Here is a 57,671-nt window from a genome sequence, read left to right as displayed (position 1 = left end):
ATGTGGTATCGACATTGCAGATCGGTGAATGTGCTGTCGTTCGAGAACGGACAGGACTGCCAGTGATTGGCAACCTGCGAGCAAGGGATATGGCGGCTGGTGGGGAAGGTGCCCCGCTTACGCCTTATGCGGATGCTCTGATGTTCCGCAACCCGACGGAAGGGCGGCTGGTGCAGAATATCGGCGGCATTGGCAATGTGACGGTGCTACCAGCCGAGTCATCTACCGAAGGTATTTCGGCTTTTGATACGGGACCGGGTAATATGGTGATGGATGCGATTGTGCGGCAGGCAACGGATGGGCGGCAGCATTATGATCCGAGTGGAAGCATTGCCGCACAGGGAAAGGTCGATCAGGGTCTGGTAGACCTGTGTTTGGAGGATGAATATTTCAAAAGACTTCCGCCGAAAAGTACCGGGCGAGAAGTATATGGAGCCACGTATGCAGTGAGACTGATGGAGATGGCCGCAGAGCGTTCCTTATCCCTTGAAGATACGCTGGCTACTGCCACCTGTCTGACCGCGGAGACCATCGTGCGTGCAGTGAAGGATTTTATCCTGCCCAAGGTGCAAATATCGGCCATGCTCGCGTGCGGTGGTGGCACTTCCAATGCCACGCTGATGGAGATGATCCGTCAGAGACTTCCGAAAGATATCCGTTTGGAACGAACAGCAGATTATGGTATACCCGATGATGCTCGGGAAGCCATTGGATTTGCTCTACTTGGCCATGAGGCACTCATGGGAAGAACCAATACACTTCCGGCAGTAACCGGCGCGAAACACGCCGTAATCTCGGGCAATCTCACACTCTAGTGAGGCCTGACTTTAATTGGAGTTCAGTTATGGAAGGGCGAGGAATTCGATTAGACGCGAGTGGAATTATAAGATAAAATGCTTGTACATGAATGCAGTACGGAAAGGAGGAGCAAATGGAAGGCATGAAAGGTGGACTTGTGCGTTTACGCGCATTAATGGATGACTTAACTCCGTCCGAACGGAAGATCGGAGCTTATATTCTCGATCACCCGCAAGAAACTGTTCAATCCTCGGTGGCCCAGTTGTCTGAACGGAGTGGAGGCAGTCCAGCTGCCATTATCCGTCTCTGCAAATCACTGGGTGTAACGGGTTTTCAGGAGCTGAAGCTGAAGATTGCCGGAGATTTGCAGACGAGTGAGCCATATCAATATACGGAGATTCGTCCCCAGGACTCCATGGAGAGCATTATTCAGCATGTGTCCGCAAATAATATTCAGTCGGTGAAGGATACGGTTCATATTCTGGACCCACGTCTGGTGGAAAAAGCCGTGGACGTGCTTCATCAGGCAAACCGGATCTTTTTCTATGGAGTAGGGGCCTCCAACCTGATTGCGCTGGATGCACATTACAAGTTCATGCGAATCAATCGCACAAGCTTTTCGTTCGCCGATCCGCATATGCAGATTTCGTCCGCAACGACGCTTCGTGAGGATGATGCGGTGGTATGTATCTCGTACTCAGGGGAGACTTCGAACGTAATCTCCTGTCTCAAGCATGCTCATGATGGTGGTGCAGCGACAATCAGCATTACCAAGTGGGGCAGCAATACACTCAGTAGTATGGCGGATGTGCCCCTGATGATTACTTCCACCGAAAGTGATATCCGAAGCGGAGCAACTTCGTCACGCATTGCACAGCTGAACGTGATCGACATTTTGTATCTGGCGATTGCCAGCCGCGACTACAACCAGTCGGTGGAGTATTTGGAGAAGAGCCGACAGGCTATTCTGGAGCACAAGTGAAGCAGAACCATATGAATCCCTTTCTGTTTATGCAGGAGGGGATTTTTTGACGGATGATATCCGCTTTTAGAATAAAAAAATAAAAAAAAGAGCCCAGACCAATGTCGGACTCCTCTCTTTCAAACTCTAATAATCCCCCTGTATGTCTCAGGAAGGCCCCGCAATGGCGCTGCGGACAAATCCATCAGCCAGATCAAGCTTGTGCTGGGCTTCTGTTGCGCCCACATCTGCCATCAGCATGACGATCGCCGTTTTGACATGCCCACCAGCCGCGATAAATACCTTCTCAATATCTGCTTCACTTGCGCCTGTTGCCAGCTGGATCATTCGTTTGGCGCGATGGACAAGCTTCTCGTTGGAAGGGTTCAGATCCACCATGAAATTGCGGTAAACCTTGCCCAGACGAATCATGGCGGTTGTGGTGAGCATGTTCAGTATCATCTTCTGAGCACTGCCTGCCTTCATCCGTGTTGACCCCATGACAACCTCCGGGCCGACGACAGCCTCAATGCTCACATCAGCCACCAGGGCCATCGGTGTGCCCGCATTATTACTCAGGCTAATCACCGTAGCGCCGATCTCCTTGGCGTGTCGCATCGCACCCAGCACATAAGGTGTTCGTCCGCTGGCTGCAATGCCAACCACGACATCGTTCTCGTCAAAGCCATGTTCATCAAGATCCGCAGCTCCCAATTCCTCACGATCTTCAGCACCTTCCACCGGGTCCTTCACTGCCCGGAACCCACCTGCAATAATACCCTGTACCATGGAGGGCGGGGTGCCGTAGGTAGGTGGACACTCCGAAGCATCCAGAATCCCCAATCTTCCACTGGTACCTGCACCCACATAGAACAGTCTGCCACCTGACTGAAAGCTGTCTATAATCCGGTCGGCAGCCTGTGCAATGACAGGAATGAGCGGTTGAATTAACTGTGCAATTCGTTGGTCTTCGCTATTAATCAGTTCCATAATTTCTGCCGAGGGAAGTTCATCTATATGATCTGTCAGTGGATTCGGTTGTTCGGTTATCAATGAGTTAAGCATGTGATTCATCCGTATGGCCTCCTTATCTCTTTCAAAATGATCCATTCTGGAAACAGCGCTGCCTTGCCAACTGTGCCGCACCGACCGCCGGAGACGGAGCATCCTCCCGGTATACAAATCTCAGCTCTCCGCCATATTCCGAAAGTCTCTGAATAAATGTATCTCGGAACAACGCAGAGTAACGAAACAGTGATCCGGACAGGACAACCTGTGCAGATGCGAATACATGATGGCGGGCAATCAGTGCCTTAGCCGTGTTGGCCAACTGCCCGGCTTCATCAATAATCAGCATCTGGGCAACCTCATCGCCTGATTCGGCTGCTTCTATCGTGAGACGGGCGATGGATGCCGTCTCGGTTTTGCCCCAATCAGCCTGGTACACCCGTACCTTTAGCTCCAGTAAATTCTGAAGATTCAGCTTCTGGATAAGAAGCGGGGTTAGCCGAGTCGGAGGAAGAATGCCGTCATGACTCTGCATGATGGCTTGAAGCGTCCGTTGCCCGATTCGATAGCCACTTCCTTCATCTCCAAGCAGATGCCCCCAACCTCCTGTGCGGTACTGTTTTCCTTCTGGCGTGAAGCCGTAGACGATGGAGCCTGTTCCAGAGATGCACAATACACCGTGAGTGTGGCCTAGGGAGGCCATCAGCGCAATTTCACCTTCCGATGCAACCCGGACTGAACAGGCTCCTGATCCTTCCGAATGTCGATTCTTCATATAGTCATGTACTGCATCAACAATCATTTGGCGTTCTTGAATCGTGTCTATACCTGACATACCTAGACATATACCTTCACATTTTGTCGAGAAATCATTTCTTAGGTTAAAGAGTTGATCGAGCACCCGATACAGTTCTGAAATCGCCTGTTCGGGAGCTACGCTGTGAGGATTGGTGGGTCCGCCACGGAATCTGGCGAGTACTTCGCCAGAATCAGAAATGATTGCTGCATCAGTATTGGTACCGCCTCCATCTATACCTGCATATACTCGCAAACTGGCTCACCTCGCTTGCTTGGGTTTTCTTTTTACATAGTATAGTAGCATGAAAATAAAAAGTAAAATTAAATTTTATAATAAAAAATAATGTTGAATTTTTATTTTACAACTCATATAATGAACTCAATCTACAATTTTGGAAGGAATTAATACTGTTAATGTCAACTAAGTTGACGTTAATATTGCATTTAAGAGATTTAGGCTGGCGTAACTGGCAGGCCCAATCGACAGGGGAGGTGCTTTTCCTTACTGCCGCATGTATCGGTGGATGGCGCTCGAAGGCTGAATGATCACAAAGGGGTAGCATGGTTAGGCAAATGAAAGAATCGGAAGACGACATGCGAAGGAGATGAAGGGATGAAAAAGAAGGGTCTGGTATGGACAATGTTGTTGATGATGGTCTGGGTTACTGCCTGTGGGAATAGCGGAGGGGCTACTTCGGATGACCCAAATGCTGACGATACGGTAACGGTATGGACCTATCCTGTACATGGCACATATGAAGATGAACTGAAGGATCTAATCTCTGATTTCAATAAAGAACACCCGAACATTACCGTGAAGACGGAAATGCTCTCCTGGGCGGAAGGCCCCAAAAAATTCGATGTCGCTCTGAATGCCGGGAACCCGCCGGATCTGTATTTCCACAGTGTAGATGGTACGTATGTGAATACGGGGCTGGGGCTCGAATTGGACAGTTACCTCTCACCTGAGATCAAGGATGACTACCTGCCAGGTACGCTTGAGTTAGGCCAGATTCAGGGGAAACAGTATGGACTGACTTTATATCAATTCCAATGGGCTTGGGGGGGGAACAAACGCATTCTGGAGGAAGCGGGCATTGACTGGAAATCCATTCAGCAGAATGGCTGGACCTGGTCCGAATTCAACGATGCCGCGGCCAAGTTGACCCAAACGCTTGATGGCGGGGCTAAGCAGTATGCGTTGGTTACGGATGGTACTTCGCTTGACTTCATTGAAATGTTATCCCGGAACAACGGCATAATCGATGTTCTTGATAAAGACGGCACGTTCCAATGGAATGATGGTCGCATTCTGGATACCCTCTCTTTTATCAAAAACCTGATGGATCAAGGGTATATGCCGAAGGAAACGGCGGCTCTCGCTCCAGCGAAACGCACGGATATGTTCTACGCAGGGGAAACGGCGATCATCTCCAAAGCGATTCCTTATTATGATGTGATGATTCAGAACCGCAACAAGGACATCGATGATGGCAAGGTGCAGGGGGAAAAGATTGATTTTGTCCTGTTGCCTGTACCGCATAATGATGATCAACCTGCGGCCACAACAATGGGTGGCGAAGGGTATGTAGCCTTCAAACAGAAGAAGGACAAAGGTGAACAGCATGCCAAAAATACGTTCCTGGTGATGGAGGCGCTTAGTGGTGCCAAAGCAGGGAACTCGGCCAATGAACTGGCGCTCCCATTCGTAAGACAATCCCAAGTGGAACTGTTTAAAGGAAAAGAGCTTGGTCAACCGGATAATCTGGCTGCTGCGAAAGTCATGGCTGAGAATATCGCTATGCCGGTAGTGCTTGAACTGGATATCGACAAAGCATCTCAGCAAAAACAATTTAAGGAACAGGTTGTGAAGCCAAACATCCAGGCGCTGTTCTCGGGTGAGAAAACACCGGAGCAGATCGCAGAAGACTTCAAGAGCAAAGGCCAGCAGATGTTTGGACAATAACTCGGACAATCAAACATAACGTAAACCACACTGATTAGGAGAGGAGGATTCGCCATGCAGACCGCCCTTGCGCCAAAACCGTCAGTGCCCCGGACTTCCCGGGTTGCCCGGTTTTGGCGGGACTACGGGTGGGCGTATTTGTTTATTTTGGCGCCTGTCCTGCTGTTTCTCATTTTCACACTGTATCCCGTACTAACAGCTCTCGTGATGAGCTTCCAGAAATACAACATTATGAATTCGACGTGGGTTGGATTGGACAACTACGAGCGACTGGTGAAGGATGAGACGTTCTGGAAGTCGATTAAAAATACACTCATCTTTACCGTAGGCACAGTCCCGGTCAATATTCTCATTACATTTGTACTGTCCTATTTCATCTATCAAATGAAAAGCAAATGGCAGACATTTTTCAAAGCTACCATGTATCTGCCTGCGGTAGCCTCCGGGGTGACCATCTCCATTGTATGGCTGGCGATCTTTGACCCGACGGATTCAGGACTGCTCAACCGTTTCCTCGGTCTGTTCGGCCTTGACCCGGTAATCTGGCTGGGCCAGTCGGGAACGGCACTCTTTTCCCTCATTCTGATGAACTGGCTTGGATCGCACGGAGCGGGCATTATTCTCTATCTGGCAGCCATGGGCGGTATTCCGAAATCGCTGTACGAAGCGGCGGATATTGATCATGCCAGCGGCTGGACCCAGTTCAGCAAGATTACATGGCCGCTGCTCAAACCAACGACGCTGTATCTGCTCGTTACAGGTGTGATTACATCCTTCCAGGTGTTTATCTCGGTATATTTGATGACACAAGGTGGACCAAACTTTGCGACAACTACAATCGCTTATCTGATCTACGAGACGGCATTCAAGTTCTATGAGTTCGGATTGGCTTCGGCTCAGTCGTTCGTACTGGCGATTATCATCATTGTCATCTCCGTCATACAGTTCAAATATTTCTCCAGCGATATTGAGTATTAGATGTAGTTCAAAAAGTCCGCTTTTGATTACGAAGGATGCCTAGCGGCATCATCAGCATCGAATATGGAATTTAGCCGAAATGTCCGTTGCTCACGTAGTTTTCCCTACGCTCCGCTACTCCATTTCTAGCCTCATCCCATCTTCTCGGTACTGAAAACCGACCTTTTTGAACACGTACGATTAGAGCATGTTGCATTAAGCATCCGGGGGTGAATGAAATCCATGAAATCAACACAGAAAAAGATACTGCTTGTTGTTGCATCCATTCTGCTGGTGGTCTGGGCGCTGGTGACGGTCATTCCGATGTATTGGATGCTCGTTGGTTCGGTGCAGGATAGTGCGATGTCGGCTTCGTTTAAACCACAGATGATTCCGGAGCAGTTGTCGTTATCACCATATGAGCGCTTTTTTGCCAAAACCGATGCCTGGCGCTGGTTATACAATTCGCTGCTCATCTCGATCATTCTGACAGTCACGAATGTATTCTTCGCCTCCCTGGCGGGATATGCGTTCGCCAAACTAAAGTTTCCGGGGAGTCAGGCGGTATTCTGGACTTTGCTTGGGACAATGATGATCCCGGCGCAGGTGACGCTGATTCCTTTGTACATTCTGATGGTCAACGTGTTTGACCTGGGAGATACGTATACGGCCATTATTCTGCCTGCTGCCGTTAGCGTAGGGAACATATTCTTGATGAAACAGTTCATGTCTACGCTGCCCACATCGCTGATTCATGCGGCACGTATCGATGCATGCAGCGAGTTCGGCATCTTCTGGAAAGTCATTCTGCCGATGGCAAAGCCGGGAATCGCGGTGCTGGCGATATTCACGTTTGTCGCTTCGTGGAACGAATTCTTCTGGCCATTCCTCATTACCAATTCCAACGAGATGCGTACCATTCAGGTGGGGCTGGCCTCGTTTGTATTTGCCGAATCAACGGACTTCGGCGCAATGATGGCAGGGGCAACAATAGGTGCGCTGCCCATGATCATTCTGTTTTTCTCACTGCAACGTTATTTCCTGCAGGGCATTACGATTGGTGCGGTAAAAGGTTAAGTTGAACTGTTAGTTCAGGACAAGCGACAACGTAAAGGGGGATCTACCTATGGCACGCGTGGAGTTTCGCCAAGTGCGCAAAGAATTCAAAGACGATCATAAAGGAACGTTCACGGCTGTGGCCGGCTCGGACTTTGTTATAGAAGATAAGGAATTCGTAGTGTTTGTGGGTCCTTCGGGCTGTGGCAAGACAACGTCATTGCGGATGATTGCCGGACTTGAAAAGCAAACGAGCGGTGATATTGTGATCGGTGACCGGCTTGTTAACGATCTGCATCCGAAGGATCGGGATATCGCGATGGTGTTTCAGGATTATGCACTCTATCCGCATATGACCATCCGTGAGAATCTTTCCTTTGGCCTGAAAAATCTGAAAAAGCCAAAGTCCTATATTGATGAACAGGTGCAGAATGCGGCCTCCATTCTGGGACTGGAAGCGATGCTGGAGCGCAAACCACGCGAGCTGTCTGGTGGTCAGCGTCAGCGTGTTGCGGTAGGACGGGCGATCGTCCGTGATCCGCAGGTGTTTTTATTCGACGAACCACTGTCCAATCTGGATGCCAAGTTGCGGGTACAGATGCGGGTGGAGTTGGGTGAGCTGCATAAACGTCTCGGTGCCACGATTGTGTACGTGACGCATGATCAGGTAGAAGCCATGACACTTGGGGAACGCATCGTGGTTATGAATCATGGAGACATTCAGCAGGTGGCTTCACCAAAGGAACTGTATGCGAGTCCGCGGAATATGTTTGTTGCCGGATTTATTGGTTCCCCGGCGATGAACTTCATTGATGCGCGGATTGAAGGTACACAGGTTGTCATCGAGGGAGCCTCATTCACCTTGCCAGCCGATGTACTTGCTCGTTTGCAGAGCCATCAAGGCAAGCCGGTGATTATGGGTCTGCGCCCAGAGCATATTTTTGGTGACGATGTCGCTCCGAATATCCCGACAGACCATATGCTGCAGGCGCGAGTTCAGGTTGTAGAACATCTGGGCTCCGAGAATCTGGTGTATTTCCATTCCGGTGCCCGTACCGTTACGGCTAAAGTTCACCCCGAAACACATGCTTATGTAGGTATGGACAAAAATTTTGTACTGGACTTGCGTAAGGCTCACTTTTTCGATCCAGAGACGGAGCTTGCGATTGGACGGGAATAAAAGACGAGGCCTGGCGAAAGAAGGAACGGTTAGAAAGGGGAGGGTGAAGATGCGTAAGCTGAGTGAAGTGTTGATCAAGTCAGGTGCAGAAATCTATCGGGATATTATTCCGGTAGCCTTGTACAGTGTCGTTAGCTCCATCGTATTGGTTCCCATTCTGATGTTTGCTCCGCTACCGATTGCGGTGCTGCTTCTGGCCTTGATATATATGCCCATCCTGTTCGGTGTTTGTTATGCCGTGCATCACAGATTGGAACGTAAGGAACGGCGCAATGGACTTAAGGATATCTGGGTCGGAACATTGAAGGGAATAATCCCGGGAGGTTCGGTGGGTGTGCTTTTCGCGGTGCTTGGCTTCATTCTATGGTCAACCTGGTGGTATTACGGTGGACAGGGTGGAATTACAGGTACAGCAGTGGGTGTATTCCAGACGTTCTTTGTTCTCATGGCGCTGATGTCACAGTTCTATACCTGGCAGCTTGTTTTACAAAAAAACATGGGCATCGTTCAGGCGATGGGGGAAAGTGTAAAGCTGTTCTTCCGTCACCCGGGGCACACGATGGGCGCTTGTTTTCAGGCCATGTGCCTGACGGCTCTGCTGATGCTGACTGTCGTTGGTTTCGGAGCTCTGTTTGGAGGTATGTTTGCCATCTATCAGCATAAGGTTGCTCTTAATGTGCTGGAGCCTGAAGAAGAGCCTGTCGTAACAGGCGGTAATGATCACCAGCATACAGGCTGGATCAGCCAGGGGAATGTGTGATGGGTCAGTTGAATGGGACCGAGCAGATCCCGGCTGTAAAAACGGGAGTTGACCTTCTGTCCAGAGGGTTATCGCATCCATGGATAACGGGTAATCGAATCGGTCTAATTACAAACCCGACTGGTATTACAGCGGATTTTGTGTCGACAATAGATGTGTGCGCCGGACTGGCTAATGCCAAGCTTACAGCGCTCTATGCCTGTGAGCACGGACTGTGTGGAGAGCTTCAGGCGGGTGTCAGATTCGGAGACATGCTTCATCCACGTCTGGACATACCGGTGTTCAGCCTGTATGGAGATTACAAGAAACCTACGCCTGCAATGCTGGCTGGAGTGGATACGGTGCTGTTCGACATTCAGGATGTGGGTATCCGCTATTACACGTATGCCTCAACCCTGTTCCATATGATGGATGTCTGTGCTGGAGCAGGCAAACGTATGCTGATTCTGGACCGTCCCAATCCGCTGGGTGGAAACGTTGTGGAAGGCGGTGTGCTGAACGCGGGATATGAATCACTCGTTGGCGCTTGGCGTGTACCTGTACGTACCGGATTGACGGTAGGTGAACTCGCCCTGATGGTCAACAGCGAGATGGATGTACCTTGCGAATTGGACGTGGTTGCCATGGAAGGATGGCAGCGTTCCATGAGGTTCACGGATTGTCAGCTTCCCTGGATGTTGCCCTCCCCCAATATGCCTACGCTGGATAGCGTGCAGGTATATGCGGGCACATGCCTGTTCGAAGGCACTAATGTATCGGAGGGCAGGGGCACGACCCGCCCATTCGAGTGGATTGGGGCACCCTGGGTTGAGGGTGAGCGTTTGGCGGAACGATTTCGGGAATACAAGCTGGAAGGTGTGCATGTGCATCCGGTGTACATGTCGCCAACATTCTCCAAACATGCAGGTGAGCTGTGTGGCGGCGTAAGGATCTTTGTAACGGACAGCAGGAAATTCCGGGCGGTAGAGACGGGGCTAGTGCTATTGCATGAACTGGTTTCACTCTATCCGGAGCAATTCTGCTGGCTGGAGCCACCAGAGCCGGGTTCGAGGTACTTTATCGACCTGCTGGCAGGGGGGAAGGCAGTTAGGGAAACCATTCATGACCGTACGGAATTCATTCGTTTAATGGATGCGTGGAATGTACAGGCAGCGGAATGGAAGGAGCAGCGAAAGCCGTTTTTGTTATATGAATGAACGGATGTTTGTTAGCGGAGGGAGGCATGAAATGAGTGGGCAAAAAAGAGTTATACCAGTCGAGGCTGAAACAGATGACTTTGCGTGAGAAAGTTGGGCAAATGCTGCTTTGTGGCTTTCATGGCACCGAAGCTGTTGGCGATGTGGAATCCTTTCTCCGAAAGTATCCAATCGGTGGCGTAATCTACTTTGCTCGCAACGTTGAGTCGCCAGAGCAGATAGAGCGGTTATCGTCAGGGTTACAGCAGATTGCCAAAAGCAGTGGTAATGTGCCGCTCTGGATCTCCATTGATCAGGAGGGCGGCATGGTTGCTCGAATCACCGAAGGGATCGCCTTGATGCCTGGACCAATGGCCATTGCCGCTGCCGGTTCCATTGACGATGCATATCAGGCGGCATATATCAGTGGGTTGGAGCTGAAGTCCATGGGCATTAACATGAACTTTGCTCCGGTATTGGATGTGAACAATAACGCCGCCAATCCGGTCATCGGTGTACGATCATTTGGCGAATCTCCACAATCGGTTGCAGAATATGGGGCCAGGACCATTGCGGGAATACAGGACGCTGGGATTGCAGCGACAGCCAAGCATTTCCCGGGGCATGGGGATACGGATACCGATTCCCATCTGGACCTCCCGATCATCACTCATGACCGTGAACGGGTAGAGCGCCTGGAGTTGATTCCATTCCGAGCCGCTATCGCCGAAGGTGTCGATGCCATGATGTCGGCGCATATCTATTTCCCTGCACTGGAACCAGAGCGTCTGCCCGTAACGCTATCGCATACTGTATTAAGCGGTCTGCTTCGCCAGGAACTGGGTTATGAGGGCATGATCGTGACAGATTGCATGGAGATGGATGCCATTGCTGTGAACTATGGCACTGTCGATGCAGCTGTGATGGCTGTAGAGGCCGGAGCGGATCTGGTGTTAATTAGCCATACGGCCAAGCTTCAGGCAGAAGCATTTGAAGCATTGTTAGCAGCTGTGAGGAGCGGGCGGATTAGCGAGAGACGTATTGATGAGTCGGTGAATCGCTTGCTGATGTACAAGGCGAAGCGTGGTTTACTGGAGAGTGGAATGGGCGGCGCAAGTGATGATGAAGTGAATATTGTAGTATCGAATGCATCATTGCCAAAGGCATCAAACACTCCTGCTCTGTCCAGTTGGTCGGAGCGCAACAGTTCTTTACACCAAGAGGTTGCCCGCCGTATTAGCGAGAATAGTATCACACTGGTGCGCGATCAGCTGAATATGCTGCCTTTGAAGCCGGAACGCACGCTGGTCATAACGGTTGCCACGTCCGTGACGACAATTGCCGACGAACAGCTGGCTCAGACGTTCACCTTGGGCTCAGCCTTATCCATTTATGGTCTGGATGTTGTCGATCTGACGGTCACGCCCGAGGAAGTCACCATTCGTTCCGCACGTCTGCTTCAGGCAGCGGAAGCAGATGACATTCGGCAGATTGTGGTGGGAACCTACAATGCGGGAAGTCCCTCCGGCGATCCACAGTGCAGGCTGATTGGTTGGATACAGCAATTGGGTAAACCACTGGCTGTTGTGGCATTGCGAAGCCCCTATGATCTGCTGGCGCTTCCGGATGCCCAGGTCTATGTAGCAGCTTACGAGAGCCGGCCACTTGCCATGGATAGCGTCGCTCAGGCGCTGATGGGGCGCATTCCTTTTGCGGGGAAACTTCCTGTAACATTAAAGCAGACAGATGATGAAAGAGCGGATGTCTCCTAGGCAGTGATAAGAATATGAGTACATCTGCCTTTTGCAGGATGGAGAAGAGATGGATTGTGGGTTGAGCGAAACGGAAATGTGAGTCGTTAAAATGAAAACATATATAGAGCAAAGAGACGATCCTTTAAAGGACCGTCTCTTTGTGCTGTATATAAGCGATTAATTATAGATTATTGCAATTGCAGTGCTGCTGCTGTTTTGGTTTCAACTTCATCCAAAAGTGAAGTCATGTCCATACCTGCGTGGTTGCCGAGCAGGATAATGGTGATATCATCGGACAGATTACGTGAAAAGGCTGTAGCAAACCCGCCACCACTACCGTTGTGGAAGACGGTACGGTTGGTGCCATTCTCTTTGAGAATCCAGGCGTAGCCATAGTTTTTATCGGAGTAAGGCTCATACATCTGTTCAATCGTATCCTGGCTTAGAATCTTGTCCGTATACAGCGCACGATCCCATTTCAGCATATCGTCCACCGTGGAATAGATGGTTCCTGACCCGGATTGAGATACATAGTAAGGCGCAGTTACCCATGCGTTATTTTGTTGAACAAAACCACTAATCGTGTGCACTTTACGGGAAGCCTCTCCCGAATTTTTCATGCCAAGTGGCTTCAGTATCGTCTGTTGTACGTAGTCGGCATAACTCATGCCGGATACCTGTTCAACGACGTATGCAAGCAAAACATACCCGCTGTTGCTGTATAGATAGGCACTCCCCGGTTCAAACTTCAACGTTTTGTGGCGAATCTCTTCTACAGTCTCTTCCATAGAAGTTCCTTCACCCCGACCAAATGCGGATGGCAGACCTGAAGTCTGGGATAACAGCATATGCAGCGTGATCTGATCTCCCTTCGGTATACCAGAAATATACTTGGAGATTGGATCTTGCACATTAATCTTACCATCCTCCACGAGACTCAGAATGGACGCGGCCGTAAAGGATTTGCTCAGCGATGCGATTCGGGTCTTCTGATCCGGGCGATTCAGCGTTTGTTCATCGGCAAGTCCGTAGCCTTGCTTTAGAAGCACTTCACCATCGCGGGCAATCAGAGCCATACCTGGATAGTTGATCTCGCGCAGATATGTATCCACGCTGGCAACCTTGCTATTCAGCAGGCTGACCTGATCAGTGACCATTTTTACACTCATCTGCCCCGTGGCTGTGCGTTGGACCTTGATGTCTGCCTTGATTGCATTAGCCATGGCCCGGATAGGTACCATCAACGTACCGTTAACGGTACGTGAATTCACACCTGTAGCCAGATCGACCTTGTTTACTTTAATGGAATTACTACCAGCCTGATGGATCAGCTTGTCTCTGCCAACGGTAATGATAGCCGTCTTGGTGCGATTATCCCATTTCAACGTGCCTTTAACCGATGTGACCACATCCCGTAGTGGAACAAACGTGGAGCCTTTGATTATAAGTGGTGCGTTCTTCCAGGATTGTTGCTCACCATTCACTTCAATGTGAACTGCTTGCGTCGCCTGCGCTGCGGATGCCGTAATACCAGCTTGTCCCAGAATCGGGCCTGCGCACAGGATGAGCGCTAACAGAATGCGGAACATGGATGAATATAATGTGGAAATACGTTGTCTTTCATTTGACTTGCGTAAGATTTGAATCCTCTCCTTCCAATCGTTTCATGAATAGCCAGCTTATGAGCATTGTAAACGATCTCGCGTAGAGGGTCAAAACGATTAAGCGGATATAATCCATATCATCTGATCAGATCATTTAAATTAAATTTGTACTAATTTAGTATCTATACATAATATTTTTACAGCGATTGTCCGATAAAAGGATGGGTGAAGATTATGATGGGGGATAGTTAAATGAAGAAAAGGATTCGAAACTGGTTTACTTTAACCGTAAAAAAACGCCTGATCGCTGCATTGCTCTTGTTCCTGATTGTACCGAGCATTACCGTGGGATGGTTGTCTTATCAAAAAGCTGCTGACCAGGTTAAGCAGGAAATTATTCGTTCCGCACAGGCCAAAACAGAAATGCTTAGTCTGCAGATAAATCAAATGCTGGATATGGAGAAGGATAATGCAGCGCAGATGGCTGCGGGTATTACTTCAAAGGATATTATTAATAAATCCCCTGCACTGCAAAGGCAGATGGATCGGATGTCTCAGAATCATAAGGAATTGGGTGTACTCACCGCAGGTGCGGACGATGGCAGTTGGATGAAATCCCCAGAGTCCGAGGAACAGAATTATGATCCTCGAGAACGTTCATGGTATAAGATGGGCATGTCTCAGGATGAACCTGTAATCTCAGACACGTTCCAGTCGGCTTCGACGGGTGAATGGGTTGTGACCGCGGCGGCCAAGCTGGCCGACGGCAAAGGGGTATTCGGGGCTAATGTCAGTCTCAATCATCTGAAAGAATCCGTAGATCAGATACGCATCGGTAAAGAAGGCAAACTGTACATGCTGGATAACGGTGGGAAGTTCCTGTTCCATTACAATATTGAATCCGGTACACAGTCGGATGAACCTTACATTAATGAGATGTATACGAAAGAAAGCGGAACCGTGAAGTATACATATGATGGTCGCGAAGTGGAAGCTGTGTATTTCACCAATCCGGTGACAGGCTGGAAAATTGTTGGCGAGATGGTTCCTTCGGAAGCAACTGAAGCCGTAATGCCTATTTTGATTCGTTCCATTACAATTGTGGCATCTGCATTGGTTATTGGGCTGATTCTGCTTGTTTTCATTATTCGCAGCATTCATCGGCCATTACTGCAATTAACACAGGCAGCATCGAAAGTAAGTGCCGGGGATCTCACCGTTCGGGTAGGTTTGCAGCGCCGGGATGAGTTCGGACTGCTTGGAGAAAGTTTCGACACGATGACGACTTCACTGCGTAATGTGCTTGGAGAGGTACATGATACGTCCAGCCAGCTGGCGGCATCTTCGGAAGAGCTGATGGCAAGTTCGGAGCAGACATCGAAAGCCACAGAACAGGTGGCTGAACTGATGCAGGATGCAGCTGCGGGAACGACTTTGCAGAACAATAGTCTTGCTGCTACAGGCCAACTCGTAGGCGAAATGTCCATTGGAGTCAAAGAAATCTCATCAAGTGCTGAAGACACCGCTCGTATCGCTCTGGATGCTTCCACCAAGTCGGAAGCGGGCATGGTGACAGTGGAAGAAGCAGTTACCCATATTCAGCAGGTGAATGACGAGAGCAAAGCCATGTCTGTGGTCATTGAGGATCTGCGCGCGAAAAATGAAGAGATTCTGGTGATTGTGGCCGAGATTACGGCCATTGCCAAGCAGACGAACATTCTCGCATTGAATGCATCCATTGAAGCTTCAAGAGCTGGCGAGCAAGGGCGCGGATTCGCGGTCGTAGCCAACGAAGTGAAGACACTGGCTCACAGTTCAGGTGCTTCAGCCGAGCGGATTAATGAGCTTATGCATGAGATGCAGGAGAAAACCAATGCGGTGCAATCCACTTTTGCCCGTACGGGAGAAGGTATGGTGAAGAGTTCGCAGATGGTTACAGAAGCGGGCGAAGCATTCCATAACATTCGCACTGCGGTACAGTTGGTGGCTGCACAAGCTGGAGAAGTATCCGCGGCTTCCCGTCAAATTGATGGTGGCATGAGTCATGTCAACAAGGCAGTAAGTGATACCATGGTTCTGTCGGACAGAATTGCCTCTGGAACGGAAGATGGATCAGCGGCGGCTCAAGAGCAGTTGGCTACAATGGAAGAGGTTGCAGCTTCTTCGGCAGCATTGTCACGTATGGCTGAAGATCTGCAAAGCATGATTGAACGTTTTAAGTTGTAACAGGGATTGAAATGAGACTGCAGGGTTGCGATCCTGCGGTCTTTTTTCTGTTGAGCAAAAGGGTATCCGTTATGTCTTTAAACACAGCATTCTTTTCCATTATATTGACATAAAATAAACAAAATTATATTATGTCTATAAATGAACAAACATAATTATAAAATATTTGATTATTATACGGTTGAAATGACCATAACAATGATAAAAAGGAGCTTTGTCATGAAATCATCGGAATCCTGGTTGCAAACCGCTTCATTGGAAGAGATCAAGCGTGGTTATATGGAGGAGGGTGCTGCCTATACATGCGTCTGCTGCGGATACAGGACGGAAGCGGGGATTATCTACCCTGAAGAAGGGGTGCTCTATGAGGCAGCCCGTTATATGCGTGTGCATATTGAAAAGGTACATGGGTCAGTATTTGAGTACTTGCTGGAGCTGGATAAAAGTGTAACCGGATTGTCTGATGTCCAGCGTGGCTTGCTGGCCCAGTTTCATGAAGGGAAGAAGGATGCTGAAGTACAGAAAGCTCTTGGTATTGGGAGTGCCTCCACAATCCGGAATCATCGGTTTGTATTGAAGGAGAAGGAACGGCAGGCCAAGATATTCCTGGCATTAATGGAACTTCTCAAAAGCAAGGATACCCAGGCTCCAGCCGAATGGGTGTCGCCGGTCACAATACATGGACATACGATCCATCGTAATTCATTTGATATTACAAAACATGATCGGGAAAAGGTGCTGAAAAAGTATTTTCCAGAGGGTACCGGCGGTCCGCTGACGACGTTTCATATGCAGCAAAAGCATAAATATATCGTGCTCACCGAAATTGCCAAACGATTCGAGACAGAGCGCCAATATTCCGAAAAACAGGTTAATGAGCTGCTGAAGGAAGTTAATGATGATTACGTGGAAATACGGAGGTATCTCATCGATTATGGTTTGCTGGAACGTGAGTCAGACGGCAGTCAGTATTGGGTGGGAAGCCGCGCAGATCAACAGAGCGCCGGAGATGGAAAACAGGAACGTAAAGAAAAGGGGGAGCAGGAGAAGATGAATCGTCGCAAAGAATTGCAGGAACAGGCCAAAGAAGTCAAAACGGAAGCAGGCGTCTACCAGATTCGAAATGAACGTAACGGCAAAGTTTATATCGACAGCACACTTAACCTGAAAACCATTAACGGACAACGGTTTATGTTACAGATGGGTAGCCATCTGAATCGAAGGTTGCAGGCTGAATGGAATGAATATGGAGAGAATGCGTTTGTGATCGAAGTGCTGGAGACATTGAAGCAAGATGACAATCCGTATTACGATCCCAAAGATGCACTCGCCAAATGTCTGAATCGCTGGTTTGAACAGTTAGAGCCCTACGGAGATCAAGGGTACCACGGAGATAAAAAGCAATCTGCTGAATAGGAGAGTCATTTCCTATCCAAAGTTCCTGACCTTTCATTACCCAAAAGCCCCTTTGCCAATATGATGGCAAAGGGGCTTTTGGTGTTACAGACTACTTATTAAATAAGTTGAACCAGTCTTTTGCACGATAACGATTACAGCTTGAATTGTTCCACCAGCTTCTGCAGCTTGTGAGCCAGATGGGCAAGGGAATCAGCAGAGGATGATATCTCCTGCATGGAAGCCACTTGCTCCTCCGTAGCTGCAGAGATGTTCTCCGTTCCATCTGCATTGGTTTCCGATATGGCGTGGATCTGATCAATGGACTGCACCACTTCGGCTGTACTTGCAGACATCTGCTGTGAGGCAGCTGCAATGTTCTCAAGCTGATGATTGACGACCCCAACAGCCTCACTAATCTGGGCAAAAGCTTCATCTGCAAACTGAACGGCACGAATGCCGTTGCTTACATCCTGTTGCCCGATCTGTACATTGTGATTGGCCAATGAAATCTCCTGTTGAATCGCTCCGACCATCTCTACAATCTTCTGGCCTGAAAGGCTGGATTGTTCCGCCAGCTTGCGGACTTCGCTGGCAACAACGGAGAAGCCACGTCCATGCTCACCTGCACGTGCTGCTTCAATAGAAGCATTGAGAGCAAGCAAATTGGTTTGTGCAGCGATATCTGTAATGACAGATACCATCTCACCAATGGATGTGGAATGCTGTCCAAGTCGTCCAGCAGTATCTGCCATACCTTGCACAAAGCGACTCACGGAACTCATCTCGGATACGGCCGTCTGCATGGTTGCATTCCCTTTATCCGCGAGCTCACTTGCTTGCATGGCAGCTTCGGATACTTGCTGTGTGCTATTCGTTACCTGTCCTACACCTCCAGCAAGCTCATTCATCTGTAGTGCCGTATGTTTCAGGCTGCTTGTTTGTTTCTCAAGTCCAGCTGCGGATTCTTCCGTGATCAAGGCGACTTGCTCTGTTGCTTTGGTTGTCTCCGATGAGTTGACTGCCAATTGTGTGGATGAGGCGGTTAACTCGTCAGCCGTGTGTCGTACGTCCTGAATAACGGTTCGCAAGGATTCACTCATTTTATTGAAGCTGGTGCTCAGCTTGCCGAATTCATCCTGTCCCAATACAGCAACCTCGATGGTCAGATTACCATTACTAATTTCGTCAGATGCCTTCACCAAGCGGTTCAGTGGTTTGGTGATGGATTGCACAATCCAGAAAATAATGATGGAGCTAACAGCAATTGCAATCGCTACAACAATAAGTGTGGTGTATAGGATTGGACGGACAGAAGCCGTCACTTCCCCACTGTCAATGACACCAACCACGGTCCAGCCCGTCGTTTCATTGGTGGAGAAAAAGGCGTGTTCCTGGTTTCCGTTTAGTGTATAGGTCAGACTTCCGTTTTTCTGTGCAAAAATATCTTTATAGGGTGCCATGGTTCCTTCGGTCCCCGGTTTTTCGGTAGGATGTACAATGATTTTATTGGCATTATCAATGATATAGACATAACCCTTCTCGCCAATCTTGGTGGAATTAACCGTCTTCGAGAGGGCTTCAAGCGACAGGCTGACAGAGACAACACCATGGCCATCCGCTGAGGTCTGAGCTACCGAAGCAACAACATTGCCGGTATTGCTTGATAAGTAGGGGGTGATTACGGTAGGGACATCTTTGTTTTGCGTAGCAGCCTGATACCACGGGCGTTCGCGCGGGTCATATCCTTCTTTGTTCACCGCAGTTACAGGGGAGTTAATATACACGCCCTGATCGGTACCGATGGAGGCAAGTTCCACGTCATCATGGGTTTCCTTATACGCGTCGAGCAAGGTACGGATGGTATCTGTCTCGTCACCCTGATTGGGTCCGACATTGCCTGCATCCAGCTGACTTGCCAGGAAATCAACATTTTTGCGTGTTGCACCAATGATCTGGTCAATGGTCTGGTTGAGCACAGTAACATTGCTAATTGCGTTTTCATACATTTTCTCTTCGACCTTGGCATCGGCTGTTTGAAACGAGATAATGCCCAGACTGATTGTGGGAATGAGTAGTACGATGGCAAATGACAAAATCAGTTTCTCTCTCATCTGCAGCGTTCTTTTGGCCCCTTGTTTACGAATCTTCTTCATACACATTCCCCCTCTGTGTCATCCAACCATTTCCTGGTGGATATATCCAATCTGGTAAAGTTTCCAACATTTCCAGAAGTTTCTGGTGCTATCGTATGACAAAATTCGAGTTTATTCAACATTATTTATGCGTTTTATGAAAATATTTTTCGGTTTTGTAGGTATTTAGAATTACATCTGTTCTATAAAAAGTAAACTGTCTCTCCCTTAGTGCACATCTTGTGGTATATTTCTGAATTAATGTGAAATGAATTTTGCAAATTGTGAAATCCACAAGGCACGTACCTGATCATGTTGAATACACAAATGAGTTGTTTTCATGAAGAATGGACCTGGATGGAGCTACATCCATATATATCGGTTTATGGAGACAGAAATTGGAGAGGGGTTGTACCGCAGTTGGACCAAAGTACACTACAGATATCTGGACAGGAGAACATGGAAGAGATCCAGGATCAGGCTACATTCATGCAGGGGGTCAAAGATTGTATCCCAACCCTGCTTGGTTATTTGAGTATAGGTTTTGCAGCGGGTGTCATTGAAATGACCGCAGGTCTGAGTCTGGCGGAAACGGCGCTGCTCAGCCTGATTTTATATGCAGGATCGGCCCAGTTCATTGCAGCGGGCATGCTCGCATCGAATGGGTCAGCAGTAGCTATCATGTTCACCATATTTTTTGTGAATCTTCGTCATTTGCTGCTCAGCGCAGCTGTTTCACCGTATTTTCGGCATCTGACCCCGCTTAAAAATATGTGGATCGGTTCATTGCTTACGGATGAGTCTTTCGGTGTGGCGATGACACGTGCGATTGGCAGGGAAAGGCTCAGTGAACGCTGGATGCACGGTCTGAATATTACCGCATATCTGAACTGGTTCGTGGCTAATATGGCGGGAGCGTACTTTGGACGCTGGATCACCAATCCGGAACGACTGGGCCTGGATTATGCCCTGCCAGCGATGTTTATTGGACTGGTTGTACTCCAGTTGGTGCATCGCAAAAACAAAAAAATACACATTAATGTGGCGATCATCGCTGTGGTCTGTGTAATCTTCGCCAGCATGGCTTCACTGGGCAGCATGAGTGTCATTGTGGCTGCGGTCATTGCGGCAACGATGGGAGTGTTCATGGAACGATGGAAGTAAGATGGGATGTATTCTGGATTATTATGGGGTCAGCGCTGTTAACATTTATCCCGCGTGTACTGCCACTGATGTTGTTCAGCAAGATACAGATTCCGGTGTGGTTGTTACGCTGGCTTGAGTATGTACCTGTAGCGGTCATGGCAGCACTGATTGGTCAGGAACTGTTCATGTCGGACAACCAGTTAGTGCCGATTACGCAAAATGCAGCTCTGTGGGCATCTCTGCCTACGATTGCAGTAGCGATCTGGACACGCAGTCTGCTGGGAACCGTATTGGTTGGTATTGTGGCTATGATGATTCTGCGATATTGGATCGGATAGTTGAACTAAAGAATATTTACACTAACCACTTCGATGACAGAACAACCTTCCGATCACTGTTATCCCCAGATTTTTTAATTCACTTTTATGAAGGTGAAAATCTTGGGATAGCGTATGCTTTCGATGCAGCTTTCTTTCAGAAAGCTTTCAGGCGAACGCTTCGCTTCTTCAGGGTCTTTCTGTCCTCTACGTTCTCATGTAAATGGCTGGTTCAACTTATATAAGTTGTATTATAACATCCGGTAATTCCTTCGCCTGATCGGTTAATACTGTTCTATAGAGGACAGATAGCCTATCTGAGCGAAGGGAGCTGGATTCATGAGTAAACTGAAGCGCAAGCTGTTAATTACGGGAGCTGCAGGAGTCATTGGTCGCAGTCTGCTGGAGGGGCTGAGAGCCAAGGGTGCGTATGACATCGTTGCGGCTGATCTGCGTGAAGACGAGGAAGCTGGCATTGTAGCCATGGATGTGACAGATGGGGAACGCCTGAAGGAACTGATGCAGGGGGTTCACACCGTTCTGCACATTGCATGGGCCAAGGATGAGGAAGATTTTCTGGGCAAAGTTCTGCCGATCAACGTAACCGGAGCCTACCATGTGTATGAAGCCGCACGGTTGAACGGTGTTCGGCGGGTGATCTTCGCAAGTTCCAACCATGCAACAGGCTTCTATCCTACTGGTGAAGATATTGAAGTGGATGACCCGTACCGACCGGACAGCTTCTATGGACTTAGCAAATGTTATATTGAACTGCTGGGACGTTATTACGTTGACAAATATGACCTGTCCTCATTCAACATTCGGATTGGAAACTTCTCAGGTGATACATACCCACACTCGGAGCGCTCGGCTCATATCTGGATATCACCAAGGGACATGGTCCAGCTCGCTGAGTGCTGTATTGAAGCCGATCCAGATATGAAGTATCTGAATCTGTACGGGACTTCTGCGAATACAGATAATTACTATGATATTGGCTATCTGGCGCAGAAGATTGGATACCGCCCACAGGATGATGCAGCCGAGTTGTGGGAAGAGGCAAAGCTTAGAGGCGTACCCGACAAACAGGATGAGACAGCCTATCAGGGCGGAGGCCATGTGGAGAAAGAACCGAAAGATTCATAAGATGGCGACACTCAGTGATGAAAACGCTATTTTCTATTGTGACCGAAAGGGATAAAATGGAGACTGAGGTGTTCAGTGTTTCCATTTTGCACAAGAGGAAGGAACGATTTCAATCATGAGTACAAGTCCATCCGTTATATTGTTTCAGGGAGACTCGATTACAGATGGGGGAAGATCACGCAATGATGATCCGAATCATTTTCTCGGACACGGATATGCGTATCTAATCTCCAGCAAACTGGGTATGGAACTGGCGGGCAAACATAAGACCTTCTATAACAGAGGTATCAGCGGGGATCGGGCATCCGATCTGTACGCACGCTGGAATGAGGATACCATTAGTCTAAAACCGGACCTGATTAGCATCCTGATTGGGGTTAATGATGCCTGGCGCACGATGAATGGTGAACCTAGTGGGGTAACGGATCGTTTCGGACGGGCGTATCGCCATTTGCTCGAAGAAACTCGGGAAGTGATGCCGGACACGGGGCTGATTTTGATGGAGCCGTTTATTCTGAGAACCGGAGCAACCGCGGAGAAATGGGAAGCCTGGGAAGAGTATATCGGTCAATATCAGAAACTGGCCCAAGGTCTTGCTGAGGAATTTGGAGCTGTGTGGGTGCCATTGCAGCAGACGTTTAATGACGCTCTGAAACAGGCGGATGCAGCGTACTGGTTATGGGATGGCGTACACCCAACCGCAGCAGGTCATGAGCTGATTGCACGCCAATGGTTGTCTGTTGTACAGAATTCATCGCTTGCGATTGTGTAATAACAACAGCGGACAGTTGCGATATGGGCAGCAGCACTTTAGGTATACAGGATTAGTTGAGGATATAAGATAGTTAAGAATATGAGATAGCTATAAAAAGCCTGTGGACAGGCAGAATGCAACGGAGAACCTGACGAAGGTTCTTCGTTTTTTTTGTGTTGGGAAGGAGAAGGACGTAACGTCGTGGAAAGGGTTGTAATGGATAATTTTTCAAAAGTGCTATCATATCCGGTAAAATGAAATCGATTACATTATAATATGGGTATGACAATCCATTAACGAAGAGTGGTGAATCCAGTGGAAGATTCCATTCACGAAGTCGAAAATGAAAATATAAACCAACGTGGAAACGAGAGCAGAAAATTGAGTTTCTTAAGTGCCGACAGACTCTTGGAGAAGTTATCCCGGCCTGAATTGGCTACGTTATACACAGACTTGAAGAATTACGCTGAACGTGCCTTGAAAGAACCCATGCCTTCCTTGTCGTTCCGTCTATATCGACAGTTCAGCGAGACGGGTGAGCGGAAAGCTTATGAGCAGGCTTATTTCGATCGAAGGGGCAGGTTGGCTGCTGTGGCGATGCTCGCATTGGATTCAGCTAGGCCGGATGCACTGCAAGCGCTGGAGGAAATGTTGTGGAACGTGTGTGGTGAGTATACGTGGTGCTTGCCCGCACATCTGGGTACGGGAGAGGTCGATCAGGTGAATGGAAACATTGATCTGTTCGCCGCAGAGACAGTACATATGCTGGCCGAGATGGTGACCATTCACGCCGATCGGCTGGATCGTCTTGTCATAGAGCGAATCAGGTCTGAGGCAGAACGGCGGATCTTCATCCCGCTTTACCGGGAGCAACGGAAGTTCCACTGGCAGACAGCGGATCACAACTGGTCGGCGGTCTGTGGTGGCTGCTGTGGCATGGCCGCATTGTTACTGCTCGAGGATGAGTCCACACTACAGGAATCGATCTCCCATACGGTCAGCTGTATGAACGCATTCTTGAGCGGTTATGGCGAGGATGGCGGCTGCGCCGAAGGTATTGGATATTGGGTATATGGCTTTGGTTATTTCACCTATTATGCCGAGATGCTTCGTGAGTACAGTAAGGGCGAACTGGATCTGCTGACAGGTTCCAAAATAGCAGCCATCGCAGCCTTCCCGCTGCGAGTTCATCTGTCAGGCGGAACATTCGTGAATTATTCGGACAGTGCCGAGCAGGAAGACATTCCTTCCGGACTACTCTCCCTGCTCGCGTCCCGGGTTGGGTTGCAGGTGGACCTGCCGCTTCATATTCCACTCCTTACAGATGATCCCTGTCATCGCTGGGCTCATCTGTTGCGGAACGTGATGTGGAGCGATCCGGCAGTATATGGTGGTGAAGGTGCCTCTGGGCAGTTTGAACGGGGATTTATTTTTCAAAATCTGGGCTGGATGATTGCAAAAGGCTCGCTCGATTCCCGGGATACAAAACATGCGAACGGCGCACCCACCCTTCATGTGGCTATTTCCGTTAAAGGTGGACATAACGATGAACCTCACAACCATAATGATCTGGGGCAGTTCATTATCCATTGCGGTGGTGAGAATATTCTGTGTGATCCAGGAGCAGGGTTGTACAGCCAAGTGTATTTTGCACCAGGCAGGGAGCAACTGTTCCACATCTCGTCATCCGGTCATAACGTTCCGCTCATTGAAGGCCAGGAGCAATGCTCCGGTCGGCAAGCACAGGCCCGTGTGTTAGAGGCAAAGCTGGCAGAGGGTAGCGGTGAGCTGAATACAACATTGGATCTGACATCCGCTTACTCTGGGGCAGCTTCACTGGCTCGTTATACGCGCCAATTTCATTGGAAGATGGCTTCTGAAGGTAGCGGGAATGGGGCGGAATTGCGTCTCATTGACCGTTTTCAATGGAAGAGCAGGATGGTGCTTTCGGCAGAACGATTCTCTTCGGTGGATGATTCAGATGCAGGATGTTCGAGCGTAGTGGAGCGCTGGATGAGCAGAGTACAACCTGAGGTGGTGAAGAGCGGTAACCTTCGCTGGCAAGGTGTGCATGGAACGGTCCATATGACGTATGATGCGAACCAGTGGCAGGTTTTTACGGAGGTTATGAAAACAGTTGATCATGACAATGTCCCAGTCACATTCTATCGGACGTCACTATCATGGACAGGTGTGATTGATGAGACGGATGTTCGGACAGAACGCCCTAATCCGCTTGAAACGGTATGTGAGGTACGCTTCATCATTGAACCGAAAATGGGAGAAACCGAGGTGAGCATGCGTGAGTAAATATACATCTGCGTCAACATATCCATGGAAAGATGAACTCGAACATTACCGTACATTGGCAGAACAAGCGGGCCCCCCTCCGGCAGACGGCTGGAATAGGGAGCGCAAGTTGGCACTTGTTGAGAGTGTTGTTCGCGCTTACACGCCATATCAGGACAACCATGGTGCAATTATTGATCCATTCTCAGGTGTGGAGAGATATTATTCTACACCAGCGTATGCCATGGCTGCGGCGGTTCTGGTTGATGCCGGGCGTACAGATTTGCTCCAATCCGCAGCAATAGCCCTGTCACAGAGCATTGATGCCGTGGTGAATCGTAGTGCACCAGACAATCACCCTGATTTTTTTCCGGTGCTCATGATGAGAGCTTATATGTTGTTGAAGTCACATCTGCCTGAACAAGCAAACATCTGGGCTGAGGCACTCAAGACGATCCATCCTGAACAAGATTATGTGTTCACGATGAGCAAGATGAATAATCCTAACCGCATGATTAACTGGAACGCCATTATGATCTCTGGCGAATATTTGCGGTGGCATGAACAGCTGGCGAGTGAGGATACAGCGTGGATGGATCGTTATCTGGAAGCCTATCATCTGCCCCGATTTACGGCTCTCGGGTTGTATCAGGATGGACCGCTGGACCGTCCGAATTGTCCATTTTCCTATGATATTGCCACCCGTTATCACCTTGGGGTGATGCTTGAGGCGGGTTACGAGGGAGCCACTGCCGATATGTTACGTGAACAGTTGCGCCATGGTGCCTTCAGCTCGTTACTGACGCTCTCGCCGCTAGGTGAGATTCCACCGCGTGGTCGCAGCTCCCAGCATCAGTGGAATGAAGCGGCGGCGGCTTATGTATGTTCTACACATGCAACGCAGGCTCTGGAGGAGGGAGATCCGGTGATGGCGGGCGCTTTTGCACGTGCAGCCAATCGGTGTTTTGCTGCTGTTGAGCGCTGGAAAATGGATGATGGACGCTTGAAAATTGTGCGCAATGAATATGCGCCAGAAGATCGGCACGGGTATGAAATCTATACCAACCACACCTGTTACAACCTGTGGACGGCAGCAGCACTGGCTCACGCTTGTCTCAGTGATCCGGGAGACGATGTGAGCGAAGTGTATCTTCCTTCCGAGGTGGGCAGCCGAGTGTTGCAGACCGATGGGTGGTTTGAAACTGTCATTGCTTCCATACCTGGTCAGCAACTGGTATTACACACGGCGATGAATGATCCGTATACGATCCCTGGTTTGGTACGGATTCAGCAGACAGGGTTACCTGGTCTGATTGGTCCGTCCGCTGCCAGCCATGTGCAGGCAGGATTCACGGAATTTGCCGAAGGGGTGGTCCGCCCGCTCAGCTATTGTCCTGCATGGAAGACACCAGATGGGATATGGCACAGTCTTGCAGAGGGGATTCCATCCGGTGGTGCATATGATCGTGACGTTGGATTGGACCCTGCACAGGGAGGAGGTTCCATTGTGTACGAGAAGGTGGGCCAGGATACGCCGAATCAAGTAGAGGGACATCTGGCGGAAAGAGCGGCGGAAGAGGGAGTAAACACCTCCGAGAATTCTTTTGCTGTGACATGGGTTGGTCCCTTGCCTGGCGTGGAAACATTGCGCACTCATTATGTGCAGCAGGCAGACTTGCTGACCATAACGTATGAATTCGAAGGTGAGATCACGGCGGCAGGTGCACTCATTCCGTTGATGTTCCATGATGGCCGTGAACAGGCGGTGATTACCCATACGGATCATAGTGTGCGAACGGCGTATCGGGGGGCCTATGTAGAATCTACAGCGCTGGATCAGGGAGCCATTATTCATCTGGAAGAGCAGGCTGTGGCTTCCCGTAATGGGTTGCTGAAGGAAGCGCGAATTGAAGTGAGCGGAGCCCGTAGTCTGACATTTTCGATCCGATTGGGCGAGTTTAACTGAAGTTGTTCAGGTTGAGGATGAGCTGGAGCATCAAGCATAGATGTCTGGTATTGAATCGAGGAGGGATATGTTCATGAACACATCAACGTCGGTAAAATGGCTCGAGGAAGCGTGGCAACAGGGGGCTTCCAAGACAATTCGAAATGCAAAGCGCATTAAGGATACATTTCCACACATTGCCCCACAAGGGATGTATGATCGGAATGATCCGGAATGGTGGACAGCAGGTTTCTGGCCTGGATTGTTATGGCTGGTCTATCGGGATGCGCCGGAAAGTGAAGCGGCGGCTTCGCTACATCGCATTGCCGAAAGCTGTGAGCGGCAACTGGAGGGTTGTCTACGTGATCCCGAATCGGTGGATCACGATCTGGGGTTCATCTGGCTGCTTAGTGGCGTAGCCAACTACCGCCAGACGGGCAGCATGGATGGACGGCGGCGTGGCATGCTTGCCGCCAACCTGCTCGCTGCCCGGTTCCACGTGCGCGGTGAGTTCATCCGCGCCTGGAACTTCAGCTCGTCAGCAATGGATACGCGCGGCGTAGCCATCATTGACAGCATGATGAACCTTCCGCTGCTCTACTGGGCATCCGAGCAGAGCGGCGACCCTCGCTTCCGCTGGCTGGCGGAAGCTCATGCGGACACCGTGGCGCGCGAATTCATCCGCGCTGACGGGTCCATCTGCCACGTGGTGGAGTTTGATCCACACACGGGGCAGAAGCTGCGAGAGCATGGCGGACAGGGCCATGCTCCAGGTTCCGCCTGGGCGCGGGGGACCGCCTGGGCGTTGCACGGGTTTGCGCTGTCTTTCCGGTATACGGGCGAAGCCCGATATCTGGAGACAGCGGAGCGTGCGGCCGATTTCTTCCTCGCCATGCTTGGCGAAGAGATCGTGCCGGTGTGGGATTTCCGCGCACCTGCGGAGCATCAGGTGGCGTGGGACTCGTCCGCTGCGGCGATTGCCGCGAGCGGGTTGCTTGAGCTGGCGAAGCTGTCGCCACGCGGGGAAACCTATGCCGCCGCGGGAGAACGTATCGTCCGCGGGTTGCATGAGCACTATAGCTCCGGCGACTCGGCAGCGGAAGAAGGTCTGATCATGCAGGGAACGGTGCATTACCCGGAAGGGCGAGGGTTGAATGTGCCGATTATATACGGCGATTATTTCTATATGGAAGCGCTGGCGAAGCTGCGTGGACATGAGGGGTTATTTTAAGTGTGAATTGCATAGTGGTGCTTGAAACAAATAGACGAATCAATTGTAATACAGCACTAAGTGTTAAGATAAGAAACTTCGTAGATTGGCATACTATAATAATTCAGTATTTAGTAATTAACGGATCCAATACAAATTCACGAGAAGTTTAAATTTGCTCAGAAACTCAAAAACCCAAGAGGTAGGAAAAAACATTAGGAAGTATAAAATATTTAACCAGTAGAATAAGTATTTATATAGTAGTTACAAAATACGAAATTAATAAAAAAATAATCCATCTAGTATAACAGTCAACATTAATTTGATGTCGACTGTACTAGTTGGACTAAGATTTTAATTTCTGTATATCTTTTTCAAACTCTTTAATTGGTTTATATACCCACTTATAATATAGACGGTTAAGGTGATTTAAACTAAGCGATTTATCGTTATGAATATTAAAAACCTCAATAAGGAGTCTCCTTTTTTCAACGTCAGAAAGCATGTCAGGCCTGTGGATGTATTCACTTTCTTTGATATTATATTTGATTTCATAGAAGGCCTTAACAAAGCTTTTTATTTCTGCACGATCAATATGCTTTAAAGAAAAGTCATTTAGAAGTTTGTTGATGAACCAATCAAGATGATACAGGAATTTAATATCATCCATTTGTGAGTAATAGAAGAGCCAGCCATATTTATGTTCCCTTGTCTCATCTCCATCAACTTTACTACTTATTGAACCAGTAATTTTATTATTCAGCCGAAAAATAAATTGTTTTGGGGAAATTTCTTTTGAATATTTATATTCTGTGAAGAGTCTAACAAGGGAGTTTTCGAATTTTTTTCGAGCAGCTTCTTTTACCTTCAATCCTATTTGTCCGTTACCTAATAACTCAATCGAATACCCTAGATAGTCAAATCCAACATCAATGTAGCCTTTCTTTGTTTTATCATTGTTTAATCTAAGATTTAGAATTGCTTCTATTTCATAGATGATTTGTCTTTCTAAGCTCTGTAATCTAGACTGTTGGCAAAATATTAAAATATCATCAACATATCTTAAATACATTATGTCACCTAGAGATTCAAACTTTTTATCTAATTCATTAATATAAATGTGCGACAATATATTTGAAATCGGCAATCCTTGCGGTACTCCTTCAGTTATAACTTCATGTGTGTTTGAAAAATTAGGTGTAGTTATAGCTTTGTGTATAAGTTCAAGTATTTCCTTTTTTCGAATTTTTAATTTTAATTTATCTAAAAGGATTCCATGTTTTAGAGTTCCAAAAAAATTAGATAAATCTATTTTTAGAAACGAGTCGTATTTTTGAAGGTTATCTTTTATATCCTGTAAATATTTTTGAGGCAGATGTTGGTGAACATCGAATGTTTTAGATAATATAAGATGTAAATTTTTTAGAACTATCTTATCTCTAATTGTAGGAATAGAAATAACCCTAGGTAAGGAATATTTAGATTTAATAATAAGTCTTTCTTTATAAGGGGTGAACTTATATGCACCAGCAATAACTTTATGGTTAATTATTTCAAAATGATCGTCTTTTTGTGAGACAAAACGATCATAATTGATCTTATCAATTCCGGCAGCAGTGTTGAACTTAATATAAGTTTCAAAAGTTTTTGATAATCCATTTATGGTGAATAATTTATTGTATTCTTTACTTGCAGACACTCATTCATCTCTCCTTATTTATAACGGAAATATAAAAAGATTAAAGCAAAAGGAACGGAAATTAAAATAACTTTAAAGAGAAAAGTAGTAGTATTATGAATTAAATATTTCCAGTAATTAGCCTTATCAATCTTTGAACTTATTTTCAATTGAACTTTGATATAATCTACTTCACTATGGTTGTCTGTTTTAGCTAGTATTTCATTGTATCGTCTCTCAAGGATCTGAAGGTTATTAATTACTTCGGAGTCTTCTTTATCTTCCCTCAATATATGTTTCAAATCAGTTTCTAGTTCTGTCAAGCTTAAATACGAGTCTTTATATTGCATAGCTTTTTCCTTGTATGCCATAGAAGTAAGAAACAATGTTGTTCCAAACAGTCCAACAGAGGCAATCACTGTCATTAATGCAATTATGTCAGAGTTCTTTTCTAATAAAGAGATTATTGAAAAAGCCAGAACTACAAAAGTGTAATAATTAACTAAAAATTGAGAAAATATATTATTTTTATTCATTCGTGCTTCTGCTTCCATACGGCTTTTTTTTGTCATCCATATCCTGTTATCGATAAAGTTCTTAATTTCATCTTGTAAGTTAGAGTTCATTTTAGCCTCTTATTGAATGTATTTGTAGGAGAGTCCCAAGTAAGTTCAAGTTATTATTCCAGAGGAATCAATGTTATACCAATTGATTAGAATACACTTATTATTTCGTGAAAGAATAAGTGTCGAATAGAAGACTCTCCTACATTAACAAATTCTCATAACATCATATATTTGTCAATCTAATGTGTGGTTAGTAACGTAAAATATCATTATTGAGAAAGTTTTAATTTTTTTGACTTTACTTTCAATTGACTAAAATGAATCTTGATCTGGACATATATATTTCTAATTAATATATTTGTGGCTTAAGTAAATCTATTGATTAAGCCATATCTGGTTTTTTGTATGGTTTGATAATTAATCAATTGACTTAGGCGTACGTCTCAGGATGACAAAGTCGGCAGAAGATTGATCTGGATAGCGCTGCGGAATAATCTCATGAACTTTGAAATCAGGGTAGTCGAAGAGATATTCGAACAGATTACGGTCCTGGATTGTATCAATCCCCGGGTTGCCGTTTTCTTTCAAACGGGTGTAAAGCACCACCCATGCTGTTGAGGAGTGCAGAATATCATAGAGGGTATTACGAAAATCTGTTTCATCCGTGATGTGATATAACACATCCAGACAGACCGTCAGATCGGCTTGCAGGAAACCTCGGTTAATCCATAGTCCTGGTGTATACAGCATGAAACTCTTGGAAGAATCCTTGGCAAATTGGGAAGCACAACGCTTTATTGAAGATGCCGCTACATCCACGCCCAGGTAGTCCTCATAATTCATGTATTGCAACTGGTTGCCATCCCCACATCCAAACTCAATGACACGATGAATCCCTTCACGTTGAATCAGTCCGTTCACGACCTCGGCCTTGAATTCAGCCAAAACCCCGTATGAACCCCTCCCGGAAGTTTCACCCGAACGATATGTTTCCTCCCAATACCCGATGTAATCAAAAGGCTGACGCATTATGTTTCCTCCAATCCTGTTAAAAGAAGTTCAAGACAGTCAATATACATAGGTATGCGCAATATTCGCAGGTATGATCGGTTGAAACAGGAATAGAAGATAAATTAATTTCCATAGAATTCCCTGAAAATTTCCTGAAAGTCTAAACATCTGGAAAGGACTTGCCGACATAAAACATAAGGAAAAAAATGATGATAATCGGGGGGAAATGATGTTAAAGCCAAGATTGACCAAGTACATGGTGATGATGCTGGTGTTGATGCTGAGTATTTCCAACGTAGGCTTGGCCGCTGCGGCAGACAAAGAACTGTCCAAAATTGTGGTTTCCAAGAATGAGATGTCGCTCGAAGTTGGTGATTCTGGGTCTGTTACGGTGACAGGGGTATATTCAGATAATACCTCGGCTAATGTAACGATTAGTACAACCTGGAGTAGCGAAGATACTTCGATAGCAACTGTATATAATGGTGCAATCACGGCCAAAAAGGAAGGTAAAGCGACGATTACCGCAGCTTACCAGGGTCAGAGTCAGACCGTTCAAGTGAAAGTGACAAAGAAGGTCAAAGCCCTTTCGAAAAACGTGCAAAGTCTGGATTTGCGCACGGGAGATACAAAAGAAATTATTTTGACAGCAACCTATAGTGACAATGAAACAAATAATGCAGCAGCAAGTACGGCAGAATGGTCTACCAGTGATGAGAAGGTTGCTACCGTTGTGAATGGTAAAGTAACTGGACAAAGCGCGGGTACGGCAGTTATTACTGCGAAAGTTGGCAGCCAGAGCGTGACAGTGGATGTTAACGTTGAAGTGGTTAAACGTGTAGATGTAGATAAACAACAGGTTAACCTGTTGTTGAACAAAAGTGAAAGTGTGAAAGTGACGGCTACGTATCCAGATGGCACAACCAAAGATGTAACCGATCTGGCGGAGTGGACATCCAGCAACGAGAAAGTTGCAGACGTTCTTAAAGGCGAAATTACAGGATACTCGGCAGGTTCTGCCAAGATCACAGCCAAATACGGTACGAAATCCGTATCCGTTGACGTGGATGTAGATCTGACCAGCAAGCTGAGTGTGGAGAAACAAAGTATTTTCTTCCGTTTGAGCGAGACAACCAAAACGGCTAATGTCGTTGTAACGGCTTCTTATCCAAACAGCAGCGATGTGAATGTAACGGATCAAGCGACTTGGACATCGAGCAACGAGAAGGTTGCTACGGTATTCAAGGGACAAGTTACAGCCATTAGCGCAGGTTCAACAACAATCAAAGCAACCTATAGTGGAAAAACTGTAGAAATTGCTGTAGATGTAGATACGGCAAGATATTTGGATATCAAAGATGTAAATGACAAACTCGCCATGAGTGTTACGGGAGATAACAAGTCCAAGACATTGGTAGCCAATGCCGAATATATTGATGCCAGTACAGAAAATGTAACTTCCAAAGCAACATGGACTTCAAGCAATCCAGATGTCGTATATGTATCAAACGGCGATCTGATTGCATACAAATCCGGTACGGCTACGATCACTGTAGCTTATGGCGGTAAAACAGCTAAGTTTACAGTGAATGTAGACGTAGCAGACAAGTATGAGATGGACAAGAAAAAAGCATCGGTAGCCGTGGGTGGAACGACTTCTGCCAAAGTACTGGCGTTGTATGGTGAAACATCCAAAGATGTATCTGAAGATGCAACTTGGAGCAGCAGCAGCGACAAAATCGCTGAGGTAGATAGCAAAGGGGTTATCACAGGTGTTGCTACAGGTAAAGTAACCATTACCGCGAAGATTGAAGGCAAAACACTGACTCTGCCTGTTGAAGTAGGTATGGCTAGTGGACTGGAAGCAGATGTGAACTTCGTTGTTCTGTCTGCCAAAGAAACTCAGACGATCCTTCTAACAGGTACGGATGAGGACGGCAACACGTTGGATGTTACATCCGAAGCAACCTGGAAATCCAGCAATGCACGTGTAGCGGATGTGAAAAAAGGCGTGATCACAGGTAACAGCAGTGGTAAAGCCAACATCACAGCAGAATATGGCTCCAAAAAAGTGACGATCCAAGTTGAAGTGGATGTCATCACACGTATTGAAGCTTCCGAGCCGGTCCTTTCCCTGAAATCAGGCGATACAGCTGATCTGACGGTAACTGCCTTCTTGAGCGACGGTAGCGAGCGTGATGTTACGGACAAAGCTGAATGGAAAACGAACAGCTACAAAGTAGCTCAAGTGACCAAAGGTAAAGTCAAAGCTACAGGTTCAGGTAAAGCCAAAATCACAGCCAAATACGGTAGCAAGTCTGTAACGATTGCTCTAGATGTGGATACACTGAAATATTTGCAGACGGATAAAGTGACGTTGACCATGAAACCTGGTGATAAGGTAACTGTGGCGGCTACTGCAACGTATGCTGATGGCAGTGAAGCTAATGTATCCAAACCGGCTCTCTGGAAATCTTCCCGTATTGCAACAGCATCGGTGAAAGATGGAATCATTCAGGCGAACGGCAAAGGTAAAGCAACAATTACGGTGACATTTGCAGGTGTGAAAACCAAAGTAACGGTAGTGGTTGAAGCGAAGTAATTGCTTTTCCAAATGTGAGCGTGAAACGCGCAAATAAAAAACGGTGATGCCAGCTAATAGCTGGTATCACCGTTTTTTGGTCTATAAACTAGAGCATGTCTTCAAGCGCTAACGAATCTGAAACGTCATATTCAGGGATCGTTCCCTGTAGGTTCTATAACTACATCGTGTGAGACAGTACCAGCGCACCATAGGCAAAAGCGATCACGATCAGAATGGCTGGGTGCAGCTTGGTCTTGGTCATGACCCAGAGGGAGATGCCTGCAATGATCAACGTCTGCCAGATGCCGATGGAATCGGTGGATAGCTGCCCGAATTCCCATGTGAGCAGAATCATGAGTACAGCGATAACAGGCTGCACGAGTAGGGTCATGCCTTTGACTTTCGGTGACGTGCGATGTTTGTTCAACAGACGAAGTAATATAATTAGTGCGGTTGCGGAAGGGACGATTGTAGCAAAACTTGCAATAAATGCCCCGAACCAGCCTGCCACGTGATACCCGACAAATGCAGCAATTTTGGTTGCAATCGGCCCGGGAAGGGCGTTACCAATCGCCAGTACATCCCCGAATTGCTCTGTGGACATCCATTGGTAATGGTTCACAATCTCTTCCTGCATGAGCGGAATCGAAGCCGGACCGCCCCCATATCCCAAGATGTTTGCTACGAAAAATCCCCAAAATAATTCCCACCAGGTCTGGAGCATCCTTAGGACACCCCCTTATCGGAATTGCCTTTGGACTTGAAGCGCTGAACCAGATCCAGATGGAAGACACCATATCCAAGGAAAACCGCGATCACAATCCCTGGATGGATATTCAGTAGTTGTAACGATACAAAGGCAATCAACCCGAATAGGGCGGCAAAAACTTTACCGAGTCCTCTCCAGGCTTTCATGGCAAATTCATAAGCCATCATGCCCAGCATGACAAAAATGACCGGCCGCACGGCGGCTACCATGCCGGCTACCACTTTCGACTCGCGCAGCGCGTACATGGAACCGAGCAGAGCAATAATGGCAATACTTGTCGGCAAAATATGAGCGAGTACGGACACTATCGCGCCCAGCACACCTTTGGTTTTATAACCAAGATATGCGGCCATCTTGGTCGCGATGGGACCCGGCAGGGCATTGGCGATAGCCAAAATCTCGCCGAACTCCTCATCACTGACCCATTTGTAACGCGTAACGGCTTCGTAACGGATTAACGGAATAACCGAAGGGCCACCGCCATATCCGAGAATTCCGGTCCGTACCATTCCGATGACGAGACCGTTGTAATCTTTCCAACCCATGCTGATTTCCTCCTAGAGTCTCATGCCCATCCGGCTTTTATAACGTTTCAACAATAGCTGTGATTCCACTTTGACGATACCCGGCATCTTATAGAGCTTCTCCAGCAAGAACTGCTCCATCTCTTCCATATCCGCAAAAATACCGTGCATGTGCAGGGTACTCGGGCCTGTCATATGATAAAGGCTGGTGACGGCTGGCTCTTCATCCAGTTTCTCCGCGACTTCATCCAGGAAGGGCGGTTCAACATCGACATTGAAAAAGGCCGAGACCTGAAGCCCAACTTTGCCAGGGTTGATTACAACGGTGAAGCGTTCGATGATTCCTTTTTCGGATAACGCATTAATGCGCGCCTGAACGGCTACACGCGACAACCCGATCTGTGTGCCCAGGTCCGTATAGGATATCCGGCTGTTGTGGTGAAGCGCGGCGATGATTTTGCGATCCATCTCGTCCAGATTGTACATTTGTGGAATTTCCCCCCCTTTGGAGGAGCGTTTCTCTGACATGTTGACCATCCTTTTCTTTCGCTATATGAAATGAACAATGAAATTTTACTGAACATACAATGTGTATGCGGCATTCATAGTTTAATGACGAATCGTAACTGGAGTCAATCTATTTATCATGATTATTGAATTTAACTGATTTTGAGCCTTCATTTTGTCATTTCGACCAATCGGAAATAAAAAGACCACTCGCACAGTCCAATAGCGAGCAGCCGTTAAATAATAGATAAGCTGGAGTGAAGCGCAAAGTGTGATACGAAGCATGTCCGGTTATGCTTGGGCTGTCTTGGGCAATAAAAGGGTAACGGTGGTCCCTTCCCCAGGCTCGGAAGACACTCTTAACGTTCCTCCTGCACCACGGGCACGCTCTTCCATACTGAACAATCCAACGCCATTCCCAGCAGTTGCTTCGCTGAATCCGGCACCCTGGTCTTCAATAATAACCATCGTCATGTCCTCAGCGTCTTCTATAGTAACACGTGCCTCGGCAACATCGGCATACTTCGCGACATTGGTTAAGGCTTCCTGAATAATCCGGTAGATGGCGATCTCCCGGTTCATCTCCAGACGTTTGCGCAAATTACATTCCAGATCAACTTCGATCCCGTAGTGACGGGTGTAATTCTCGATATACGTACGAATCGCCGGAACAACACCCAGGTCATCCAGAACGGATGGTCTCAGCTCCCATGCCATACCGCGTACATCTTCCATAATACCCGTGACCTGCTTACGCAGTGCTTCAACTCCGGCGTGAGGCTGTTCTGCCAGCAGTCGGTCCATTTGAATCACCAGAGAGAAGAGACTCTGTCCAATCCCGTCATGCAGTTCACGCGAGATCCGGCGTCTTTCCTCTTCCTGAATGTTCATGACCTGGGACATCATCTTCTGCAATTCACCTTCGACGGATTTCAGCTTGGTGACCTCGCTACGTACAGCCAGGTATTGATATGGCTCCCCGTCGTTATCGAGGAAAGGCACGATGGTAGTGTTGACCCAATAATGACTGCCATCTCTGGCACGATTGCGAATTTCCCCGTTCCAGACTTTACCTGAGGATATCGTCTCCCACAGGTTTTTCATAAAGCTTTTGCCATGGTATCCGGAATTAATGATTCGATGATCCTTACCGATCAATTCCTCGCGCTCATACTGCGAAATTTCACAGAATTTATCATTCACATACTGGATTTTCCCCTTGCGGTCTGTCAGGGCTACAATGGAGGATTCATCCAGGGCAAATTTCAGATCACTCAGTTGATGTAGGGAACCCTTCAACCTGCTGCGAAATTCATTATCCGTAATGTGATTATCGATTTCGTTCAGCAGGAGGCGTACGGGCTGGTCTGCGAGTCCACTTAGTCTGTTCTTGCGTGCACTACTCAAAGTTCAGCAACCCCTTTTTCATGGCGAATTTCACCAGTTCCGGTCGTGTACGCAGGCCAAGTTTCTCCATCAGATTGCTTTTGTGGGATTCGACCGTTTTGACACTGATGATCAGATGTTCGGCGATTTCCTTGTTGGCGTATCCTTTGGCAATCCAGGACAAAATCTCTTTCTCCCGCTCGGATAACGTGTCATACGGTCCGGCGTTTTCCTGTTTGGCTTTGTCCAGGTATTCACTCATCAGCCGCTTGGTCGCACTTGGGTACAGATAGGCGCTACCCTCTGCTACGGAACGAATTGCGGCAAGCAATTCTTCATGCGGCGCACTTTTGAGAATATATCCGGATGCTCCCGCGTGGATGGCGCGGAACAGATATTCTTCATCGTCATGCATGGTCAGTATCAAAATGGAGACATCCGGCATCAATTTCTTCAATTCAGCGGTAGCGGTCAGACCGTCTTTGCCTGGTGGCATGCTGAAATCCATCAAGACTACGTCTGGTTTCAACTCTTGAGCCTTGGCAATGGCTTCATCGCCATCTGCGGCATCTCCAACGATATGTATATCATTCTTTCCTTCAAGTAAGGCGATCAGCCCGGAACGCACGACAACATGGTCGTCTACAACTAATAGTTGAATCACATGATTTCCCCCTGTCCGCTTCCTTAGTTCTATCTATATCATAACAAAAAAAGAAGCCATTCAGAGCTTTAATCTCCGAATAGCTTCTCTCACACTCTAGTTCAAACTTTAACCAAACACCTTCGGATGAAGATGTAGAGCAACTTGCTCCGTCTGCCGGATCATGTCCGGTGAGAAGGTGCAAGGCAATCTGCTGCCAACGAGCAGCACGGCGCCAGGCACGCTTCCTTCCTGGAACACAGGTACCGCTATGGCACTTACCAGCCGCTCAGCAAGCATTAACGGGCAACGACCGGGTGTATGCTCCCCGGTGGATTGGGCATCAGATCGAGCTGTGCGTCCAGTCCGAAGGGCTGTGCCCACCAGATCTTGTCCGGGGCGCATTTCCATGCGTTTCACCCGTTCATTACTAGCCCCAGAGGTGTACTTCCAGCGTAGCATCGTCCCATTCAGACAGGCTAGTCCACAGAAGTCGCTGGATGTGTTCAGGCGCAGGCCGTCGATCATCTCCTGAATGCCAGATGGCAGTTCATCATGCATGAGAGGACACTTCCTTTTTCGAAATTATAACGTACGTGACGTAATTATTATCATTAACCTTTTAGGATCATCTTAAAGTAAGGGTATTACAATGTTAGTTCTATTGTAGACCCTTTCTCGTACGTTGTAATTCAGGGAAAACCCCTATTTCCGTTCTATAATTTACTGAACATGGGCAGTGGAGGGCTCCTGATTCAGGTGCACCAAGGGATTGAAGAAATGCGAAGGATGAGGCATATCGGTGAAATGTGACTTTTCTCACAGCAAATTCAGGGAGTTTCTCGATAAGGATCAGGTAATCCCCCGATAACCCTCGCGCTACTTTCGCGGTATGATGGATACATAAGGAATCACCGAGGGGGACGAAGGTTATGGGTACAGTATTTGTAGAAAGAACAACCCAAAGAACAGAGCAGAAACAAACGGAGGCGGGCAAAATGACACGGGAAACAGGCGGAATCCTTTCGTTCGTTACACCTGAGCAATGGGACCTGATTGAAGCAAAAATGCAGCCCAAACGGGTGAAGTCGGGGTATAGTCTCTTTCTCGAAGGCGATGAAGCCGGATATCTGTACTACATTCGTTCGGGACGAGTGAAAATGACCAAGTCGACGGAGGATGGCAAGGAAATTATTTTATCCATTCAGCAAAGCGGCGATCTCATCGGTGAATTCGGCGGCATCGGCGGATTGAATCATAGCTACAGTGCAGAGATGGCGGAAAAAGGGGAACTGGCCATTATCTCGCTTAGCGATCTGGAAAGTATACTCAGCAAACATGGTGATCTGGCCTTGAAATTCTTGCAATGGATGGCGCTGTCGCAGCGGATCACCCAGTCGAGATTCCGTGATCTGCTGCTCTATGGCAAGGCGGGTGCGCTCGCTTCGACACTGATCCGTGCCAGCAATTCGTATGGCAGGGTTACACCGGATGGCATCGTGCTGGACATGAAGCTGAACCATACCGATCTTGCTGAGATGATTGGAGCTACCCGGGAGAGCGTAACGCGGATGCTGGGGGCATGGAAGGAACAAGGTACGCTGGATATGATGGACGGCAAACTGATGATTCGGGATCTGGCGGCCCTGCGCTGTATGTGTGGATGTCCGACATTCCCGAGCTGTCCGGTAGAGCTGTGCCGACTGTAACATAGCTTGTTCCGGGTGTTACGAGTTGAGGGAAGAACAACGGTTGCATTCCCGAGGAACAAATTCGATTTGGATTTCAAATGAGCTTCAAGGCTTCACCTCCATTGGCGATTGGGGTCGTTACGGAGTAAAAGAAAAGCTGGCGTCCCATATATGGGAGTCAGCTTTTTGTGTTTCTTTGAAATTGTTCATGTGCATATTCACTGGAGAGAATCGAATAGATCACAGAGTCATGAAAGGAACCTTTGTAGAACCAGTGCTCGCGTAATAGCCCTTCTCGCTGCATGCCGATCTTCTTCATGACGTTCTCGGAAGCCTTGTTGTTCGGGCGGCATTTCGCGTAGATGCGGTGTACACCAAGTGTATTGAAGCCAAAGCCTAGTAGAGCACAGGTTGCTTCGGCGGCATAACCTTTTCCTTGATAGGCGGGATTAAGGACGTAACCGATCTCTGCATTGGTTTTCTCCATCACGTGAATACCTACTCCGCCAAGGAGAGTTCCATCACTTTTCAAACATATCGCCAGTTCATAGCCTTCTCGTGGTTTTGTCTGCTGCATGTCCAACACAAATTCCACGTACTCTCGCGTATCTTCTTCCGTATTCGGCCCCCACGCTGTATGCTGTGTAACTTCCGGCATGGATGTGTAAGCATGAATCCTCTCCCAATCGGCCTCCCGAATCTCCCGGATGATCAATCTGTCAGTCTCCAGTTGCATCGTTGTTCACTCCTATATCAATTGAACTAAAGAATATTACACTTGCCACTCCGATGACAGAACAACCTTCCGATCGCTGTTACCCCCAGATTTTTTTGATTCCCTTTTTCAAAGGGGAAAATCCGGGGATAAAGGCGAACGCTTCGCTTCTTCAGGTTATTTCTGTCCTCTCCGTTTCTCGTGTAAATGTTTAGATCAATTATATTGTAAAATAAAAATAGCCCAATAACCGATTCATGTAAAGAATGGGTTATTGAGCTATGTAAGTATGTGGAATGCTATTGTGGTTGTTTACATTGAACTGCGGGATAAGTATACGCCAGCTTACGAATGATTTCCTTTTGCCATCTCGTATCACCCAGATTGGTTGCCAGGTTCAGAAGATCCAAATAATCGTCAAGCTGCAGGTCAGCCTTTTGCAGAGTTGTATTCATTCGATGTTCGTTCCCCTTTATCTATAAAATCGTAAAATCATATGCAGTAGAAAGTTACAAAGAGACAAGTTCAATAATGATAATCATTATCACGTTTATATATTCATTATGCAATGAACGCTGGCAAAATGCAATCCCAAGTCTGCATCGAATTTAACTTTTTTCTGAAAATAGGCTCATCCACAGCACATAGGGAATGTATACACCGAGATATGCGGACGGATACAAGAACCAGCCATTCAACAGGAAATGGTGAATCTCGGTAGTGAATGTGGTCATATGAGCATTCGTCGCATACACATCACCAGCGATAACAGTTGCCGCACTGTAGAAACAGAGTAGCGCAAGAATATGGAATACTCGGGTGACCATCCGGGAACGAAGAGCAACATAAACCATAATTAGCGGAACAATTAACAAGAGCAACAAAAATACCAACTTCATCATCGTTGTACTCCTTCGGTAAATGGAATTCTAATGATCATCAGTATGGGCCAATAGACTCAACTTCTAAACTTTTTCATAAACTTTACAAAAAGAAAGAGGAATTCAGCATATGAACAATTAAATTAAAGGAGGATAACCCAATATCAGGTAATTTGGAGGAGGAGAAAGGGAATATGAAAAAGGCGTTATGGCAGCACTGGATCGGAGCATTCCTGGTCTTTATCATGATGGCAACCGCACTGCTGGGGCCGGGTTCGCAAAGTCCGGTACAAGCTGCAGCACCACTTACGGTATCTCAGGCCATCGCTGCCCAGAGCGGTGGAGGAACAGCAACGGTTGAAGGAATCATTGTTGGACATGCCACCGGGTCACTTACCGCGAAGTTTACATCTCCGTATGCCAATGATTTTAATGTTCTGATTGCAGATTCAGCGTCAGAGCGAACCAACGCCAGATTATTGGATGTACAGATTCCCTCATCTTTCCGTTCGCAATATGGATTGGCGTCCAACCCCAGTCTTGTAGGCAAAAAGATCATCGTAACCGGAACCCTTGGTGCCTACAACAGCTATGCAGGAGTCAAAAACCCAACGTCCATCACACTTTCCTCCGGAACAACCAATCCTGATCCAGAACCGAACCCAGGCACAACATTACCGGATGGTACCGGCAAAAAAGTATTGTTTGATAATACCCACGCCCAGACAGCAGGCGCTGCCGACTGGATTATTGACGGGGCATTTTCGGATTTTGCCAACGGTTTGCGAAACGCAGGCTTTGCCGTGGATCAGCTGGAACGCAGCATCCCGTATACATTCGGTGAGCAAGCCATCACCTATAATAAATTGAAAGATTACGACGTCTTTGTCATTGGCGAAGCCAACGTGCCGTTCAAAGCGACTGAACAGGCTGCGCTGGTGCAGTACGTGCAGAACGGAGGGAGCATTTTCTTCATCTCCGACCACTATAATGCAGACCGCAACAAAAACCGCTGGGATTCTTCCGAAGTATTCAACGGTTATCGTCGCGGTGCCTTCCTGAACCCGGCCAAAGGCATGTCTTCGGCTGAAGCCGAATCACCAGCGATGCAGAGTGTGACGAGTTCAGACTGGCTCGCGACGAACTTTGGTGTCCGTTTCCGTTACAATGCTCTTGGAGATGTAAATGCATCGGATATCGTTGCACCTGCACAATCCTTCGGCATTACGGCTGGTGTTAATTCTGTAGCCATGCATGCGGGATCGACGGTTGCAATTATAGACCCTAACAAGGCCAAAGGTTTGGTGTATGTACCAAGTGGTGTGTCCAAGTGGGGCAACGCTGTTGATCAGGGCGTATATAATGGTGGTGGACGAGCCGAAGGGGCCTATGCCGCCATTGCCAAGATTGGTGCGGGCAAAGCCGCATTTATCGGCGACTCTTCACCTGTGGAAGACGCTACTCCGAAATATTTGCGTGAAGAGACCGGTGCGACCAAGAAGACCTATGATGGATTCAAAGAAGTGGATGATGCAACGTTCCTTGTCAATACTGTGAAATGGCTCGCGGTCAAAGAGAGTTATACCAGTCTGGCACAAGTGCCAGGACTGACATTGGATACGGCAACAAGCCTGCTTCCTATCGAAGCTCCGGCTGCATCAACCGAGCCGCAACTTGAGCCATGGGCTGCACCTGCGGCAGGGTACAAATGGTATGACCCGACTACATTTAAGACAGGTTCATACGGAAAAGCGCAATAAGTGAAATAGACAGGACATCAAATAATGCGAGTAGGGTCTGACCGTGGAGTTTTGCGGACAGGCTCTTTTTTGCTTGTTATATCAGTTACAATGAAGCCCATGATTAGCTCCTACAGCCCTGCCATTGCATAAATAACTGCTCCGGAGGGGAAGGTATGGGTACTAATGATGCGGCGTGAAGCCCAACCCAACCAGAGGAGGCGGCGAATGATGACTCGGCAAGCAGACTGTGACAGTTCCTCGATGAGGCAGAAGCTTAAGGCAGACCTCCATCTTGTAGCAGAACGTATGAATCTGACGTTATCCCGATTTGACAATGACAGTGCCTGTCTGCTGGGGCAATTTGCAGAGATTCGAGCGGAGATCAAGCAGATCGAGGTGCTCGCCTCTTCGTTTTATCTGGATTGTTATCTGTCACCCTTTACCGAGAAGTTTGCCGAATTAACATCGAGCGTACAGCATCTATCTGACCGGAGATATGGGGCGTTGATTGTGATTGAACGGGAGATTCCGTTGGAGTCGATCATCCACTCAGGGGTGGCAGTGGATGCAAGAGTCACCCATGCGCTGCTTGAATCGCTGTTCATTCCCGGTGCGCCATTACATGACGGGGCTGTGTTGATTCGTGGCAATCAAATTGTATCCGCTGGTAATGTGCTGCCGTTGTCGCAAGCGGAAGTGCATGAACGAAAAATAGGCACTCGTCATCGGGCAGCACTGGGACTCAGTGAATTGACGGATGCGGTTGTACTGGTTGTCTCCGAGGAGACAGGACAGGCTTCATTTGCTGTAGATGGCGATTTACATCCAATCAATGTGGTTGAGACGCTCCCTTAAATGTGAACGATCAAGTGGCCTACTCGGGGCAAATAGGTTGATGCAGTTGAGGGAATTGTACCTTTCTCCTTAAGGGAGAGAGGTTTTTCTATTGATAGACGAGAAAATTATAATCTGAAATTCCGACAGCTTTGCCCCCGCCATACGAGAAACATCGACCGATGCTTCTCTAACATTGCGATGTGATTTTGCACAAACTGGGTATTCATGGGTACAATAGAGGATGGTCAATGAATAGAGAACAATGCGATTGGATCGCAAAAATGGTTGGAGGAGACGGTTAGCACATGAGTTGGTTTGAAGCAATGGAGCATCACGATTATGAGGAACTGGTTCTGTGCCAGGATCGAAATTCAGGGTTAAAAGCAATTATCGCCATACACGACACAACACTCGGCCCTGCGCTGGGAGGCACACGGATGTGGACTTATGCTTCAGAAGAAGCAGCCATTGAAGATGCCCTGCGCCTTGCCCGTGGTATGACATATAAGAATGCGGTATCCGGACTGAATCTGGGCGGCGGCAAAACCGTTATTATCGGAGATCCAAGGCGCGACAAAAACGAAGCAATGTTTCGAGCGTTTGGACGATATATTCAAGGGTTGAACGGACGTTATATCACGGCCGAAGATGTGGGAACAACGGAAGAGGACATGAACCTGATTTATCAGGAAACAGATTATGTGACAGGCATCTCGGCGAGTTATGGTTCATCCGGTAACCCATCACCTGCAACGGCTTGGGGTGTATATCGGGGGATCAAGGCAGCAGCCAAAGAAGCATTTGGTACCGATCTGCTGGAAGGCAAAACAATAGCGGTCCAAGGTGTCGGCAATGTCGCGATGCATCTGTGCAAATATCTGTATGAGGAAGGTGCACATCTGATCGTTACGGATATCCATAAGGACTCGGTGAAACAGGCTGTGGATCGGTTCGGCGCAACAGCTGTTGATCCCGCAGACATCACGAGTGTGGATTGCGATATATATGCACCATGTGCACTGGGCGGCACGATTAATGACGATACGCTCAAAACGCTCAAGGCGAAAGTTGTAGCAGGCTGTGCCAACAATCAGCTGCTGGAGACCCGTCATGGGGATCAGTTATATGATATGGGCATCGTTTACGCGCCTGACTATGTTATCAATGCAGGTGGTGTAATTAACATTGCGGATGAGCTGAACGGTTACAACGCGGATCGGGCGTGGAGCAAGATCGGAGAGATCTATTCCAATCTGGAGAAAATATTCGAAAGCTCACGTACCGAGGGCATCGCTACCTATGTTGCCGCAGATCGTCTGGCTGAGCGACGGATCGGACAGATGAAGAATACGCGCAGTACATTCTTGCAGAATGGCCACCACGCGTTGAGTTCCCGGAGATTGCGCAAGTAAACAGTATTGAATCATTACCAAATCTGTAAACGGTCTGTTAGATAACGGCAACGTCCATTCCTAAAATGGATAGTGTCGATCTAACAGGCCAATTTTTATGTTGTTATCCAAAATAAAAAAAAGAAAAACAGTGGCAATATCTCCCTAATTGATCAACTCCACTATGCATTTTTCCGATAATGTATGTACATCGTTCAGATGCAGATGGTTCAGGGAAGTGGGGAGAAGTGAAAATGGGGAAAAGACAAGGGGTAGCACACAGGCTTAAAAATGTGTCGCTTAAAATCAAGCTGCCTTTCATGATCAGTGTATTGGTTGTTTTGGTTCTGCTTGGTGCAACGACCACAAGTTATATGATTTCATCTGATGTTGTGGTCAGAAAAAGCAAAGATGAGATTAATGTGATGGCTGACCGCCTTGGGGAAGGGCTTTGGACAGCGATGCAGCTTCAGCAACAGATGAGTCATGCGATATCCGTACATAACACGTTCAAAGAACTCTTGCAGTTGCGTGATACGAACGAAATGACAGATGAAACCTTTTTTACAGATGAGAATCCATACTTCAATAGAGCGAATACGATTCTCACCGACAGTATATCCAACACGGTAGGCACCAAGCCGGACCTGTTCGTGTTTGACAAGGAAGGAACCATGGTGGCGGGAACCATGCCGGATGTCATTGGGCAGTCACGGGGAGATCGGGAATATTTTAAGGAGTCCATACAGGGGAAATCCTTCATCAGTGACGCGGTCGTCTCTAAGACTAGCAAGAAGCTCATTATTGTATTCTCGGAGCCCATCACCGATGAACAGGGGAATATACTGGGTGTGTTCGCCATGTCGGTAGACAGCAGCTTCTTCCTGGGACAACTGGGGGGCATTAAAATTAATGGCCAAGGCAGAGTTGAAGTGCTGAGTCGGAGTGGCATCATCATGTTCGACTCACTGGACCCTGCGGTTGTGGGACAAACACTTGCAGAAGACAAGGAAGCCATGGAACTTATGGAGGCCAGAGCCACCGATAAAATGAAAATCACTTCGATGGATCGAGATGATATCTACTACCGTGTTAATCAGATTCCTGACGCAGATCTCTCCGTGGTCATTATTGACGATTATGATGATATCAAACGTCCATTAGAGGATATGCAACGCCAGATGGTTATCGTGACATTGATCGGAATTGCTCTGGCTATTGGCGTAGGATTATTGATCTCTCGTAGTATTACGAGACCTATCGTTCGTCTGATCGGGCTGTTCCAACAGCTTGCTCAAGGGAATCTGACCGTCAAGGCCAATGGTAGATATAACAGTGAATTCAAGGATCTGGCGGAAAGCTTCAATGGCATGGTGGAGCAGAACAGAAACCTGATCACCGATATGAATAGTTCGATCCATGTTCTTCAAGCCAGCACGCAGGAGCTGGAGGAAACGTCCAGGCAGACGGCAAGATCCATTGATGAGACATCGGCGACGTCCATGGGCATTGCGAAGGCGATGGAGGCCCAATCGGAAGATACCGAGCAGATTGCAGGCAAATTCAACAGCTTTGGTGATAAAGTGGCTGCCATGAACAGCAGTGCGCAGGATGTGAAGGCGAGAGCAGATGAGATCGAATCTGTATTCCATAACGGGAATGAAGTCGTCAATGAATTGATGCGTATTAATGAGGTGAACGAACGGGAAGTAGAGAAAATCTCGGAGATTACGGTCAAACTTCAAACGAGTTCGGGAAGTATTAGTCAGATCACGGAAGCGATCAGCCAGATTGCGAAGCAGACCAATCTGCTTGCATTGAATGCTTCAATTGAAGCATCACGGGCCGGGGAGCATGGCAGAGGATTTGCGGTTGTGGCAGAGGAGATTCGCAATCTGGCAGAGCAGAGTTCCCGCCAGTCCAAGGAAATCTCCAGCATTATCGAGCAGAATCTGGCCGATGTCGCCGAGAACAACCAAAGTGTTGCCGAAATTCACACCATCTCGTCCAGACAGGATGAGCTTGTCTTGCAGACTCGTCAGGCATTTGATGTAATTTTGGAGAAGGTAACGGTCATTAATCAACAGATCGCTACGATGGCAGGACAGATGCAGGAGATGTTACAGAACAAGGATGATGTACTGGAGTCTGCCCATAGTTTGTCAGCTTCAGGAGAGCAGGTATCCGCTTCGGTTGAAGAGGTAACAGCAACCATGATGGAGCAATCTTCAACGGTACAGCAGTTGGCCAACATGGTCGATACGATCGATCAATTGACGCAAAAACTGGCTGAATCGGCTGCGCGATTCAAGGTGGAGTAAGGTTAGTTGAATAGGTTTAGAGGGAAGGAAGGCAAAAGGCACTCTGTATGAGTGCCTTTTGCTTTGTTTTTTAGGGTCTCGATCAATGTGCTCTAGTCCATTTAGTGATCAAGAAGATCAGCGGTTGAAAGAGGGGTACTAAGTTACCTTTATCAAAATGTAATGCACTTCTGATTCAGCAGCTTCATGAATTGATCCAGCGCACTGCTGACATACCGATCCTCACCGCGGACAAAGGTTGTCGTGGTATGAGTATAGCGATCAGCCAGATCAAATACGGAGAAATTATCCGGTTTCTTGTGAATAACGTTGCACGGCATAATGGTAAAAGCAATGCCTGACTCCACACAGCTGAGCAGGTTTTCCATCGTACTCACTTCGATGATATTACGTGCGGACAACCCTTCTTCCTGCAAAAATTCTTCGGTCATTTCACGATACGGGCAGCCCTCCGGGAAAACAACCCATGATACTTGGCACAGGCTTGCGGGTGGTGTATCCATCCGCTTGGAGATGATATGAACCGTGTCCTGCATCTCATATTCCACCTTCAAACCTTCCTTCACACAAGCCCCGCTGATAAAAGCACCATCAATCTCATAGTCCTGTATTTTCTTGCGCAGTACTCTGGGTGAAGTGGCGTTAACGAGTGAGATGGACACCTTCGGGTAGGTTATCTGATATTCATTCAGAATCTCCATAAAACGACTGGATGCCGCAGTTTCTACAATGCCGATTTTTAGCGTGCCGGAAGGCTCACCGGGATCGGTCATATCCTGCTTCAGATCATGCAAAAGGTTGTGAATCTGTGTGGCGTACTCAACAAACTGTTCTCCTTTGGAGGTCAGTACAACACCTTTGGGAAATCGGTTGAACAACTGGATTTGATATTCCTGCTCCAGTTTTTTGATGCGTGTAGTGACATTGGATTGCGCGTAATTCAGTTCTTTGGCGGCCTGTGAGATTTTGCCTGAACGCGCCACCGCGAGAACAATATCGATATCAGAAAGTTCCATGCTGTATCCTCCTGAACGTGGATTAACTTCAATTACTTCCGCAGATGGTGATGTTAGGTATCTCTCTGAGAGATACAACTATATATTTCAATCATTTTACGATATATAAGAGCCGCCGTACAATATCCTTAATGACAAAGAGAGTAGGGATATGACATGGATAACATAAATACACGTTCAACATTATTAAGCCCGGTGACAATTCATCAGTGGCAATTAAGGAACCGCATTGTGATGGCTCCGCTGACCCGAGGATTTGCTGATGATCAGAATGGGACCGTAACGGATGAGATGGTCGCTTATTATGAGCAGCGTGCGCGAGATGGCGTCGGACTGATCATTACCGAGGGCATTATTCCGAATTTGGCAGGCAAAGGCACTTATGGCATCCCCGGCTTATATACAGATGAACAGACGACTTCTTGGAAAAGGGTAACGGATGCTGTTCACAGACATGGCGGAACCATTATTGCTCAACTGTGGCATGTCGGCAGGTTGTCCCATTCCGATCTGATCGGAACCGTTCCACTGGCACCTTCCAGCCTTGCGGCAGAGGGAAGAGTGCATAAGCTGCACAAGCCGTATCAGATTCCCCAAGCGATGAGTGCACAGGATATAGCGGATACGATTCAGCATTTTCAGACGGCCGCCCGCAATGCAGTTTTGGCAGGGTTCGATGGGATCGAGCTGCATGCTGCACATGGGTATCTGATCGACCAGTTTATAAATGAGAAGACCAACCACAGAACAGATGAATACGGAGGCGACACTGCGGGTAGATTGCGGTTCCTGCGGGATATAATTGTGGCTGTGAAAAAAGAGATCCCTGTGGATCGCATATCGGTACGATTCTCCGAGAAAAAGGATGATGATGCATCCTATGCTTGGGCGGACAAAGCTGGAATGATTGATGCATATCTGAACTTGTTCCGCGAGACGGGAATTACGATCTTGCATCCCTCAACAGACCATTATGCGAAAGCATGGGAAGGGGAGCAGTCCTTTCACGAGCGGATTCGTAGTCGGTGGGATGGAATCATCATTGGTGTGGGGGATTTGGATGTTCAGACCGCAGAGCACGCGATTGGTAAGGGAAGCATAGATCTGGCTGCGTTCGGCAGACCGTTTATCGCCAATCCCGATCTGGTACAGAGATTGCATACGGGTCAGCAATTGATTGAGTATGATGCGAATGCACATTTGCCTGTTTTGGTGTGAACATAAAGAAACAAAGGGCAGAAGCCGATCCTGAGGATCGCTCTGCCCTTTGTTTACTTATGAAAAGGAATGTATTCAAAGTCATGTATTTTCCGTACTGAACAGTTCTGGGTATTCTATCTTGCTTGCTATAGCCACTTGCGGACGATGTAGACTCGAAGTTTAGATGCTCTTTGAGAATTCAAGTGGCTCTGTTTCGCTTTTCTTGGTTGAGCTTTTTTCGATATACCAGAGAATGATCATACACAACGCATAGAACAGACTGAAAGCCAGAATAATGATCCATACACTTTCCATGTCCATGCTTTTGATGAAAATGCCTGTCAAATATGGACTAAGTGTGTAACCCAGGCAACCTACGAATAACAGCAAGCCATTAAACCGCCCCTGATGTGTATCGGGTACACGCGAAGCAATATACAGATTGATATTGGTCTGCACGAGAATCTCTCCAATGGTCCACAGCACCGTGGATAAGGCGACGATGGAAAAATGGGGGAAGTAACCGAGCAGGTTCAAGGCTCCAAATCCGATTCCATAGAAGAGTGCGCCTGTGGCTATGGAGTTTAGGGCCGTTAATTTGCGTGTAGCGGACAGGATCACGGTGGTAAGAATAATGACGCTAATGGCATTGATGGTCATGACAGAGCCGTAATAGGCTGCCCCATTCTCGCCAAATGAGTGATTCATCTGGAGTGGGAGGCTAAATGAATATTGCATATAGATAAAATAGTTAAGAAATGACACAACGATGAAGAAGGCAACGAGTGGGTTTTTCAGCAGTAGTCTGAATAACGGTGAAGGCGGTTGGCTCAATCGTTGTTGTTCTTGTTGTTGTCCAGCATGTTCGCTGCTTGTTGATGCCAATTCCTTGCGTGTGCCGATCTTAACCTGGTTGATGATGATAAAGGTAGATATCAGAAACACGGTACCGATACTTATAAAGACAATGTTGACGTGATCCTTGATAAAAAAACCGGCGACCAGTGGTCCGATGGCTATACCCAGATTGGCCCCCAGATACATGAGGGAAAAGGCCGACTTTCGCTCTTTCTCCTCCGTACACAGTTGAATAATCAGTGCATTATAAGCAGGCCGGGTAATACTGATGAAAAACATGACTGCAATCAGAAGATAACCAACGGTAATGGTGCCTGACCAAAAAGAGCAGCTTATAATCATGATGGCAGACAACAGTTGCCCGACGACAATAATTGTTTTTTTGCCCATAAGATCGCTTAAATAACCGCCGAGAAGTACACCGGGTCCGCTAATCAGGGCTGCCATGGACACAAAGATCCCTGCACTGACCACATTCATGCCCATTTGCAACGTAAGCACCAAGGTAATCAGGGAGAATACAAAATCTCCCGTGCTGTTAATCGTTCTGGCTAAACAGAGATAATAGATATCGCGGCTCAGACCCGCGTAGGTTTTGAATAACGACAATAATTCCAGCCCTCCCCAAGATAAGCGTCACTCCAGACCAAAAACGGTAAGGATCATCCGTACATCTTATACGGTTTCAGCAACCGTCACTTCAATCTTGAAACGATCGTACATATCCAGCAGGGTTTGACGCAATTCCTCGAACGAATCACCCTCCACGATAGCATAGCCTGATCGGGTCATGGTATCGTTTACGTCCCCGGCGCGCTGTCCCACTCGATAGGATACATTGAACTCAACGATGCCAGGGATATCCGCATAATCCTCTATCCCGGATATGTGTTGAATTACCCCTGCGCGTGAAGGGAAGCAGATCATGCCTGTGAATTTATGGCTCGTCTCCTGTTGCTTAAATTCATATATTCCAACTTCCAGATCAGTGACGGCTTCGAAGAAATCAACGCCATGGGTGTTCTTGATACAAGGAGGCATAACATGCGATCCCCCGATTCTTGCACCAATTTCTCCAAACACCACTTCTCCTTCCGGAGTCAGAAAAAGTTCGGCATGTGTTACGGACTGATTGATACCCAAGGCTGCAATGACCCGTTCATTGAGCTCTTTGATGTGATGGATAAAATCAGCTTCCGTGCCTTCAGGGAACGTAATACTGGCCGGAGGTTTCTGCTTCGTCGCAATATCCAGGCAGTTATACAGGTATTGGGAAACGGATGCAAATACAACCTTGCCCTTAGACACAATGGAATCACAATGAAACTCCGTACCGTGGATGAATTCCTCCAGCAAATCCCTTTGCTGTGCTTGTCTTGTATGGTGTAGATAATGTACCAGTTCATCCATGCTGGACAATTTGAACGTATTGATACTTCCATATCCGCTTAGTGGCTTCACAATAATTGGGAAGCCGTGTTCAGCAGTGAAACGAATATAGTCCTGTTCATGTAGGGCAATTGCAATTTTGGATGTCCGAATTCCACGCTGCTGCAGCATTTGTTTCATGATCCATTTGTTGCGAACAGCCTCAGCCTGATTGCGCTGCATACCGGGGATCCCGAACTCGGAACGGAGTTGACCACCGATCTCAATCGCATTCTCACCCGGCGTTAACAAAGCTGAGATGGAGTGGGATTCTCGGATCTGCATCATATGCTCCCGGATGGCATCTACGGACTCCAGATGATCGACATATCTAATTTCATCAAAGAAATCCCTGAGCACCTCATCATGATGCAAATTATGCCGTTCAATAATCAGAATTTTCTTGTGATCCGCCAATTTCTGCAAAGGTTTAACGAAGTTTAATCCAGTAGGTAGCCTGAAATCAGATATGTATACAATCGTTTTCATACGCTCTTGTAAATCCCCCTTCAGCAAAATGCTAAAAATAGTAAAAATTCATTTCATAACATTATAACTCAATATTTTCCATTTTCAATACACTTTTTGGCGGGAAATATGAACGGAAATACATATTTGTGTTACGTTAAAGTGTTAATTGACAATAGGAATTTTTTTGGTATACAATCTTTAGCGGATTAGAAATAAAAAGGAGGAAATAGAAATAAATGGAGATCGTTAAAGAGAAATATGCCATACTGGGAACGCTGGGAGACGATGAAGGATTCTTGACTTGCAGCATGCATATCGCGAAGAAGTTAGGCAACTCGGAACGAATCAAGCCATACCCCGAATTTGAAGCGGCTGCGGAAGACTTGAGATCAGGGATTATTTCCTGCCTGCTGGTCCCCGGGGCGTATCCCAAGCTCAACAGCTTCATCATGGATTCTGAACTAGCAGTGTCTGAGAGCTTTGTGGAGAAAATTCCTGCGCTGGTTCTATCCGGCTTCCATGCGGTATGTCCCGATCAAATCGATATTATCTATCATCATCCAGCAACCACATACTTGTTATCTGAACTTGATACAACCTATAGAGAGAACAGCACCGTATCGTCCAACCCTGAAGCTTGCAGGAAGGTCATGCACAACACGGAGAAGTCCATTGCACTCACGAATCAGCTATGCGCTGATCATTACGGGCTTGTGACCTACAAAGTACTGCGCGAGGGAATCAATATGCCATGGGTATGTTTTACACAAAATACACAGAGGGTGAATACAGTCATATGAAAAGAATTGCTATTATACTGGATAAAAATTTGGAACCTGGCGCCGCAGCCAATGTGGCTGCCCTGTTAATGGGACAAGCAGCCCTGAATGAGCCGGGGTTATATTCTGATCAACCTGTGCTGGATCATAGCGGCGTTCAGCATGCGGGCATCCGATATAGCACTGTCATTCTGAAGGCCGGGGAGAATCAACTGATCAATCTGGCCAAACTCTGCTCAGATGACAGCGGGGGACTGAGCCATGTTGTTTTTTCACAGACAGGCCAGTCGCTCAACAATGCCTTTGAACAATATGCAGTTGAGATTGCTTCGATGGAATTGGAAGCTACCAAAGTGGTAGGTGTCATTGTATGGGGCGAGGATGATCAAGTTAGGGCAGCGACCAAAAAATTCAGTGTCATGAAATAAGGGAAAAGGGCAGAGCGGATCTTTAGAGATCACTCTGCCCTTCTTTACATATGAAAGAATCGTTATAGAGGTTGTTCCAAAAGTCCGTTTTTGATTACGAAGGATGCCTGAAGGTATCGCACTTATAGATGCTTGCTGACGACTACAGCTTTCTTTTCCGTAAAGTAATACACCAAAGCGAGCAGCGGCATGATCAGGCCAATCAGCGTTGTGAGACTCCAGCCTCCGTTAGCATAAGACCAGCTTCCAAGAGATGAACCAATCGCACCGCCGACAAAAAAGATCGACATGAATATGCCATTCACACGTCCTCTCGCTTCACTTCCTAACGAATAGATGATGCGTTGACCCAGCACCAGATTTCCCGAGACAGCCATATCCAGTGTGATCGCCACGATCACAAGCAGGATCAATGCAAATGTGGAGTGGCTCTGGAACACATAAGCAAGACCAAACGAAGCAGCAGCGATCACCATGGCAGCACCTGTCAGAATACGTGTAAGTCCGCGATCAGCCAGTCTCCCGGCAATGGGAGCAGCAATAGCACCTCCGACACCAGCCAGTGCAAACCAGGCAATGCCTTGCTGTGACATGCCAAAATCGTTAGCCAGTCTGAGCGGAACCGTAGTCCAGAACAAGCTGAAAGCACCAAAGAGACTGGCCTGATAGAACGCCCGGCGGCGCAGCAGCGGCATCGTTCTGAACAGTGTGCCCAAGGACACGATTAATTGCCCGTATTTCAAGGTGGGTTCAGGCTGGCGAGCAGGAAGAGCACGTGATAGGAGCAGCATGAGAAGTGTTATGACAATGGCGGAGAATACAAAGACCGTCTGCCATCCGAAGAGGCTGGTGATAAAGCTTGCGACAGGACGAGCCAGCATGATGCCCAGCAGCAGACCACTCATTACATTGCCAACAACCCGTCCGCGCTGTTCCTCGGAAGTAAGATATGTCGCATAGGGCACTAGAATTTGAGCGACAACAGAACCTATACCAATGAACAGAGAGGCAGTCAGAAATACAACAGCAGTGGGCGAGAAAGCCGCAGCAATCAGGGCAACAACCAGTACGATGAGGAAAAGCACAACCAGGCGTCGATTCTCGGTAATGTCACTGAGCGGCACGATAAACAGCAAACCAATGACATAACCAATCTGAGTCAACGTTACGATCAATCCGGCAGCGGCAGAAGACAGACCCGTTGTCATGCTGATCGGACCGATAACGGTCTGAGCATAATACAGGTTTGCCACGATCAATCCACAAGCGGATGCCAGAAAAAAAATAATCCAGGTGGGTACAGGTGCCTTCTTCACTTGTTGTCTCATATCCATGATAATCATCCTCCACAATTCTAAATTTGTATTCGCAATAAACAGTTAATATTAAAATCGTTAATTACTAAACGTTGTGTTCACTAATTACAAATATATAATAAACTAAACGTACAGTATTGTAAATAGGCACTGCATATTTTAATGAGAATATTAATGAGAATGAAAAGGTGAGCAGAAGATGGAATTGTGTGTACTCATGGCAGTTTAGTATAATGAACGTATCGTTTTTATGAATATTACTGATGATTAAATATATTTTATACATCCAGGAGGGCTTAAGATGACTGCCAAAAGAGGACGTCCACGTAACATGGAAACCCAGAATGCCATTCTTACAGCATCGTATGAGTTGTTGTTGGAGCATGGATTCGGGGCAGTTACGATCGAGAAGATTGCTGAATGTGCACAGGTGAGCAAAGCCACTATCTACAAATGGTGGCCGAATAAAGGCGCTGTCATCATGGACGGATATATGTCTGCTGCAACGGCAAGATTGCCAGTGCCGGATACAGGCTCGGTATTGGAGGATATACGCATACATGCGAGTAATCTGGTTCGTTTTTTGACCAGTCGGGAAGGAAAAGTGATTACACAGATCATCGGAGAAGGGCAGTCGGATGAAGGGCTTGCCGAAGAATACCGTACAAGATACATCCAACCACGTCGACGTGAAGCACGGGGAATTCTGGAGAAGGGTGTGGAGCGCGGCGAATTAAAGAGTGGGGTGGACATTGGACTGTATATTGATCTGATCTATGGGCCGGTGTTCTATCGTATGTTAGTGACGGGGGAAGCGATGGATGATGCGTTTGTAGATGTGATGCTCCGTTCATTGTTGGAAGGCATTGAGTCCAAGTAGATATAGGGATAGTCGCGAAACAAGTGGGAGGAAGAGGGAAGAGGGCGATTCGTAGGAATCACCCTGGAAGGAGCGCGTGTATATTGTACGAGGTAGATTGTTAGACCTGGAATATAGGTGAGATGGCTGTGGGCCATGAATCTGTAACATTAGAGGAAAGGAAGGATGAGTGCTGGGTTAACACCGGGGGTTCATTCCATACCGAACTGGGCAGTTCGCGGCGTAATACAGGGGCAACTTCCTTGGCAAAACGCTCCACTTGCTCCAACTGCTCGCTATGCGTCAGTCCATCTACGCTGATACTCAGCACCTGATGCCCGTAAGCTGCATGATAGTTCAGAATTTTCTCAACGACCTGCTCCGGACTGCCGATTAACGCAGGACCTCGTGCAATGTTATCCTCCAGATCGGTGAAGGGCGACTGGTTATGCTGTGCGGCGGCAGTGGCATGGAACGCTTCATAATATGGCTTATAACGACGAATGGCTTCTTCGCCCGTATCCGTAAGATAGAGACTGCCGGCACCAGAGCCAATCACGGCTTGTTGCGGATCATGACCATAATAATCGAGGCGCTCCCGATAATGATCAATTAATGCTTTATATTTGGCCTGAGGATGAAAAGAATTCGACGTGAAGAGCGGCTCACCATATTTGGCAGCGAGTTCGGTCGAGACCGTGCTCGACGCGCTACCATGCCAGATCGGGATGGATTGTTGAAGCGGCCTGGGCCACGTGGTCACTCCCTCAAGCGGAGGGCGATACGTTCCCTGCCAGGTTACATTCTCTTCAGACCACAGCCGTCTTAACAAATGATAGCGTTCATCGAGTGAATCCCATTGTTCCTCTTCGCTTATGCCAAACAGCGGATAGTGCCGAGGGTCATTGCCTTTCCCGATGATCATTTCCAGCCGTCCGCCCGATAATTGATCCAGCGTGGCATAATCCTCGGCAACCCGGACTGGATCAAGTATACTAAGAACAGTGACGGTGGTTAGTAACCGAATGCGTGTGGTTGCTGCGGCTATTGCGGTTAATACGACAGGTGGCGAGGAAGATAGAAAAGGCGCACCGTGTCGTTCACCGATCCCATAGGCATCGAAACCCAGTCGTTCAGCCAGCTTCGCTTGCTCTAATATATTGTGGAATTTCTGCTGAGTCGTCAGAGCTTCCCCGGTTACGGCATTAGGCAGATTCATCATGAGACTAAACAAGGCAAATTTCATCTGACCTTCTCCTCGAACTGAATTGATAGCATCTGTGTCGTATAATCCTATTGAAATAGTAGGATATGTAAGTTGGATTAAATGTATCACGTTCTCACGGATTCTTCTAATGGATTTTTTCTATAAGCAAATATTCATTTCATGCTTCGTTGCATAAATGTGAAGGGAATTGCCACGATTTTTATTGACCGCTGTAAAATTTAGGATTAAAATTGTGCTTATCATATAAATTCAAAATTATGGA

At 47.5% G+C, this 57,671-nt stretch carries 49 protein-coding genes (1 of these 49 cut by a window edge); 28 read left to right on the top strand and 21 right to left on the bottom strand.

Features of this window, described 5'->3' with window-relative positions:
• Together J2X75_RS22985 and J2X75_RS22980 are read left to right on the top strand one after the other, a co-directional pair.
• Positions 1 to 815, top strand: the 3' portion of a protein-coding gene (locus J2X75_RS22985) for an anhydro-N-acetylmuramic acid kinase (RefSeq protein ID WP_310340422.1). It extends 415 nt beyond the left edge of the window; only the last 815 of its 1,230 coding nucleotides appear in the window; its start codon lies off the left edge, out of view; its stop codon occupies positions 813 to 815.
• A gap of 125 nt (positions 816 to 940) precedes the next feature.
• A complete protein-coding gene (locus tag J2X75_RS22980) occupies positions 941 to 1,780 on the top strand; it encodes a MurR/RpiR family transcriptional regulator (protein ID WP_036616797.1) in 840 nt (279 codons plus the stop codon).
• A gap of 147 nt (positions 1,781 to 1,927) precedes the next feature.
• On the opposite strand, the gene murQ is transcribed toward J2X75_RS22980, so the two are convergent.
• Both murQ and J2X75_RS22970 read right to left on the bottom strand, forming a co-directional pair.
• Positions 1,928 to 2,833, bottom strand: coding sequence for an N-acetylmuramic acid 6-phosphate etherase (murQ, locus tag J2X75_RS22975; RefSeq protein ID WP_310340420.1), 906 nt, complete (start codon positions 2,831 to 2,833; stop codon positions 1,928 to 1,930).
• Between the two features lie 22 nt (positions 2,834 to 2,855).
• Complete coding sequence (locus J2X75_RS22970; protein WP_310340417.1) at positions 2,856 to 3,818, bottom strand: N-acetylglucosamine kinase; 963 nt, start codon at positions 3,816 to 3,818, stop codon at positions 2,856 to 2,858.
• Positions 3,819 to 4,178: 360 nt separating this feature from the next.
• Here J2X75_RS22970 and J2X75_RS22965 point away from each other — a divergent pair, with 360 nt between their 5' ends.
• The 7 genes from J2X75_RS22965 to nagZ all read left to right on the top strand — a co-directional run bounded on the left by J2X75_RS22965 (position 4,179) and on the right by nagZ (position 12,431).
• The gene (locus tag J2X75_RS22965; RefSeq protein WP_310340414.1) at positions 4,179 to 5,531 is read left to right on the top strand and encodes an ABC transporter substrate-binding protein; all 1,353 of its coding nucleotides are present in this window, start codon (positions 4,179 to 4,181) and stop codon (positions 5,529 to 5,531) included.
• Positions 5,532 to 5,585: 54 nt separating this feature from the next.
• Positions 5,586 to 6,509 carry a carbohydrate ABC transporter permease gene (locus J2X75_RS22960; RefSeq protein ID WP_307540527.1) on the top strand — a complete coding sequence of 308 codons (924 nt, stop codon included), beginning with the start codon at positions 5,586 to 5,588 and terminating at the stop codon, positions 6,507 to 6,509.
• Between the two features lie 222 nt (positions 6,510 to 6,731).
• Positions 6,732 to 7,565, top strand: a complete 834-nt coding sequence (locus J2X75_RS22955; protein ID WP_017691096.1) for a carbohydrate ABC transporter permease — start codon at positions 6,732 to 6,734, stop codon at positions 7,563 to 7,565.
• 49 nt (positions 7,566 to 7,614) lie between these two features.
• The gene (locus tag J2X75_RS22950; RefSeq protein ID WP_017691095.1) at positions 7,615 to 8,724 is read left to right on the top strand and encodes an ABC transporter ATP-binding protein; all 1,110 of its coding nucleotides are present in this window, start codon (positions 7,615 to 7,617) and stop codon (positions 8,722 to 8,724) included.
• Between the two features lie 49 nt (positions 8,725 to 8,773).
• Complete coding sequence (locus tag J2X75_RS22945) at positions 8,774 to 9,484, top strand: hypothetical protein (RefSeq protein ID WP_310340405.1); 711 nt, start codon at positions 8,774 to 8,776, stop codon at positions 9,482 to 9,484.
• Positions 9,484 to 10,680, top strand: a complete 1,197-nt coding sequence (locus tag J2X75_RS22940) for an exo-beta-N-acetylmuramidase NamZ family protein (RefSeq protein WP_310340401.1) — start codon at positions 9,484 to 9,486, stop codon at positions 10,678 to 10,680. The genes J2X75_RS22945 and J2X75_RS22940 overlap by 1 nt, the downstream gene beginning before the upstream one ends.
• A gap of 35 nt (positions 10,681 to 10,715) precedes the next feature.
• Entirely contained in the window at positions 10,716 to 12,431 is a 1,716-nt protein-coding gene (gene nagZ / locus J2X75_RS22935; RefSeq protein ID WP_310340398.1) for a beta-N-acetylhexosaminidase, read from the top strand.
• A gap of 170 nt (positions 12,432 to 12,601) precedes the next feature.
• Here the strand turns inward: nagZ and J2X75_RS22930 are convergent, their stop codons facing one another.
• A complete protein-coding gene (locus J2X75_RS22930; RefSeq protein WP_310340396.1) occupies positions 12,602 to 14,002 on the bottom strand; it encodes a serine hydrolase domain-containing protein in 1,401 nt (466 codons plus the stop codon).
• A gap of 267 nt (positions 14,003 to 14,269) precedes the next feature.
• Between J2X75_RS22930 and J2X75_RS22925 the strand changes: the two genes are divergently transcribed.
• Both J2X75_RS22925 and J2X75_RS22920 read left to right on the top strand, forming a co-directional pair.
• Positions 14,270 to 16,243 (top strand): methyl-accepting chemotaxis protein, encoded by a 1,974-nt coding sequence (locus J2X75_RS22925; protein ID WP_310340394.1) that lies wholly within the window; start codon positions 14,270 to 14,272, stop codon positions 16,241 to 16,243.
• 219 nt (positions 16,244 to 16,462) lie between these two features.
• The gene (locus J2X75_RS22920) at positions 16,463 to 17,659 is read left to right on the top strand and encodes a DUF2087 domain-containing protein (RefSeq protein ID WP_310340391.1); all 1,197 of its coding nucleotides are present in this window, start codon (positions 16,463 to 16,465) and stop codon (positions 17,657 to 17,659) included.
• Between the two features lie 134 nt (positions 17,660 to 17,793).
• Here J2X75_RS22920 and J2X75_RS22915 read toward each other — a convergent pair whose 3' ends face one another.
• Positions 17,794 to 19,794, bottom strand: coding sequence for a methyl-accepting chemotaxis protein (locus tag J2X75_RS22915; RefSeq protein ID WP_310340388.1), 2,001 nt, complete (start codon positions 19,792 to 19,794; stop codon positions 17,794 to 17,796).
• 438 nt (positions 19,795 to 20,232) lie between these two features.
• On the opposite strand from J2X75_RS22915, the gene J2X75_RS22910 reads away from it, so the two are divergent.
• The 7 genes from J2X75_RS22910 to J2X75_RS22880 all read left to right on the top strand — a co-directional run bounded on the left by J2X75_RS22910 (position 20,233) and on the right by J2X75_RS22880 (position 28,601).
• Entirely contained in the window at positions 20,233 to 20,937 is a 705-nt protein-coding gene (locus J2X75_RS22910; RefSeq protein WP_310340471.1) for an AzlC family ABC transporter permease, read from the top strand.
• A complete protein-coding gene (locus J2X75_RS22905; protein WP_091019970.1) occupies positions 20,928 to 21,257 on the top strand; it encodes an AzlD domain-containing protein in 330 nt (109 codons plus the stop codon). The genes J2X75_RS22910 and J2X75_RS22905 overlap by 10 nt, the downstream gene beginning before the upstream one ends.
• Positions 21,258 to 21,584: 327 nt before the next feature.
• Positions 21,585 to 22,382 carry an NAD-dependent epimerase/dehydratase family protein gene (locus J2X75_RS22900; RefSeq protein WP_310340469.1) on the top strand — a complete coding sequence of 266 codons (798 nt, stop codon included), beginning with the start codon at positions 21,585 to 21,587 and terminating at the stop codon, positions 22,380 to 22,382.
• A gap of 115 nt (positions 22,383 to 22,497) precedes the next feature.
• Positions 22,498 to 23,154, top strand: coding sequence for an SGNH/GDSL hydrolase family protein (locus J2X75_RS22895; RefSeq protein ID WP_150365255.1), 657 nt, complete (start codon positions 22,498 to 22,500; stop codon positions 23,152 to 23,154).
• A 363-nt stretch (positions 23,155 to 23,517) separates the two neighbouring features.
• On the top strand, positions 23,518 to 25,446 hold the full coding sequence (locus J2X75_RS22890; RefSeq protein WP_310340382.1) for a heparinase II/III domain-containing protein: 1,929 nt from the start codon (positions 23,518 to 23,520) through the stop codon (positions 25,444 to 25,446).
• On the top strand, positions 25,439 to 27,391 hold the full coding sequence (locus J2X75_RS22885; RefSeq protein ID WP_310340381.1) for a glycosyl hydrolase: 1,953 nt from the start codon (positions 25,439 to 25,441) through the stop codon (positions 27,389 to 27,391). Before J2X75_RS22890 ends, J2X75_RS22885 begins: the two co-directional genes overlap by 8 nt.
• 73 nt (positions 27,392 to 27,464) lie before the next feature.
• Entirely contained in the window at positions 27,465 to 28,601 is a 1,137-nt protein-coding gene (locus J2X75_RS22880; protein ID WP_310340380.1) for a glycoside hydrolase family 88 protein, read from the top strand.
• A gap of 325 nt (positions 28,602 to 28,926) precedes the next feature.
• On the opposite strand, the gene J2X75_RS22875 is transcribed toward J2X75_RS22880, so the two are convergent.
• The 3 genes from J2X75_RS22875 to J2X75_RS22865 form a co-directional block, all read right to left on the bottom strand.
• On the bottom strand, positions 28,927 to 30,279 hold the full coding sequence (locus J2X75_RS22875; protein WP_310340379.1) for a reverse transcriptase domain-containing protein: 1,353 nt from the start codon (positions 30,277 to 30,279) through the stop codon (positions 28,927 to 28,929).
• 14 nt (positions 30,280 to 30,293) lie between these two features.
• Entirely contained in the window at positions 30,294 to 30,884 is a 591-nt protein-coding gene (locus J2X75_RS22870) for an SLATT domain-containing protein (RefSeq protein ID WP_310340378.1), read from the bottom strand.
• A 357-nt stretch (positions 30,885 to 31,241) separates the two neighbouring features.
• Positions 31,242 to 31,853, bottom strand: coding sequence for a methyltransferase (locus J2X75_RS22865; protein WP_310340375.1), 612 nt, complete (start codon positions 31,851 to 31,853; stop codon positions 31,242 to 31,244).
• Positions 31,854 to 32,064: 211 nt separating this feature from the next.
• Here J2X75_RS22865 and J2X75_RS22860 point away from each other — a divergent pair, with 211 nt between their 5' ends.
• The gene (locus J2X75_RS22860) at positions 32,065 to 34,437 is read left to right on the top strand and encodes an Ig-like domain-containing protein (protein ID WP_310340373.1); all 2,373 of its coding nucleotides are present in this window, start codon (positions 32,065 to 32,067) and stop codon (positions 34,435 to 34,437) included.
• A gap of 160 nt (positions 34,438 to 34,597) precedes the next feature.
• On the opposite strand, the gene chrA is transcribed toward J2X75_RS22860, so the two are convergent.
• The 6 genes from chrA to J2X75_RS22830 all read right to left on the bottom strand — a co-directional run bounded on the left by chrA (position 34,598) and on the right by J2X75_RS22830 (position 38,809).
• Positions 34,598 to 35,143: a chromate efflux transporter ChrA gene (gene chrA, locus J2X75_RS22855; RefSeq protein ID WP_310340370.1), complete on the bottom strand. Its 546-nt coding sequence runs from the start codon at positions 35,141 to 35,143 to the stop codon at positions 34,598 to 34,600.
• Positions 35,144 to 35,145: 2 nt separating this feature from the next.
• Positions 35,146 to 35,733 carry a chromate efflux transporter ChrB gene (gene chrB / locus J2X75_RS22850; RefSeq protein WP_310340367.1) on the bottom strand — a complete coding sequence of 196 codons (588 nt, stop codon included), beginning with the start codon at positions 35,731 to 35,733 and terminating at the stop codon, positions 35,146 to 35,148.
• Between the two features lie 12 nt (positions 35,734 to 35,745).
• Positions 35,746 to 36,240, bottom strand: coding sequence for a chromate efflux transcriptional regulator ChrS (gene chrS / locus J2X75_RS22845; protein ID WP_036616550.1), 495 nt, complete (start codon positions 36,238 to 36,240; stop codon positions 35,746 to 35,748).
• Between the two features lie 270 nt (positions 36,241 to 36,510).
• Positions 36,511 to 37,626 carry a PAS domain-containing sensor histidine kinase gene (locus tag J2X75_RS22840; protein WP_307540490.1) on the bottom strand — a complete coding sequence of 372 codons (1,116 nt, stop codon included), beginning with the start codon at positions 37,624 to 37,626 and terminating at the stop codon, positions 36,511 to 36,513.
• Positions 37,619 to 38,269 carry a response regulator gene (locus J2X75_RS22835; protein WP_017691068.1) on the bottom strand — a complete coding sequence of 217 codons (651 nt, stop codon included), beginning with the start codon at positions 38,267 to 38,269 and terminating at the stop codon, positions 37,619 to 37,621. The genes J2X75_RS22840 and J2X75_RS22835 overlap by 8 nt, the downstream gene beginning before the upstream one ends.
• Before the next feature lie 108 nt (positions 38,270 to 38,377).
• A complete protein-coding gene (locus J2X75_RS22830) occupies positions 38,378 to 38,809 on the bottom strand; it encodes a GAF domain-containing protein (RefSeq protein ID WP_310340361.1) in 432 nt (143 codons plus the stop codon).
• 371 nt (positions 38,810 to 39,180) lie between these two features.
• On the opposite strand from J2X75_RS22830, the gene J2X75_RS22825 reads away from it, so the two are divergent.
• Positions 39,181 to 39,957 (top strand): Crp/Fnr family transcriptional regulator, encoded by a 777-nt coding sequence (locus J2X75_RS22825; protein ID WP_240662277.1) that lies wholly within the window; start codon positions 39,181 to 39,183, stop codon positions 39,955 to 39,957.
• Between the two features lie 160 nt (positions 39,958 to 40,117).
• On the opposite strand, the gene J2X75_RS22820 is transcribed toward J2X75_RS22825, so the two are convergent.
• The 3 genes from J2X75_RS22820 to J2X75_RS22810 all read right to left on the bottom strand — a co-directional run bounded on the left by J2X75_RS22820 (position 40,118) and on the right by J2X75_RS22810 (position 41,556).
• Positions 40,118 to 40,675, bottom strand: coding sequence for a GNAT family N-acetyltransferase (locus J2X75_RS22820; protein ID WP_310340357.1), 558 nt, complete (start codon positions 40,673 to 40,675; stop codon positions 40,118 to 40,120).
• A 278-nt stretch (positions 40,676 to 40,953) separates the two neighbouring features.
• Positions 40,954 to 41,109 carry a hypothetical protein gene (locus J2X75_RS22815; protein ID WP_017691064.1) on the bottom strand — a complete coding sequence of 52 codons (156 nt, stop codon included), beginning with the start codon at positions 41,107 to 41,109 and terminating at the stop codon, positions 40,954 to 40,956.
• A 153-nt stretch (positions 41,110 to 41,262) separates the two neighbouring features.
• On the bottom strand, positions 41,263 to 41,556 hold the full coding sequence (locus J2X75_RS22810) for a hypothetical protein (protein ID WP_124118050.1): 294 nt from the start codon (positions 41,554 to 41,556) through the stop codon (positions 41,263 to 41,265).
• Between the two features lie 224 nt (positions 41,557 to 41,780).
• Here J2X75_RS22810 and J2X75_RS22805 point away from each other — a divergent pair, with 224 nt between their 5' ends.
• From J2X75_RS22805 to J2X75_RS22790, 4 genes are all read left to right on the top strand, one after another.
• On the top strand, positions 41,781 to 43,295 hold the full coding sequence (locus tag J2X75_RS22805) for a DUF6359 domain-containing protein (protein ID WP_310340466.1): 1,515 nt from the start codon (positions 41,781 to 41,783) through the stop codon (positions 43,293 to 43,295).
• Positions 43,296 to 43,502: 207 nt separating this feature from the next.
• Complete coding sequence (gene cdaS, locus J2X75_RS22800; RefSeq protein ID WP_310340351.1) at positions 43,503 to 44,132, top strand: sporulation-specific diadenylate cyclase CdaS; 630 nt, start codon at positions 43,503 to 43,505, stop codon at positions 44,130 to 44,132.
• A gap of 287 nt (positions 44,133 to 44,419) precedes the next feature.
• Positions 44,420 to 45,526 carry a Glu/Leu/Phe/Val family dehydrogenase gene (locus J2X75_RS22795; RefSeq protein ID WP_310340348.1) on the top strand — a complete coding sequence of 369 codons (1,107 nt, stop codon included), beginning with the start codon at positions 44,420 to 44,422 and terminating at the stop codon, positions 45,524 to 45,526.
• Positions 45,527 to 45,759: 233 nt separating this feature from the next.
• A complete protein-coding gene (locus J2X75_RS22790; RefSeq protein ID WP_310340345.1) occupies positions 45,760 to 47,826 on the top strand; it encodes a methyl-accepting chemotaxis protein in 2,067 nt (688 codons plus the stop codon).
• A 152-nt stretch (positions 47,827 to 47,978) separates the two neighbouring features.
• Here J2X75_RS22790 and J2X75_RS22785 read toward each other — a convergent pair whose 3' ends face one another.
• Entirely contained in the window at positions 47,979 to 48,842 is an 864-nt protein-coding gene (locus J2X75_RS22785; RefSeq protein WP_307540477.1) for a LysR family transcriptional regulator, read from the bottom strand.
• A 156-nt stretch (positions 48,843 to 48,998) separates the two neighbouring features.
• On the opposite strand from J2X75_RS22785, the gene J2X75_RS22780 reads away from it, so the two are divergent.
• On the top strand, positions 48,999 to 50,060 hold the full coding sequence (locus J2X75_RS22780; RefSeq protein ID WP_310340341.1) for an oxidoreductase: 1,062 nt from the start codon (positions 48,999 to 49,001) through the stop codon (positions 50,058 to 50,060).
• A gap of 162 nt (positions 50,061 to 50,222) precedes the next feature.
• Here J2X75_RS22780 and J2X75_RS22775 read toward each other — a convergent pair whose 3' ends face one another.
• Together J2X75_RS22775 and J2X75_RS22770 are read right to left on the bottom strand one after the other, a co-directional pair.
• On the bottom strand, positions 50,223 to 51,509 hold the full coding sequence (locus J2X75_RS22775; RefSeq protein ID WP_310340336.1) for an MFS transporter: 1,287 nt from the start codon (positions 51,507 to 51,509) through the stop codon (positions 50,223 to 50,225).
• A 66-nt stretch (positions 51,510 to 51,575) separates the two neighbouring features.
• Positions 51,576 to 52,817 carry an ATP-grasp domain-containing protein gene (locus J2X75_RS22770; protein WP_310340334.1) on the bottom strand — a complete coding sequence of 414 codons (1,242 nt, stop codon included), beginning with the start codon at positions 52,815 to 52,817 and terminating at the stop codon, positions 51,576 to 51,578.
• A gap of 218 nt (positions 52,818 to 53,035) precedes the next feature.
• Between J2X75_RS22770 and J2X75_RS22765 the strand changes: the two genes are divergently transcribed.
• Positions 53,036 to 53,599, top strand: a complete 564-nt coding sequence (locus J2X75_RS22765; protein ID WP_036673091.1) for a type 2 periplasmic-binding domain-containing protein — start codon at positions 53,036 to 53,038, stop codon at positions 53,597 to 53,599.
• Positions 53,596 to 54,006, top strand: coding sequence for a DUF2000 family protein (locus tag J2X75_RS22760; RefSeq protein WP_047840412.1), 411 nt, complete (start codon positions 53,596 to 53,598; stop codon positions 54,004 to 54,006). The genes J2X75_RS22765 and J2X75_RS22760 overlap by 4 nt, the downstream gene beginning before the upstream one ends.
• A 122-nt stretch (positions 54,007 to 54,128) precedes the next feature.
• Here J2X75_RS22760 and J2X75_RS22755 read toward each other — a convergent pair whose 3' ends face one another.
• Positions 54,129 to 55,340, bottom strand: a complete 1,212-nt coding sequence (locus J2X75_RS22755; protein WP_310340326.1) for an MFS transporter — start codon at positions 55,338 to 55,340, stop codon at positions 54,129 to 54,131.
• A 283-nt stretch (positions 55,341 to 55,623) separates the two neighbouring features.
• On the opposite strand from J2X75_RS22755, the gene J2X75_RS22750 reads away from it, so the two are divergent.
• Positions 55,624 to 56,202, top strand: a complete 579-nt coding sequence (locus tag J2X75_RS22750) for a TetR/AcrR family transcriptional regulator (protein ID WP_310340323.1) — start codon at positions 55,624 to 55,626, stop codon at positions 56,200 to 56,202.
• Positions 56,203 to 56,302: 100 nt separating this feature from the next.
• Here J2X75_RS22750 and J2X75_RS22745 read toward each other — a convergent pair whose 3' ends face one another.
• The gene (locus tag J2X75_RS22745; protein WP_310340321.1) at positions 56,303 to 57,427 is read right to left on the bottom strand and encodes an LLM class flavin-dependent oxidoreductase; all 1,125 of its coding nucleotides are present in this window, start codon (positions 57,425 to 57,427) and stop codon (positions 56,303 to 56,305) included.
• Positions 57,428 to 57,671: the final 244 nt, after the last annotated feature.

Origin of the sequence: Paenibacillus sp. 2003 (assembly GCF_031455635.1) — a bacterium.
Lineage (GTDB): Bacteria > Bacillota > Bacilli > Paenibacillales > Paenibacillaceae > Paenibacillus > Paenibacillus amylolyticus_B.
This window is presented reverse-complemented; position numbering and strand designations above follow the sequence as displayed.

Coding starts and splice junctions, on each gene's coding strand:
- J2X75_RS22940 (WP_310340401.1), top strand. CDS start 9,484: ATGGGTCAGTTGAATGGGACCGAGCAGATCCCGGCTGTAAAAACGGGA.
- J2X75_RS22870 (WP_310340378.1), bottom strand. CDS start 30,884: ATGAACTCTAACTTACAAGATGAAATTAAGAACTTTATCGATAACAGG.
- J2X75_RS22750 (WP_310340323.1), top strand. CDS start 55,624: ATGACTGCCAAAAGAGGACGTCCACGTAACATGGAAACCCAGAATGCC.
- J2X75_RS22880 (WP_310340380.1), top strand. CDS start 27,465: ATGAACACATCAACGTCGGTAAAATGGCTCGAGGAAGCGTGGCAACAG.
- J2X75_RS22910 (WP_310340471.1), top strand. CDS start 20,233: ATGGAAGAGATCCAGGATCAGGCTACATTCATGCAGGGGGTCAAAGAT.
- J2X75_RS22920 (WP_310340391.1), top strand. CDS start 16,463: ATGAAATCATCGGAATCCTGGTTGCAAACCGCTTCATTGGAAGAGATC.
- murQ (WP_310340420.1), bottom strand. CDS start 2,833: ATGAATCACATGCTTAACTCATTGATAACCGAACAACCGAATCCACTG.
- J2X75_RS22760 (WP_047840412.1), top strand. CDS start 53,596: ATGAAAAGAATTGCTATTATACTGGATAAAAATTTGGAACCTGGCGCC.
- J2X75_RS22780 (WP_310340341.1), top strand. CDS start 48,999: ATGGATAACATAAATACACGTTCAACATTATTAAGCCCGGTGACAATT.
- chrA (WP_310340370.1), bottom strand. CDS start 35,143: ATGCTCCAGACCTGGTGGGAATTATTTTGGGGATTTTTCGTAGCAAAC.
- chrS (WP_036616550.1), bottom strand. CDS start 36,240: ATGTCAGAGAAACGCTCCTCCAAAGGGGGGGAAATTCCACAAATGTAC.
- J2X75_RS22830 (WP_310340361.1), bottom strand. CDS start 38,809: ATGCATGATGAACTGCCATCTGGCATTCAGGAGATGATCGACGGCCTG.
- J2X75_RS22925 (WP_310340394.1), top strand. CDS start 14,270: ATGAAGAAAAGGATTCGAAACTGGTTTACTTTAACCGTAAAAAAACGC.
- J2X75_RS22865 (WP_310340375.1), bottom strand. CDS start 31,853: ATGCGTCAGCCTTTTGATTACATCGGGTATTGGGAGGAAACATATCGT.
- J2X75_RS22810 (WP_124118050.1), bottom strand. CDS start 41,556: ATGATGAAGTTGGTATTTTTGTTGCTCTTGTTAATTGTTCCGCTAATT.
- J2X75_RS22950 (WP_017691095.1), top strand. CDS start 7,615: ATGGCACGCGTGGAGTTTCGCCAAGTGCGCAAAGAATTCAAAGACGAT.
- J2X75_RS22785 (WP_307540477.1), bottom strand. CDS start 48,842: ATGGAACTTTCTGATATCGATATTGTTCTCGCGGTGGCGCGTTCAGGC.
- J2X75_RS22820 (WP_310340357.1), bottom strand. CDS start 40,675: ATGCAACTGGAGACTGACAGATTGATCATCCGGGAGATTCGGGAGGCC.
- cdaS (WP_310340351.1), top strand. CDS start 43,503: ATGATGACTCGGCAAGCAGACTGTGACAGTTCCTCGATGAGGCAGAAG.
- J2X75_RS22755 (WP_310340326.1), bottom strand. CDS start 55,340: ATGGATATGAGACAACAAGTGAAGAAGGCACCTGTACCCACCTGGATT.
- J2X75_RS22965 (WP_310340414.1), top strand. CDS start 4,179: ATGAAAAAGAAGGGTCTGGTATGGACAATGTTGTTGATGATGGTCTGG.
- J2X75_RS22930 (WP_310340396.1), bottom strand. CDS start 14,002: ATGTTCCGCATTCTGTTAGCGCTCATCCTGTGCGCAGGCCCGATTCTG.
- J2X75_RS22960 (WP_307540527.1), top strand. CDS start 5,586: ATGCAGACCGCCCTTGCGCCAAAACCGTCAGTGCCCCGGACTTCCCGG.
- J2X75_RS22905 (WP_091019970.1), top strand. CDS start 20,928: ATGGAAGTAAGATGGGATGTATTCTGGATTATTATGGGGTCAGCGCTG.
- J2X75_RS22895 (WP_150365255.1), top strand. CDS start 22,498: ATGAGTACAAGTCCATCCGTTATATTGTTTCAGGGAGACTCGATTACA.
- J2X75_RS22805 (WP_310340466.1), top strand. CDS start 41,781: ATGATGGCAACCGCACTGCTGGGGCCGGGTTCGCAAAGTCCGGTACAA.
- J2X75_RS22795 (WP_310340348.1), top strand. CDS start 44,420: ATGAGTTGGTTTGAAGCAATGGAGCATCACGATTATGAGGAACTGGTT.
- J2X75_RS22790 (WP_310340345.1), top strand. CDS start 45,760: ATGGGGAAAAGACAAGGGGTAGCACACAGGCTTAAAAATGTGTCGCTT.
- J2X75_RS22770 (WP_310340334.1), bottom strand. CDS start 52,817: ATGAAAACGATTGTATACATATCTGATTTCAGGCTACCTACTGGATTA.
- J2X75_RS22915 (WP_310340388.1), bottom strand. CDS start 19,794: ATGAAGAAGATTCGTAAACAAGGGGCCAAAAGAACGCTGCAGATGAGA.
- J2X75_RS22860 (WP_310340373.1), top strand. CDS start 32,065: ATGTTAAAGCCAAGATTGACCAAGTACATGGTGATGATGCTGGTGTTG.
- J2X75_RS22815 (WP_017691064.1), bottom strand. CDS start 41,109: ATGAATACAACTCTGCAAAAGGCTGACCTGCAGCTTGACGATTATTTG.
- J2X75_RS22745 (WP_310340321.1), bottom strand. CDS start 57,427: ATGAAATTTGCCTTGTTTAGTCTCATGATGAATCTGCCTAATGCCGTA.
- J2X75_RS22825 (WP_240662277.1), top strand. CDS start 39,181: ATGGGTACAGTATTTGTAGAAAGAACAACCCAAAGAACAGAGCAGAAA.
- J2X75_RS22765 (WP_036673091.1), top strand. CDS start 53,036: ATGGAGATCGTTAAAGAGAAATATGCCATACTGGGAACGCTGGGAGAC.
- J2X75_RS22980 (WP_036616797.1), top strand. CDS start 941: ATGAAAGGTGGACTTGTGCGTTTACGCGCATTAATGGATGACTTAACT.
- J2X75_RS22955 (WP_017691096.1), top strand. CDS start 6,732: ATGAAATCAACACAGAAAAAGATACTGCTTGTTGTTGCATCCATTCTG.
- J2X75_RS22945 (WP_310340405.1), top strand. CDS start 8,774: ATGCGTAAGCTGAGTGAAGTGTTGATCAAGTCAGGTGCAGAAATCTAT.
- chrB (WP_310340367.1), bottom strand. CDS start 35,733: ATGGGTTGGAAAGATTACAACGGTCTCGTCATCGGAATGGTACGGACC.